This window comes from Bacillus sp. B25(2016b) (assembly GCF_001679765.1).
Taxonomy (GTDB): Bacteria; Bacillota; Bacilli; order Bacillales; family Bacillaceae_G; genus Bacillus_A; species Bacillus_A thuringiensis_K.
In genome coordinates, this window is record NZ_CP016285.1 from 3414625 (window position 1) to 3472295 (window position 57671).

The following is a 57671-nucleotide window of genomic DNA, read 5'->3' on the forward strand; positions in this document are numbered from 1 at the left end:
TCAAGGTAACACGGGTGCTACCGGTGCCACTGGACCTCAAGGTGTTCAAGGTAACACGGGGGCTACCGGTGCCACTGGACCTCAGGGTATTCAAGGGCCAACGGGCGCTACTGGTATAGGAGTTACTGGACCTACCGGACCTTCTGGTGGGCCTCAGGGACCTACTGGACCTCAGGGACCTCAAGGTGTTCAAGGTAACACGGGTGCTACTGGCGCTACTGGACCTCAAGGTGTTCAAGGTAACACGGGTGCTACCGGTGCCACTGGACCTCAAGGTGTTCAAGGGCCAACGGGCGCTACTGGTATAGGGGTTACCGGACCTACTGGGCCTACTGGACCTAGTTTCCCTGTAGCAACAATTGTTGTAACAAACAATATTCAACAAACAGTACTACAATTTAATAACTTTATTTTCAATACTGCAATTAACGTAAACAATATTATCTTTAATGGCACAGATACAGTTACAGTTGTCAACGGTGGTATTTATGTAATTAGCGTATCTATTTCTACAACTGCGCCAGGATGCGCTCCTCTTGGAGTAGGCATTTCAATTAATGGGGCAGTCGCAACTGATAATTTCTCTTCAAATTTAATAGGCGACTCACTTTCATTTACTACAATCGAAACATTAGCAGCTGATGCAAGAATCTCTGTCCAATCTACTCTTAATGAGATTACGATCCCTGCAACAGGAAATACTAACATCCGCCTTACTGTATTTAGAATCGCTTAAATTTCACTATATATTGTTTATGACAAATAAAAAAAGAGCGAGGAAACTCGCTCTTTTTTGTTATGTACAATAATTCATTACTATTCTAATTCAATTGAAACATTTTTTTGTGGTACAAATGTAGAAATTGCATGTTTATAAATAAGCTGTTGCTTACCTTCTGTTTCCAGCAGGACTGTAAAATTATCAAATCCTTTAATTAGTCCACGAAGCTGGAAACCATTTAATAAGTACAGCGTAACAAACGTATTTTCTTTACGGAGTTGATTTAAAAACTGATCTTGAATATTGATTGATTGCTTCATGTCGAATCCTCCTCTTTTTCTCTACTTACTATTATTCGACTTTACTTGTAACTTTCCTTCTATGTATCGTAAAATTTCTGACGTTTTTTCACCGTCTGTAACATCAAACCACGTGACGTCCATTTTATTACGGAACCACGTTAATTGACGTTTTGCATAACGACGCGAATTCGTCTTTAATTGTGATACCGCATCTTCTAAAGAGGCTCGATTCTCAAAATAATCATAGATTTCTTTATATCCAATCGCTTGAATAGATTGACAATCTCGTATCCCTCTATTATACAGCCCTTCTACTTCCTCTAATAGGCCTTGTTCCATCATCAAATCCACTCGTAAGTTAATGCGATCGTATAGCATTTCTCGATCCATTGTCAAGCCAATTAATGAAACATCATAGAGTAACTCTTTTTCTTGTTTCTCAATTTGGTCACTCATTTTTTCACCCGTCGTGTGGAAAATTTCTAACGCCCGAATGACACGTCGTGCATTATTTGCATGAATACGCTCCGCACTTTCTGGATCTACTTCTTGCAATTTTTTATGTACATATTCCACACCGCGTTCTAAAGCTAACTTTTCCATTTGCTCTCGGTATATCACATCACCAGCATCATCTGTAAACTGATAATCGAATAAAACAGATTGTATATAAAGACCGGTCCCACCAACTATAATTGGTAATTTACCACGTTCTGTAATTTCTCGAATATGCTTGCGAACACGTTCTTGAAATTCCGCGACAGAAAATGAATCTTCCGGATTTTTTATATCGACCATATAATGTGGAATTCCGTCCATCTCTGCTTTTGTTACCTTTGCAGTTCCAATATCCATCGTTCGATAGATCTGCATGGAATCACCACTAATAATTTCACCGTTCAACGCTTTAGCAAGATCGATACTTAACTTTGTCTTTCCAACAGCAGTTGGTCCAATGATGACAGCAACTTTTTCACGTTGCACTTCTCCCATATCATTCAACTCTCTTTATGTAATATACTCCATCTATTGATTATACCCAATCTTACCAATTTTAACGGCATGATTGCAAGTTCTTTCATTTTGGTACATGAAATTATATATAAAAAGAACATAGTTTGTCCAATTCTGCATATACATGATAAAAATAGTTTCGAGAGGATGAGTTAACTATGAAACAATCCACCATCAATTTTTCATCTTTGACAAAAGACCTCATTTTAGCTACTTCTACAAAAGAACAAAATTGTTCACAAGAGGAGTTATACTTCGCCCTAAATTGTTTACTACGGGCTTTTCATTCTACTCTCCATGAAACAACATTACATCCAGAAAATGAAAATACAGAATATATACAAACGCAATTTTGCAGTGCATATAAAATTATTACAGGTAAAACTATTTATCCTTTTCAATAACCCATAAAAAGCGGTTGCTTACATAAATTCAAGCAACCGCTTTTTATATTAATATCGATAACCTATTGTATAACTTTCACTTTTACAGATTTGCGCCCCCAGCTATTAGCACTACCATCTGAACCGACCAATACATCAATACGATTTCCTTTAATCGCACCACCAGTGTCTCCAGCAATCGCTTCTCCATACCCTTCTACCCATACTTTTGATCCAAGCGGAATTACTTTCGGATCAACAGCAATTACTTTCATATTTGGATTTGCTGTTAAATCATGCCCCATTGCAGTTAATACACGACCACCATACGAACCATTCTCACTCGGATCTGCTGTATATGCCGTCGCTTCTACCGTAATTTCACGACCACCAGCAGGCGCACTTGTTTCAGTAGATTTTGCAACTGGTTTTGCAGCCGGTTTTTCTTTTACCACAGGTTTACTTGATTCTACCTTCTTAATAGACTCTTTATTCTTAACTACTGTATTATTTTTAACCGGCGTATTTGTTCTAGCTGGCGCTTCTTCTTGAGCTACAACCTCTTTCTTTTCAATTACAGGTGCCGTTCCTGTTAAAAATGGCACGTGAACATATCCGACTTTTCCATTGTAGTCGAATTGTAACCATTCATTTTGAACATGATTCGTCGTTTCAATCACATCATCTTTATTAAGTTTACCTAAAATTTCAGAATCAGTATTCGCTCCAGCACGAACATTTAATACACCCGCCGTTACATAATATGTGCTCTTTGTAAACTCAGCACTTACAAACGCTTCCTTACCGTTCAACTTAATTTTTGTCCATCCATTTTCTGTATTTATAACATCTAGTGTATTCCCACTTAACACTTTACCTACAAGCTTTGACTCTACATTTGGGTTTTCTCTAACATTTAATACGTCTGTTGTTACAATTGTTTCCGCTTTAGCAGAACCCGCAAAAATCCCAAGACCAAAAACTGCTGCTGTTGCTATACCTAATAATTTTTTCATGAATAGCCTCCATTTGCTTTGTTTTCGTATTTTTATTATAGCAACAGATTTTTAGAATTTTCGGAAATCACACAATTACAAAGCATTCGTAATATACGATTAACGAGTTGTAACATAAATTCCCATATTAATAAAATGTATTTCTAATACAATTTCCAATGGTGTTCATATATTTTTCATATACGAGCGCAAGAACTTTTTCCAGAAAAAATTACAGTGTTACTTTTTTGTTACAAAAAATTCACAATTCATTACATCTTTTACTAAAAAACATCAATATTCAATTGTTAACCTATTTTTTTGTAATAAAAAGAGAGCAGCTACTAAAAACTGCTCTATTTTCATTTGTTATTGAACTTTCTTTTTCCAAACACCTAGCATAATAGCCGAGACAATTGTTCCAATTAATATAGAGAAAATATATAGTAACGGTTTATTTACTAACGCTATTACAAATAATCCACCATGCGGTGCCGGTAATGTAATTTGGAATAACATAGATAACGCCCCTGCAATACTTGAACCAACAACACAACTTACGATTACTCGAACCGGATCTGCAGCTGCAAACGGAATCGCACCTTCTGTAATGAATGATGCTCCCATAATATAATTTGTTAAACCAGACTTACGTTCCGCTTCTGTAAACTTTGATTTAAAGAATGTAGTTGCGAATGCAATCGTAAGTGGCGGTACCATACCACCAGCCATAACTGCTGAGTGCACTCCAAAATTCTGCGCTTCTATTGCAGCAATACCAAACGTAAATGCCGCTTTATTAATTGGACCCCCCATATCAATTGCCATCATACCACCTAAAATAAGACCTAGTAATATAGCATTCGTACCGTTTAAACCATTTAACCACCCTGTCAACATTTCATTTAATGCTACTACAGGCGGAATTACTACTTTTTGCATTACAACTCCTGTAATCAATAATCCAAAGACTGGATATAACAATACAGGTTTAATTCCTTCTAATTGTACTGGTAGTCCTGAAAATAATCTTTTCAACCCTAAAACAACATATCCAGCTAAGAAACCAGCAATTAATCCACCTAAAAATCCCGCATTCGCATTCGCCGCTAAAAATCCACCTACAACACCAGGCATAAAACCAGGACGATCAGCAATAGAACTTGCAATAAATCCAGCTAAAATTGGTACAAGGAATAAAAACGCACCTGTTTTTCCTCCACCAATTGACATGAACAATTCAGCTAAAGGACCTTCCGCCTTTATACCACCAAACGAAAACGCTAGCGCTATTAAAATCCCGCCACCAACAACGAATGGAAGCATATTACTTACACCGCTCATTAAATGCTTATAAATTCCTAATCCCTTTTCTCCCTCAATACTTTCTGACTTCCCGTCCTCTTTTACACCTTTAAAGATTGGTGCATCTTGTTTGACAGCTCGTTTAAGCAGATTTTCCGTTTTTCGAATCCCATCAGCAACTGGCACTTGAATGACATGTTTACCAGCAAAACGATTCATTTCTACTTGTTTATCCGCCGCAACAATAATAGCTGTTGCACGTTCAATATCCTCTTTCGTTAAACCGTTTTTAATACCCGTTGATCCATTTGTTTCAACTTTAATCGCTATTCCTAACTCTGTCGCTTTTGCTTTTAAGCTATCCGCTGCCATATATGTGTGAGCGATTCCAGTTGGACAAGCTGTAACAGCAAGTACGTACGGTTCATCTCCTTCTGGTTTTGCAACTTCAATCTCTTCTTCTTTTTCATTCTCTTTTTCATCAAATAGTTGAAGAAGCTCACTTTCATCCTTCGCTTCTAATAGTTGCTTGCGAAACCCTTCATCCATTAATAATGTCGATAAACGAGACAACGTTTCTAAATGAGTATTATTCGCTCCTTCACTTGCAGCAATCATAAAGAATAAGTGTGCTGGCTGTCCGTCAAGCGACTCATAATTGATACCGCTTACACTTCTACCAAAACAAATCGATGGTTGTTTAACAGCCTTTGTCTTCGCATGAGGTATTGCAATACCTTCCCCTATTCCCGTCGTACTTTGGGACTCCCGCTTTAAAATAGCTTCTTTAAATTCCATTTTACTATTTAAACGATTTGCCCCGTTTAATTTCTCAACTAATTCATCTATGACAGCTTCTTTATTTGAAGCTGTCAAATCCATAATGACTGTATCCCTTTTTAATAGTTCTGTAATTTTCATATGTTGCTTCCCCCTATCGCTTAGCTACAATTACTTGCGACAATAATTCTTCTACTTTTTCCTTCTTACATAAATCAGCTGAAAATGCTGTTGCACTCCCTGTTGCAACGCCGTATTGAAATGCCTTTTCAATATCTTTTGTCTGTTCATATTTGCCTACAAACCCTGCAACAAGAGAATCTCCGGCCCCAACTGAATTAATTACAACACCTTTTGGAACAGTCGCTTCATATATACCTTCTGCCGTAAATAATAAAGCTCCCTCTCCAGCCATCGATACGATAACGTGTTTTACACCTTGTTTAATTAATTTTCTTCCATAAGGTAAAACGTCCTCTACTGTTGAAAGCTCCACTCCAAACAACTCACCAAGTTCATGGTGGTTTGGCTTAATTAAAAATGGCTTATTTTTAATTACATGTTGCAGTGCACTTCCACTTGCATCTACTACTACACGAATACCTTTTTCAGCTCCAAACGCAGCAATTGATTCGTAAAAGGTACTTGGAATAGAAACTGGTACACTCCCAGCAAGTACAACACAATCTCCAGGTTGCATACTCTCAATTTTTTTCATTAACTGTTCGAACTGCTCTTTTGTTACAATAGGACCTTGGCCATTTAATTCTGTTTCTTCTTCCCCTTTTATTTTCACATTAATGCGAGTATCTTCATCTACTTGGACGAAGTTTGTTGTTACACCTTCCGTCTGTAATACCTCTTTAATAAATTGACCAGTAAATCCACCAGTAAATCCAAGTGCTATATTTTTAACACCTAAACGCTGAAGAACACGAGAAACATTAATGCCTTTTCCTCCAGGAAACTTCATATCTTTCTCCGCTCGATTTATTGTTCCTAAATCAAAAGAAGAAACTTGCACTACATAATCAATAGATGGGTTTAAAGTAACTGTATAGATCATTTTTTATCAGCCTCAATTACATTGGTTTGTCTTTTATATTTTTCTAAATCAATTTCTAAATGGTTTGTAATAATATTTGCATCTTCAACATTTGCAATTTTCGCAAATGCAACTTCTGAAAACTTACTTTCATCAATTAAGAAATATCCTTCGTTTGCTAATGTTAATGCCATTTGTTTTAAGAGCGCTTCTTCTGGATCTGGCGTTGTAAAGCCAAGCTGTTCATGTACACCATTTGCACCTAAAAAACATTTATCAAAACGATACTTCTGCATACTTTCCTGTGCCATAGCACCGATTAAAGCTTTCGTCCTACTCTTCATCATTCCGCCTAGTAAATACGCACGAATATTATTTTCAACTAAAGCTTCAATATGCATAAGTCCATTCGTAACGACAGTAACATCTTTATTTATTAAAAATGGAATCATTTCAAATGTTGTACTTCCTGCATCTAAATAAATACAATCACCTTGGTCAACAACGCTAGCCGCATAATTAGCAATTTGTTGTTTTATTTGAATGTTTTTGGATGATTTTTCAACCATCGTTGGTTCTTTCCCTTTTCCTGTTAAAACAGCAGCACCACCATGAACTCTTTTTAATAACCTTTGCTTTTCCAATTGTGCTAAATCACGGCGAATTGTCGACTCAGAGCTTTCTGTTCTTTCAACTAATTGCTGTAATTTTACAACTTTCTGTTCTTTTACAAGTTGTAATATCATTTGATGACGTTCAGGAGTTAACATTTTATTCACCTCTTCTTTGATTACAGTATAATGAAAACGGTCACAAAAATCAACCATAAACAATCAAAAATAATCAAAAACATCCACAAACGTTTATAAACATCAAAAAAGAAACCTATTCGATCAAACAATCAAATAGGTTTCTTTTCTAAATTCACTTATAAAGAAGCTTTATATATACTTAGAACATCATCTTTATTTAATTTTTTAAAGTTACCAAATTCACCATACGCCATCGCTTTATTAGCCATTATATCAATTTCACTTTCTCCAATAGCGTAATCAGACAATGTTACTGGTGCCTCAATTGAAGTCCAAAATTGACGCAATGCCTCAATTCCTTCTAATGCCACTTCTTTATCTGTTTTGCCATCTGTTTCTATATCAAATACACGAATAGCGAACTGTTTAAAACGACTTACATTTTCCTCTACAACATGTTTCATCCAGTTCGGGAATAAAATCGCAAGGCCACCTCCATGCGGTATATCATGAACAGCAGAAACTGCATGTTCAATATTATGAGTTGCCCAGTCACCTCTTACTCCCATCGCTAAAATGCCATTTAACGCCATCGTTCCGCAATATAAAATTGTTTCCCTATGCTCATAATTTTCTAAATCACTTAAAAGCTTAGGTGCTGTTTCAATGACTGTTCTTAAAACAGATTCACAATAACGGTCTTGTAGTTCTGTATTCGTTCCATGATGGAAATATTGTTCTAATACATGTGACATAATATCTACCATACCATAAATCGTTTGATCTCTCGGTACAGATGCAGTATGAACTGGATCTAAAATTGAAAACTGCGGGAATGTAACTGGGCTTCCCCATCCATACTTTTCATTCGTTTCCCAGTTTGTAATTACCGAGCCTGCATTCATTTCAGATCCTGTTGCTGCAAGAGTAAGTACAGTACCAAATGGTAATGCCTCACTAGCAAATGCTTTTTTCGTTACAATATCCCATACATCTCCATCATATTTGCTACCAGCAGCAATCGCTTTCGTACAGTCGATTACACTTCCTCCACCAACTGCTAAAATAAATTCGACTCCATTATCTTTACAAATTTGAACCCCTTTCTTTACAGTTGATACACGAGGATTCGGTTCAACACCCGTCAATTCAAATACTTCTGCATTAATATCCTTTAAAATAGAAATTACATTATCATAAATAACGTTTCTTTTAATACTGCCTCCTCCATATACGAGAAGAACCTTCTTACCAAACTGTGGAATTTCAGTTTTTAACTGTTCTAATTGATCTTTACCGAAAATAAGTTTCGTTGGATTACGAAATACAAAATTTTGCATATTTCTTTACCATCCCTTCTATATGAAAAGCAACTATACTTTTGTATACCATATTTTTTTCATTTCACAAAAAGATTTGCTTAACAAAAAAGCCCCAGCCTAAAGGCTGAGACTTTTATTGATAATAAGGTGAGATCATTAAGTAAACAATAACACCAGATAAACTTACATATAACCAAATTGGCATCGTCCAACGTACAATTTTACGATGACGTGTTAATTGATTTGTAAAACCAAATACAAGTGCAAACAATGCAAGTGGTACAATAATTGCTGCCAGGATAATATGCGTAATTAAAATAATGAAGTACACATATTTAATAAACCCTTCTCCGCCAAAATGTGTTGCTGGCGCCAAGTAATGATACGATAAATAAGAAACACAAAATAGCAACGTCGTTGTAAATGCTGCGAGGATAAAACCACGGTGCATTTTCACATTCTTTTTAATAATAGAGTATAAAGCTGCTAATAAGAATACGAACGTAAAGCTATTAAAAATCGCATTTAACATTGGTAAAATTGTTACATCAAAATGTACTTCTCCTTCATAGCCAACAGGTCCAAAGAACAAAAATAAAATAATCGCATTTACAATTACAGAAAGCGTTATCACAATAGGAGCATAGCTTTTCTGATTTGTTGATTGATCCACCAAAATGGTCACTCCCTCTTCCTTCAAATATGTATACGTAACCTCACTATTTTAACATACTATTCACAGTGTAAATGTGACAATAGTTTGACACAGCAAGACAAGACAAAGAAAAAAATCCTTCTTAATAAAACTTCTTAAGAAGGATTTTATCGCTTTATTATTCAAATAGCAATGCGATTAGTTTTTGTTAAAAAATGTATCGCTATATGCTTGAAAAATTTCAGACACTTGATATCCCATTAAAGAAATTGCTGTTAATGAAAAGAAACCAATCATAAGAAATCGAAACCACATATAAATCTCCTCCTTGTATTTAGCTTAAAAAACATTCACTATATTACAAGTTGAGTGGCACTCTTCATCGTCACTTTCCTTTTTCCTTACAATTGCTGTAATAAATCGAATCATAAAGAAAACTACAAAAGGAAATTGTTCGTAATTCACATTGGCATAGTTTAGCAACGGCTCGCGCTGCACATCGAACGGAGATGAGAAGGAATAGAACATACCTTGCTCTTCCATATATACAATTACAATTTTCATGCAAAATACGATTCCTAGAAACGAAACAATATCTTGCCATTCTGTTGTATATAACAGGTTATACAGCTCTAATACATACTCTTCCATCATCATCCCCCCCTTCCTTTTTCACCATTTTGCTCGCCTTCGTATAAAAAGTCAAGAAAAAAGTCTATATCCACTATGACAATAGTAATTACTTGTTTCTATGATTATATATGATTCTTTTATAGCAATGACTGGGTGTAACTCTCTTCGAAAATTAGAAAATTAGAATCGAACAGATTCCTCATTCTTACTTTTAGGATTCAAAACTGTGCTATTTTTATTTCTATTAAAAATAAAATAAGAAAGTATTATAAGAACTGTAACAAACATTGTTAAAAGTGCTTGTGAACGTAAAGTATCAATTGCGAACATCGCAACTAAAACTGCTATAATAGCAGCAATTGTAACATACGTTACATACGGAAAAAGCCACATTTTCACTTTCAAATTTTGTTGTTCTACTTTCCCCATTTTTTTACGCATCTTTAAATGCGAAACTGCAATAACGAGATAAACTAGTAGCGCAATCCCGCCAGATGCATTCACTAAAAACAAAAAGACTTTATCTGGAGAAATGTAACTAAACACAACTCCAATATAAGCGAAGAACGTTCCGAATAAAACGGCCCGAACAGGAACACCACTACTGTTCAATTTTAAAAATGACTTTGGAGCATCTCCTCTTTCTGCCATTGAAAAAAGCATTCTTGAATTTGTATATAATCCTGAATTTAAGCAAGAAAGCACAGCTGTTAAAACGATAAAATTCATAATTTGCGCTGCCGCTGGTATTCCTATATGTTCAAGTACAGCTACAAATGGACTTTTTAATATGTTTGCTGAATTCCATGGCAGTAGTGTAACAACTACCGCTATAGACCCAATAAAAAATACAAGAATACGCCAAATCACACTGTTTGTTGCTGTTTTTACTGCTTTTACAGGTTCTGCAGATTCACCTGCTGCTACTGCTACAATCTCTGATCCCATAAATGAAAATATAACGACAGTAATTCCAAGCAATACCGAACTTATACCGTTTGGCATAAATCCACCTTGTCCAATTAAATTCGAAGTGCCGGGTGCTTCTGTTCCTGGAACAAATCCTAAAATAACAGCAAGACCTAGACAAAGGAACAAAACAATACTTATTACTTTAATAAAAGAAAACCAATATTCAAACTCTCCAAATGATTTTACCGAAAAAACGTTCGTCAGCGTTAATAAAATTGTTAATATTAAACTTAATAACCAAAGCGGTATTTGTGGAATCCAATATTGGATAATACCAGCACCTGCTGTGGCTTCTATTGCAATAACAATTACCCAGAAAAACCAGTATAACCAGCCTATTGTATAACCCGCCCAAGGACCAATCGCTTCTCTTGCATACGTTGCAAATGAACCACTTGTCGGATTAACAGCTGCCATTTCTCCTAGCATTCTCATGACGAAAATGACTAGAAGTCCTGCTAATGCATATGAAACGATAGAACCTGGTCCTGCCGAATGTACAACTGCACCACTTCCAACAAACAAACCAGCCCCTATTACGCCGCCAATTGAGATCATTGTAATGTGGCGTATTTTGAGGTCTTTCTTTAGATTTTTATCCAAATCTTGTACATCCCCTTCCAAACTAAATTTTGAAATTTATGTAAGAGTACTGTGCGAAAGATTTTGTCCTATACTTTAAAATATATCAAAATATTCTGAATTTAACAATTACAATTCAACCTCCTTCAAAAATTATTACATTAGGTTTAATACTTTCCTATACACAATTGTTGAGAAAATTATAGTCCTCTTACAAAAGAAAGAACTTTCAGATATTATTAAATAAACAAGATTATACATCTAGACAACTTTTTGTATAGGAGTGTTGATATGTTAAACAAGTTCAAATTTTTTTGTTGTATTTTAGTTATGTTCTTACTTCTACCGCTATCCCCTTTCCAAGCACAAGCAGCAAACAATTTAGGTTCAAAATTACTCGTTGGATACTGGCATAACTTTGATAACGGTACTGGCATTATTAAATTAAAAGACGTTTCACCAAAATGGGATGTAATCAATGTATCTTTTGGTGAAACTGGTGGTGATCGTTCCACTGTTGAATTTTCTCCTGTGTATGGTACAGATGCAGACTTCAAATCAGATATTTCTTATTTAAAAAGTAAAGGAAAGAAAGTAGTTCTTTCAATAGGTGGACAAAATGGAGTCGTTTTACTTCCTGACAATGCCGCTAAGCAACGTTTTATTAATTCCATACAATCTCTAATCGATAAATACGGTTTTGATGGAATAGATATTGACCTTGAATCAGGTATTTATTTAAACGGAAATGACACTAATTTCAAAAACCCAACTACTCCCCAAATCGTAAATCTTATATCAGCTATTCGAACAATCTCAGATCATTATGGTCCAGATTTTCTATTAAGCATGGCTCCTGAAACAGCTTATGTTCAAGGCGGTTATAGCGCATACGGAAGTATCTGGGGTGCATATTTACCGATTATTTACGGAGTGAAAGATAAACTAACATACATTCACGTTCAACACTACAATGCTGGTAGCGGGATTGGAATGGACGGTAATAACTACAATCAAGGTACTGCAGACTACGAAGTCGCTATGGCAGATATGCTCTTACATGGTTTTCCTGTAGGTGGTAATCCAAATAACATTTTCCCAGCTCTTCGTTCAGATCAAGTCATGATTGGGCTTCCAGCAGCACCGGCGGCAGCTCCAAGTGGTGGATACATTTCGCCAACTGAAATGAAAAAAGCTTTAAATTATATCATTAAAGGCGTTCCGTTCGGAGGAAAGTATAAACTTTCTAACCAGAGTGGCTATCCTGCATTCCGCGGCCTAATGTCTTGGTCTATTAATTGGGATGCAAAAAACAACTTTGAATTCTCTAGTAACTATAGAACATATTTTGATGGTCTTTCCTTGCAAAAATAATAAAAAACAACAACAATAGGTTATAGGGCCTATTGTTGTTGTTTTTTATTTATGTAAATTACTTTTTCACTTCTACATGATGAAAAGATTCTTTTTCATCTCTTACATAACTATTCACAAGACTTAAAAGTAATTTACCACCAATTAACATCGCTTGTTCATCAAAATCAAATTGAGGATGATGATGTGGATATGTCGCTCCTATTTCTTCATTCCCCGCACCTGTGAAGAAAAATGCTCCAGGAACATGTTCTAAGTAGTATGCAAAATCTTCTCCCCCCATAATAGGTGGTACTTCCATGACCCGTTCTCTGCCAAGATCACGTTCCGCAACCGTCATAAAATGACGTGTTTCATCTACATGATTTATTAATATTGGATAGCCTCGTTTATATTGAATATTAACTTCAGCATGAAGAGACTGACAAATCCCTTCAACAACTCGTTTAAATTCCTTCTCCATATATTCTCTCACTTCAGGATCTAGCGTTCGAATGGTCCCTGTAAATGTAGCAGTATCTGCAATAATATTATCTGCTTGACCAGCATAAAATCTGCCTACTGTTAATACTGCAGATTGAAGCGGATCTACTTTTCTACTAACTAAAAGTTGTAATTGATTAATAACTTGCGTTGCGACGATAATAGTATCTACAGTATGATGCGGCATACCTCCATGACCACCTCGCCCTTGAACCTTCACTTCAAAAGAATCAGCTGCTGCCATCATTGCTCCAGCTCTTGCACCAACAATTCCTAATGGCATTTGAGAAGATAAATGTGTACCAAATACAACATCTACTCCCTCTAAACAACCATCCTCAATCATGGCAATTGCCCCACCAGGTTCTTTCTCTTCTGCATGTTGATGTATAAGAACTATTTTTCCAGAAAGCTGATCTCTATGGTCACTTAATATTTTTGCAACTCCTAAAAGTGTTGCTGTATGTCCATCATGCCCACAAGCGTGCATTACACCAGGAATCTTTGATTTATATGAAACTTGCTTTTCATCTTGGATAGGTAGTGCATCGAAATCAGCACGTAGCGCTATCGTCTTCCCAGGTCTTCCACCTTCAATTACGCCGATTACTCCTCTGCCCCCGATATTTGTTTTCACATCAATATGAAAACTTTTTAAGGTTTCAGCTATTTTTCTCGGCGTTTCTATTTCTTGAAACGATAGCTCTGGATATTGATGAAAATCTCTTCGCCATGAAACTATTTGGTTATATAAACTTTCCAATTCTTTATGCCATGTTTCTATCATAGAAATTCCCCTTTCTTTATTTAACACTTTAAACAAAATTTACATAATATTCAGTGTTTAATCAATAAAAAAAGAGAACTTTCTCTAAAAGTCCTCCTACTATTCTATTCACTATTTTGCTTCAACACAAAAACTGAAAGTTCAGGTACACTCCAAAATCTAACAGGCATCCTAGTAGTCCCAATGCCACGATTTACATATAAATATAACGGCTTACTCTTCCCCTCTACTTCATACATACCTTCAACATAGCTCTCAGCTAGTTTGGTAGTAATTAACGGACCTACAAAAGGAATTTGGACTTGTCCTCCGTGACTATGTCCTGACAGTTGAAGATCAACCGGGTAACGATTTATTTTGGTTACAACATCCGGCTCATGTACTAATAACATGTTGAAATCATTTTGTTTCAAGTTTTTTAAAGTTGAATCTATTTGCGGCTTCCCTAATAGAAAATCATCCAAACCTGATATTGTAATATATTTGCCGTTTTCCACTTTAATTTTCTGCACTTCATTTACTAATACAGAAAAACCAGCTTCCTCCATATATTCTTTGTAAAATAAACTACCGCCCCCACCCCTATCATGATTCCCAAACACAGCATATTTCCCTAAGGGAGCGTAAATTTTCTGCAAAATAGCCTTCGCTTCTTCTTTTTCCGCACTATAAGACCCAAATTTATCTATTAAATCCCCGGTAAAAACTACTATATCTGGATGTAATTCATTCATCTTCTCCACTAAATGTTCAAGTTGCTTCAGTGTAAACTGTGGTCCTAAATGTACATCTGAAAACTGTAATATTTTTTTATTATTAAATTCTTTAGGAATTGCAGAATCTTCTATTTCATTCCATGTAACTGTTACTAGTTTTCGTTCTATTTCTGTCGCATAATAATACAAACTTACTGGTATCATTAATATACTTATAAAACTAATAATAAATATCTTTATGATTGATTTTTTTCGTTCTTTTTTTACATGATTCGTATTCATGTTTTCACCTCTAGAAACACTTTAAATCCTTATTGTTACATTAATGTGACAACATGAATAATGTTCTTAATATGTAATTCCCTCCCTATTCACTTTGACAATTTTATACAGAAGTCATAACATATTTTTATAATACATAGATTTTTGAAATTTTCTCTATTCATTCCATCATTTTATTACGGAGGGGTTATTCATGTCTGTATTTACACCAGAAGAAATTACGGAACTTGCTGCGAATTCAGGAAGGAAAAAAGCTCATTTATCATTGCTCCCTATGCTAATTCTTGGTTTTTTTGGTGGTGCTTTTATCGCATTAGGATATTTACTCGATATTCATGTTATTGGGACAATGCCAAAATATTGGGGATCATTTTCTAGTTTTCTAGGCGCTGCTGTATTCCCTATTGGTCTTATTCTCGTTATTCTTGCAGGCGGTGAACTAGTAACTGGTAACATGATGACAGTTTCTATGGCCTGGCTTCAAAAGAAAATTACTTTATTTTATTTCATACGAAATTTAGTTATTGTTACATTTAGCAATTTCATAGGGGCTGTATTTGTAGCCTACTTTTTCGGTCATATCGTTGGCTTAACTGAAGGAGCTTTTTTAGCGAAAACTATTTCTATCGCTCAAGCGAAACTACAAGATACACCATTGCAAGCATTTATTTCTGCAATCGGATGTAACTGGCTCGTTTGTTTAGCTGTTTGGCTCAGTATGGGAAGTAAAGAATTTATCGGAAAGATTATCGGCATTTGGTTCCCGGTTATGACTTTTGTTGCGATTGGATTTCAACACGTTGTAGCCAATATGTTTGTCATCCCAGCCGCGATTTTTGCCGGTCATTTCACTTGGGCTGAATATTTTCCAAACTTTATTTTTGTTTTCTTTGGAAATTTAGTAGGAGGTATGTTATTTGTAGCACTACCTTACTTCATATCTTATAATAAGGAACTACCTTCTTATCAAGAGAAGACTGAAATGAAGAACAAATCTCTGTCCGCTTAAATGGAATGTCAATAAAGTGCCCTAAAAAAATATTACAAATTTCATTTTTTTTGCGAATATATGTACGTACACTTGTTCTCGAATGTTTTATACGTTATAATAACAACTTAAATAGCATTATTTACATATGAGGTGAAAAACATGAACAAAACAGAATTAATTAAAAACGTAGCACAAAATGCTGAGATTTCTCAAAAAGAAGCTACTGTAGTTGTACAAACTGTAGTAGAATCAATCACTAACACTTTAGCTGCTGGTGAAAAAGTACAACTTATCGGATTCGGTACATTCGAAGTTCGCGAAAGAGCTGCTCGTACAGGCCGTAACCCACAAACTGGTGAAGAAATGCAAATCGCAGCTTCTAAAGTACCTGCTTTCAAAGCTGGTAAAGAACTAAAAGAAGCTGTAAAATAATGAAAAATATCCTTCTCATTTATGAGAAGGATATTTTTTTCATAACATAATTAATAAATATCTGACCATTATGCTGTTTCTTTTGTTCTTTTATGCAAATAAAACCTTTACTTTCAAAAAAAGGTTTTGCGGTAATGCTCGCCTCTGTATATATCTCCCTATGCCCCAATTTCACTGCTTCTTTTTCTAACTTCTGTAGTATGTATGAAGCGACTCTTTTCCCTTGATGATCTTTATTTGTAAATAAACGATCTACGTAATGCTCATCGTTGTAATCCCCAAATCCCAATATTACACCGTTATGATCCGCTACATAACTAATATTCTTCTCTAAAGACTTTAACCAGCTTTCTCTATCTAGTTGATCCGGTGCCCACACCTGTAGCTGTAAATCATTATAATCTTTTGCATTAACCGTATGAACTGTCTCATAGAACATTTGTAATACTTGATCTAAATCTTCTTTCTGAAATGTCCTAATTATAATATCTTTTAACATATATAAGTCTCTTTACCAAACTACCTCTTAACTTTTCTACTATATACAATTCCATATTTCTTCTTTATTATATCGTTTTAATTTCTATACGAACAAAAAAACAATACTTATTTAAAGTATTGTTTTTTTAATTCTATTCAATTACTTAATGCAGCTTTTTAAGATTTTAATTTAACTCTTTGTAATCGTAACGCATTTAATACAACGGATACAGAACTAAATGCCATCGCTGCTCCAGCAACCCAAGGGGCTAAGAAACCTAATGCCGCAATTGGAATTCCTAACGCGTTATAAGCTAATGCCCAGAATAAATTTTGTTTAATATTTCTTATCGTCATTTTACTCATAAAGATCGCATCAGCAATACTATTTAAGTCACCGCGGATTAACGTTATATCCGCTGCTTCCATCGCTACATCCGTTCCCGTTCCAATTGCCATACCAATGTTCGCTGTAGCAAGAGCAGGAGCATCATTTATCCCGTCTCCAACCATCGCTACTTTCTTACCATTTGCTTGCAGTTTTTTCACTTCTTCTGCTTTTCCTTCTGGCAATACTTCTGCAATTACGTAATCAATACCAACTTGCTTTGCAATTGCCTGAGCAGTTTGTGTATTATCTCCTGTAATCATCACAACGTCTAGACCCATTTTTTTCAGTCTTGCGATAGCTGCTTTTGAAGTATCTTTCACCGTATCCGCAACGGCAACTATACCAACATATTCTTTATCAATTGCAATAAGCATTGCTGTTTTTCCTTCTCGTTCTAGCGCTCCCATTGATTTAGAAACTTCTTCAATATCAATATTGAATTTCTTCATTAATCGACGTGTACCAATTAATAAGTGTTTTCCTTCTACAACTGATTCGATACCAAATCCCGGAATCGCTTCAAACGTTTCTGAACTTGGGATATCAATTTTCTTTTCTTTAATTCCTTCTACAATCGCTTCTGCAAGTGGATGTTCAGAATTTCTTTCTGCTGCCCCTACTAATCTAAGCAATTCATTTTCATTGAATCCATCTGCTACAATTACATCTGTTAACACCGGCTTCCCATTTGTCACTGTACCCGTTTTATCTAAAATAACCGTATCTAATCGGTGCGTTGCTTCTAAATGCTCTCCACCTTTAAATAAAATACCATACTCTGCTGATCTTCCTGATCCTGCCATAATAGATGTAGGCGTTGCAAGACCTAATGCACATGGACAAGCGATAACAAGTACTGCTATCATTTTCTCAAGTGCTCCGCCAAAATCACCAGGTGTAACAAATATCATCCATACTGCAAATGTGATAATCGCAATCACAACTACAACCGGTACGAAAATACCTGAAATTTGATCTGCTACCCTTTGAATAGGAGCTTTTGAACCTTGTGCCTCTTCTACTACTTTAATAATTTGAGCTAATGCAGTATCTCTTCCTACCTTAGTTGCTTTCACTTTTAAAAAGCCATTTTTATTTATTGTCGAACCTATTACTACGTCCCCAATTGACTTATCAACAGGAATACTTTCACCCGTTAACATCGATTCATCAATTGCTGACTTTCCTTCTACAATTTCACCATCTACTGGTATTTTTTCACCAGGCTTTACATAGACGATATCACCAGCTACTACTTCTTCAATCAAAATTTTTATTTCTGTTCCATCTCGCACAACTGTAGCTGTCTTCGCTTGTAAACCCATCAATTTTTTAATTGCTTCTGATGAGCGCCCTTTTGCTTTCGCTTCAAATAATTTACCTAAAATAATTAATGTAATAAGTACCGCACTTGTTTCAAAATATAAATCTGTCATATGTTCCGAAGAACCAATAGATTGAATACTTACATATACACTATAAAAATAAGCGGCCGACGTTCCAAGCGCCACGAGAACATCCATATTCGCACTTTTATTACGTAACGCTTTATAAGCCCCAACATAAAACTGTCCACCAATGATAAATTGAACAGGAGTTGCAAGTGCTAGTTGCACCCAAGGATTCATTAACATATCTGGTAAATAAATAAACGACGTAAATGAGAAATGACTAACCATTGCCCAAAGTAACGGGAAAGATAAAATAAACGAAATAATAAACTTCTTCTTTTGTCTTTCAATTTCTTGTAATCGATGATCAGTTGATGCATCTTGATCATCTGGTTTCACTTCTAATTTATATCCTAGCTTCGTAATCGCGCTCTTCATTTCATTTACATTAACTTCATCAGGATTAAAGTCTACTGTAGCTGATTCTAAAGCAAAATTTACTGTCGCTTTGTTCACACCATCTAACTTATTTAAACGCTTTTCAACTCTATTTGAACATGCTGCACATGTCATTCCTGAAACAGTAAATTCGGCTTTATCACTTACAATTCCATATCCTAACGATTCAACTTTTTCTTTAAACTGTTGCGGATTTGTTTTAGTTGAATCGTATATTATTTTTGTTTTTTCAAGCGCAAAATTTACATTTGCCTCATGGACACCTTCTACTTTTTTTAGACCTTTTTCAATTCTATTTGCACATGCCGCACATGTCATTCCTGATATTTGAAGATTGGCCTCTTTTTTTTCATTCATGTCTCTCACCTCTATATACCCTTATGAGGTATAATTATTAGCAAAATAAATCGTACTTCATTTAAAGTACGATTTATTTCCATATCTAAAAATAATTATTGCACATCGTATCCTTGATCTTCGATTACAGCAACGATATCTTTTAATGTTACGGCAGACGAGTTGATAGTAACTTCAACAGTTCCTTCTGCTAGTTGAACCTTCACTTGTTCAACACCGTTTAGCTCTTTCACACTGCTTTCGATAGCATTTACACAATGTCCACAAGACATACCTTCAACTTGTAATGTTAACTGTTCCATTTAAAATCCTCCTCTTGTTTATTCATTGTTTGTTAATCACAACCTCATCTTACCATACCCCCCTAAGGTAATCAATGGTTTTTTGTCATGATTTTTCAATTTTTTTCTGAAAGTTTATTTTACACACACTTTTTCACACCCCTACAAGGATAAAGAAAAAAACAAGCCAGTTAAATACTAGCTTGTTTTTACGCTTTTGAAAAACGTTCAAATACTGTCATTAATTCTTCAATTGCTTCGTCACCATTTCCATTTTTAATAGCTCCTGAAACACAATGACTCGTATGATTTTTGAGAACGCCCATTCCTACTTTTTTCATCGCTGCATTAATCGCTGAAATTTGCACTAAAATATCTACGCAATAACGATCATTTTCAATCATGTTTTGAATACCGCGGACCTGTCCTTCAATTCTCTTTAATCTATTTATAATCTGTTCTTTTTCTTTTTCTGATCTATATGTTACTGCTTCATGCTCTTTATGATCCATATTATCACCTTCTTAAAGTTTCTCTTCATCCAATAAAACAATTGTTTTTTATGAGTATACCAATTATAGCATTAAATATCTACGCATGATACCCCATAAGAGTATATTTACGCTTTATGATTATTCTTAACAACACATTAGCTTCTTAATCTCAATTTTCAGTATACCCTTTCCTTTTGTCAAAAAAATCATTATATCTCTCATCAAAATTCAATAAAATGAAACAAGAATAAGCGGGGATTACCCGCCCCCGCTTATCCTTCGTCTATAATATTAAAAACTTAATTTTCAGCTATTTAATCTAGAAATTTTTTCTTTCCATATATAATTATTGCTGATCACATACTTTTGTATCATTCACTACTGAAGTTCCTTCAACGGTTACCGTATGAAAACAGTCATTTACACGAACTGTCACAACATTATCTTGCCGATCAATAACGTGATATTCATTAAAATTTTTATTTAGAGCACTGCGAATTTGTTCTCCCTCATAAATTGGAATGCCATGTGATAAAACCCAAATAAGCCCAGCGATAGCAAGAATAGTTTTCATACGATCTACCTCCTTGAGAATATAGTGAACTTTTAATCCGTTCTTTTAGCTCCACTAATCATAAATGGAATGAACTAAGCCTTTTTGGAAATAAGTTCATTTCGTCTATTTTATGTTTATGCTAATTGTGAACGAATTGTGACAACTTTTTGTCTCTTTAGACGAAAAGTTGAAACAAAACTTTCAAAAAGGACAATTCTACTTGAACAAACGAAAGGCTATGGAGAATTTCTCCATAGCCTTTCGTTTGCATTTTATTAGACAATCATTCCAAATTATACGTGACTAATAAATCTTAACCCTTTACTTAAAGAAGTCGGCACAACAGATGCGTGATTCTCCCCTTCAGCTTCATAAAACGTAAATCTAAACTGATCGTGTTTTACTTGGAAAAGGCGCTCTGATAATTCGTTTGCCCCTACAACCATATGCTCTCGTTCTAGTGACCCAACTGTAAGGAACACTCCCGTTTCAAACTTGACACTGTTTAATTCATTTATAAGATTCTCTTCTTTTTCAAGAACAGATTGGTTATTCCACCAAATAGATGGACTACTAATAAAATAATTTTGAAAAGCATTTGCGTTTGTGAATAGTATATGTAAAGCAAATAAACCACCTAGTGAATGCCCAAATAACGTTTGTTTTCTTTTATCAATCTCGTAATTCTTTTCAATCTGCGGCTTTAATTCTTCTTCGATAAAAGTAAAGAAATTATGTGCTCCTCCTGTTTTTGGCCACGGTTTACCGTCTGGTTTTAAAGGCGCATCTTTTGAAATTACGCTAGGCGTAAAATCATAGCATCTTTCTTCACCTGAAAATGCCCCTTCAATCGGATAACCAATACCTACTATAATGGCTGGTGAAACACCTGTTTTCTCTGCTCTAACTGATTGTATTTTAACCGCTTCATGGAATGTTTGAAAAAAGGCATTGCCATCTAATACGTATATAACAGGATAGCCCGACTCTGGTGCTGGCTGCCTCGGTTTTGAAATATGAATTTGATATTCCTTACCTTCTATTTTCGAATACATTTTCCACTGTTCCGTATTAGATGTTATAATCTGCTGTTTTTCAATCGTAGTATTCATCTTATATCCCCCCTTTTTAACTCGTTACATATATTTCAACTTTCTCTTCTTTAAGTCCAACGCTATCGTACCCAAAACAAACAGGAGACCCATTATACGGATCAATCATGACACGCGCATCAATATGAAATACTTCTTTTAACACTTCATTTGTAATGATTTCTTCTGGGATACCAGTTGTAACGATTTCCCCTTCCTTCATTGCAATAATCTCATCTGAAAACCTTGCTGCATGGTTAATATCGTGTAGTACCATTACGACCGTACAATTATGTTCTTTATTTAATCTCTCCACAATTTGTAATACATCTAATTGATGAGACATATCAAGGTATGTTGTTGGCTCGTCTAATAGCAACACTTCTGTTTCTTGTGCTAATGCCATCGCTAGCCATACCTTTTGTCTTTGGCCTCCTGATAAATTTGCAATTTGTCTCGTTCGAAATTCAGAAGTTTTCGTTATATTTAATGCCCAATCAATCATTTCTTTATCTTTTGTCGTTAACTTATTCACGTTATTTCGATGTGGATAGCGTCCATAAGAAATTAATTCTTCCACTTTAAGTTCACCTGGCGCAATTGGAGTTTGCGGGAGTAAAGCTAACTGCTTCGCAATTTCTTTCGTTGGAATTGTATGTAAATCTTGTCCTTGCAAATATACTTTTCCGCTTTTTTGTTTTAAAATTCTTCCCATTGTTTTTAACAATGTCGATTTACCGCAACCGTTTGGACCTATAATTGTCGTTACTTTTCCTTCTTGTATTTCCACATTTAAATCGCGAAACACTGTAAGCTTTTCATAACTTGTTTCTAAATTTTTTGCACTTAAAATACTCAATTTTATTCCTCCTCTTACGCTTTCGCCTTATAAAGTAAATATAAGAAATACGGTACACCGACAATAGAAATAACGATTCCAACTGGTAGCTCTACAGGTGTGAAAACTGTTTTCGCAATAAAGTCTGAAGCAATTACAAGAAACATTCCGATTACGCCGCACGTAGGAATGATATGCTTATGCTGAATACCGACAAGCCTTTTCGCTATATGCGGTGCCATTAAACCAATAAAACCGATACTCCCTGAAACAGCAACACATGCACTCACAAGTCCGATACTACTTAATAGTAAAATTGATTTCTCTCGTTCTACTGAAACACCTAAACTTGTAATACTCGTTTCTTCCAATTGAAATAAATCTAATAAATAAGCTTTCTTTTGTATCAGTGGAATTAAGATAATAAGCCACGGTAACATAGCTACAATATACTTCCAGTTCGCACTATATATGCTTCCAGACACCCACACTGCAGCCATCTCGAAATCAGTTGACTTCATTTTGAGTGATAAGTACATAGAAAAGGCTCCAAATCCTGTCCCAATTGCAATGCCTGTTAATAAAAGTCGCTGCGAATCCAACTTACCGTTTTTCCAAGAAAACAGATAAATGATGATAGCTGCACCTAATCCGCCTACTAAACCAAACATTGGCATCATCATAATAGAAACCCAGTCTGTGCTTTTTAATTGCCCTTGAAAGAAAAACATAAAAATGACGATCGCTGTTCCTGCTCCGGCATTTACTCCTAAAATACCTGGGTCTGCCAATCCATTTCTCGTAATCCCTTGAATAACGGCACCTGCAACACCAAGGCCTAATCCTACTAATCCAGCAATTACAATACGCGGAAGACGAAACTCAAAAATAACTAAATCATGTTCTGGTACTGGTTCAATTCTAAAAAGTGTTTTAAATACATCTGTAATCGTAATATCAAACGTACCATTCGTTAAACTAATGTAAATGGCACATAGTATTAAAAATACAATAATCCCCATCGTCATCCCGAAACGTTGACTTGAACTTTTAAGCATGTCTCTCTCCTCCTCTTGTACGAATTAAATAAAGGAAGAAAGGAATTCCAATTAAAGATGTTACGACTCCAATTGGCGTTTCAAATGGATAATTTACAAACCTACTTAAAACATCACATAAAGCTAAGAAAACGCCGCCAATAATGCCTGCACATGGCAAAATCCACTTATAATCTACCCCAATTATAAAGCGGGTAATGTGCGGAATAATTAAACCTACAAAACCAACTTTCCCCACTAAAGCAACTGCTGTTCCTGTTAAAAAGATAACTGATAAAATTGCCATCGCTTTAACTAGTTTTGTACGCTGTCCTAAATTAATAGAAACCTCTTCGCCTAATGAAAGAATGGTAATAGATTTTGATATTAACAACGCTAAAATTATTCCAATTATCCCAAACGGTATCGTGATTTTAATTATATTAGGATCTACTTGATCTAACTTTGCATTAAACCAAAAACTAACATTTTGAGAAATTTGAAAATACGAAGCCATGGCAGCCGATACACTGCTTAAAAATGTTCCAATAACTGTTCCTATAATCGCTAACCTAACTGGTGATAAGCCATTTTGAAGGAGCGAACCAAAACCAAACACGATACCAGCTCCTAGTGCAGAACCAATCATTGAACATACAACCATACCAATTGATGACATTCCCGGAAGAAAAATCATGCTAAGCGTAATAACAAAGGCAGCACCATCCGTCACACCCATAATAGAAGGGGATGCAAGATAGTTTCTTGTCATCCCCTGCATAAGTGCTCCTGATATGGCTAGAAATGCTCCGACTAAAAGAGCTGCAACTACCCTTGGTAAACGTGAAGTAATAATAATATTATGATTTACATCACTTGAATCAAAATGAAATAATGCGTTCCACACTGTTTCAGCATCAATACTTTTCGCCCCATACAAAATCGAAAGTATAACTGTAAATAAGATGAGTATGGGTGCTATACATAATATAGTTACTGGTACTGCATTTGTTTTCTGCATATCATTCAACGCACCTTACTTATTGTATTATTTAGATAAATTTTTCACTGCTTCTTTTAAGAATGCTGTTTTACTCCAAGCAGTACCACCTTGTGCCATTGGATCTACGACATTTACAAATACTTTCTTTTCCTTCGCAGCATTCATACTTTGCCAAATTGGATTGCTTTCAATTTCTTCTAACACTTTCGGGTTTTTATTTTCACTTGCCTCATATTGTAAGAAAATATAATCCGGGTTAAGTTCAGCAAGTTTTTCAAATGAAATTTTCTCTTGTGCTTTTACAGTTTTCAATTGTTCTGGAGCAGTTAGTCCAAGATCTTTATAAATTACAGGGTTGAAGTATACTCCTTCTGGATATAGGAATAATTCATTTGCTCTTAGTCTTATGACAAGTACTTTTTTATCTTTTAACTTATCTCCTAGTTTTGCTTTTGCTTTTTCAGCATCCGAATTGTAATCCTTAATAATTTTTTCTGCTTTATCTTTTTTACCAGTTAATTCTCCCATTAACTTTAAGTTATCTTCCCAATTTGTTGAAACGTGTGATACCGGGAATGTAGGAGCTACTTTTGTAAACTTTTCAGCTGTTTCTGCTGGGAATTTCGTACTCGATGTAATAACATCTGGTTTTAATTGTAGTAATGTTTCGAAATTTGGTTGCATTTTCTCACCAACAGATTTAGCACCTTCTAACTCTTTTTCAAGATATTTTGGTAATTTACCACCTACAGTAATGGCACCAACTGGTTTAATTCCAAGTACTGCCGCATCTTCCATTGACTCTAAACTAGCTGTCGCAATTTTATCTACTTTTGCTGGCACTGTATACTCTTTACCTAAATATGTAATTTTTCGTTTTTCATCTTTTTTCGTTTCCGTAGCTTTTGTCTGTTGTTTTTGCTCACCTGAAGTTTTATCCGCACTATTACATGCCGCTAAACCTACACTTAAAACTGTAACCATCCCTAAAGTAAATAATTTCTTGTTCATCTTTATATGTCTCCTCTCGAATTTTCAAACTATATTCTCAATAAAATTCAACTATATGAATCTTGTCTTACATATATATTTCATTAGATTAATAATTCTATCCAGAACTCATTCTCGTTCACTTCCCCTAAGCTATAATTCTTTTATACCTCATCCATTGATAACGCTTTTCATTGATAATGATTATCGTTACTAAGTATATATTTAATATGCAATTATTTCAAGAATGATTTGAAAAATTTTAACAAACTGAATTAAAAAAAGAAGTATTCCCCTAATATTAGGGAGATACTTCTTTTTTTAGAAATTGATATGTAATTCAACTGGACAATGGTCTGATCCCATTACTTCAGTATTAATTTTCGCTTCTGTTATTTGGTCTTTCATTCTTTCCGAAACAACAAAATAATCTAAACGCCATCCTATATTTTTCGCTCTCGCGCCCATACGATACGACCACCACGAGTATGCATCTTCTTGATCAGGATAAAGGTAACGATACGTATCAATAAATCCTTCTTCTAAAATACATGAAAATTTCTCTCGTTCCTCATCAGAGAATCCAGGGTTTTTACGATTACTTTTTGGATTTTTCAAATCGATTTCTTTATGAGCAACATTTAAGTCTCCACAAAAAATAACTGGTTTTTTCTCATCTAATCGTTTGATATAGGACCTGAAATCATCTTCCCATTTCATTCTGTAATCTAATCGTTCTAATCCACGTTTTGAATTTGGTGTATATAACGTTATCATATAAAAATCTTCGAATTCTAAAGTAATAAGTCGCCCTTCTTGATCATGCTCTTCAATGTCTAAACCATATGTAACTGAAAGCGGTTCTTTCTTCGAAAAAATAGCCGTTCCTGAATATCCTTTTTTCACAGCATAATTCCAGTATGTATAATATCCCTCTAGATTTAAATCAATTTGCCCTTCTTGTAATTTAATCTCTTGTAGACAAAATATATCAGCACTTGATTCCTCGAGATATTCCAAAAATCCACCTTTTGCGATAACTGCTCGCAAACCATTTACATTCCATGAAATTAACTTCACTTTTAGTCCTCCTCTTGATGTTTATTTCCAAATTTCATGCTATCACAAAATAGAAAAACAATCATATTTTCATCTTTGTAATCTTGCTCTTACATTTATGAATACATACATACGGACTTTATTCAGGTTATACTAATTTCAGAGGTGATGTTCTTTGCACAATGAAGGAGTTACATTAACAAATGAGTATTGGCAAGCAATTATTCATAATGATTCTTCCTATGATAGCAAATTCTTTTATGCTGTGAAATCAACTGGAATCTTTTGCAGACCATCATGCAAATCAAGAATACCGAATAGAAACAATGTACGAATTTTTCATCATGCAGAGCAAGCATTAAGTGAAAACTTTCGCCCGTGCAAACGTTGTAAGCCAAATGGGATCACTTTACCTAATGAAGAGTGGGTAGAACAAATTAAAGACTATATCGAAAAGCATTATGACGAATCCTTAACTCTCGACATGCTTGCGGAAATGTGTCACGGTAGCCCTTTTCATTTACAGCGTACTTTCAAAAGAATAATAGGGCTAACTCCTATAGAATATATACAACAATTCAGGGTTCTTAAAGCAACCGAATACCTTTTACACACAAATCAATCTATTAAAGAAATTAGTACTGCTGTCGGGATAGAAAACCCAGAGTATTTCGCAACTTTATTTAAAAAGAAAACCGGATTTACTCCTACTGAATATCGAAAAAAGAACGAAATGAAAGAGGGATACGATAATGAATTCCTACAAAAATAATTATATATATTGGACGCTACTTACACATAAAAATTGGCGATTTCATATTGCTGCAACTGAAAATGGACTATGTTTCATTGGATCACAAGACGAAAACTTTGAAGAATTAAATATATGGGCTAGAAAAAATATGCCCCAACATATATTGATTCATACTCCAGATTACTTGCAAATATATAAACAAGAAGTTATCGAGTATTTAGAAAACAAGCGAGAAACTTTTACATTTCCTATCGATGCTTATGGAACTAATTTTCAATTATCTGTTTGGAATGCGGTACGTGAAATTCCTTATGGAAAGACCTATTCTTATACAGAAATTGCTGAAAGAATTCAAAAACCTAAAGCTGTGCGCGCCGTTGCTTCTGCTATTGCTGCTAACCCTCTTCTTATTACCATTCCTTGTCACCGCGTTATTGGGAAGAATGGGAAACTAACCGGATTTAGGGGCGGATTAGAAATGAAGAAAAAATTGCTTACATTAGAAAAGTTGCAGGTGGAATTCATATGACAGCAGAATATAATAGCGCATTATCTATAGCAGTTCCAAAAGAATTTTGTTTCCAAGAAAATTTACGTTATCTATCACGTTCTAATAATGAATGTATGTTCCATATTGAAGATAACAAAATTTATAAAGTTATCCCTGTTCAAGATGTAAATCCTTTAGTTGAAATTAGTGTGAATACAGATGGAAATATTCAAATACGTTGTTTAGAAGAATCATATACATCTGAAAAATCGATACGTGAAGCTGTAGCTAACTATGTAAAAGAATGGTTTGATTTAACTACTGATTTAACCCCCTTTTATACATTAGCTAAACATGATTTACTCCTTCAAGGACCAATTGAACAATATTATGGCCTTCGTACTTTAGGTATTCCAGACTTATTTGAGGCACTTTCCTGGGGAATTATCGGTCAACAAATTAACCTAACATATGCTTATACGCTAAAAAGAAGATTAGTTGAGCAATTTGGAAGTTATGTAGAATGGGACGGTAGAAAACATTGGATATTCCCATCACCTGAAACAATTGCAAATCTACATGTAGAAAATCTTCAACAACTAAAACTGACGACTAGAAAATGTGAATATTTAATCGGTATTGCGAAGCTTATTACAGAGAGAAAACTATCAAAAGAGGATTTACTGCAAACACAAGATGTAAAAGTTGCTGAGAAACAATTAACTGCTATCCATGGTATAGGCCCATGGACTGCCAACTACGTTTTAATGCGTTGTTTAAGATTTCCTTCAGCTTTTCCAATTGATGATGTTGGTCTGCATAATGCAATTAAATTTATAACAGGTTCCGAAAATAAACCGACTAAAAATGAAATAAAAGATTTCGCGGCAAACTGGGCTAATTGGGAGTCTTATGCGACTTTTTATTTGTGGCGAGTACTATATTAAAAGAACCCAAGTAGCACATTCGTACTACTTGGTTCTTTTTTAAGCTTGCTCCTCAAAACGTCTTGCAATTTCCACAATAACTTGAACGGCTTTTTCCATAGTATCTACCGAAACATACTCAAATTTACCGTGATAATTTTCACCACCAGTGAAAATATTCGGCGTCGGTAATCCCATATATGATAATTGTGATCCATCTGTGCCTCCGCGAATCGGATGAATATTCGGTTCAATGTCTAAACTTTTCATTGCTTCATATGCAATATCAACAATTTCTCTTACCGGTTCAATTTTTTCAAGCATGTTATAGTATTGATCATTCATTTCTAAAACGACTGCATCTTCGCCATACTTTTCTTGCATAGTCTTCACAATATTTTCAACGTTATTTTTACGCGCCTCAAAATTTTCACGATCAAAGTCTCGAATAATATAATACGCTTTACTTTGCTCAACATCACCACTTAAAGAAAGTAAATGATAGAATCCTTCATAGCCTTCTGTATATTCTGGCGCCTCTTCTACTGGTAAATACCCGTTAAACTCCATAGCCAGTTTAGTAGCATTGCGCATTTTATTTTTCGCTGTTCCAGGATGTGTATTCGTTCCGTTAAACGTTAACTTAGCACCTGCAGCATTAAAACTTTCATACTCTAAACCACCTAATGGGCCTCCATCCATCGTATAAGCAAATGATGCACCAAACGCCTCTACATCAAAATGCGCTGGCCCACGACCAATTTCTTCATCCGGTGTAAATGCTACTCTTATTTTCCCGTGCTTAATTTGCGGATTATGTATTAAATGGTTCATTGCAACCATAATTTCTGTAAGACCAGCTTTATCATCTGCTCCAAGAAGTGTCGTACCATCAGTTGTAATAATTGTATGGCCTTTATAAGATGGTAACTCTGGAAATTGTTCTGGTGTTAACACAACATTTAGCTCTTCATTTAACGTAATTGCGTTTCCGTCAAAGTTTTCATGAATTTGTGGTTTTACATTTTCCCCTGTAAAATCTGTTGCTGTATCTAAATGTGCTAAAAAGCCGATTACAGGAACATCCTTATCGGTATTAGCCGGAAGTGTTGCCATTACATACCCGTTATCGTCCACCGTTACTTCTGTTAACCCAATTTCTTTTAGCTCTTCCACTAATAACTTACCAAACTCAATTTGTCCTGGTGTTGTTGGTACTGTATGGCTTTCTTCATTTGATTGCGTATCAATTTTTACATATCTCGTAAATCTTTCAATAAGTTCTTGTTTCAAGTTCATTCACTCCCTTTTATGTTTCTCCCTCCATTATAATCCTTAAAACGAAATATTTTAACTTTTTTGACTGTGAAGATGTATATTTAATTTACATTGTTAACATTTTTAAACGAATGATAAAAAGACATAATATTTGTACATTAAAACCGTAACAGGTAACATACATAATTATAAAATATGGGAGGTTTTAAAGATGAGGCTAACTCTCTTTCGCTATTTTCTTTTTTTCTTAGGATTAATTTTCTTTGGCCTTGGAAATGCTCTTGCAGTCAAAGTAAAATTTCTCGGTTTACATCCTTGGGAAGTTTTAAATATGGCTCTCTACCAAAAGTTTGGATGGACGATTGGTACGTGGAGTGTCATATGTGGGTTATGTCTCGTTCTCATTTCTTTACTAGTAGATCGAAAATATATAAATGTGGGAACATTTTTAAATGCACTACTTATCGGTCCGATTATGGACTTTTTCTTACAATCAAATATTCTTCCAAACGCTAGTGATTATTTATGGTTAAACTTACTCATTTTATTTTCTGGTATCGCCATTACGGGTATTGGGGGAGGTATGTATGTTGCTGCTGGAATTGGCGCTGGACCTCGTGATGGATTCATGCTTACTATTTCCGACAAAACAGGACTATCTATTAGCCGTGCTAGAATCATAGTAGAATGTATTGTACTAGTTATTGGATTTATGCTCGGTGGCCCTGTTTTTATCGTAACTTTTCTATACACTTTTATTCAAAGTCCAATCTTTCAGCAATCATTTAAGGTATTTCAAACACTTTTACATACTTTACAAAACAAAGATAAAGTTAGTAAACATATTTAAATTACAACTTAATACAAATCAAACACCCTATTTACGATTCTCACCGCAAATAAGGTGTTTTTTTATCTCATAATTTTAGAATATATACTACTCATTCACAATAAAAGTATATACATCGTCATAAATACAGCCATTTACCCTTATAACGTACTTCCCGGGTTTACTAAAACTAATTGTGTATTTATTTAGCTGAATTGCTTCTTTATCTCCAGAAAGAACATCAATGCTTCTGCCACTTAATACATATAATTCATTTAGATTCATTGATACATCAATTACATTGAAATTCTCCTCTTTCACTTGCTGTGCTTCCGCAACGCTTACACTTGGTTCTAAAAACAGTAGTCCACTTAATCCAATCGTCCCCGCTAAAGCAACTCCCGCAAACTTTTTAATCTGTTTCATTACAATGACCTCCTTATAGATTTTGCGTAAAGGTGATGTCCCCCTTACACCACAAAGCCTATATGTAATGAAATGAAAAGTAAACGGAGACAGTAAGACAAAATTCTACATCTTTTTCTCATATTGAATATAAATCCAACGTTTGGAGTTTTGACACATTTAAAATTGTTTCCCTAAACCAATTTCCTCATACTTTATTCAAATACTGAATAATTACTTATTGATTTAACATTCTAAAAATAGTTGATAAAGATACTTTCTATTCAAAAAAAGATTTTGCTATAAAGTAACTTTTACAACAAAATCCATGCAACTAATTTTATTCCTCTTTCCATAATCTCTCCACATTCATTAATTGTTCTTCTTTAAACTCCATCTTATATATATCTGGTTTTGACGTATTCATTAAAAATTCAAAACCATATTGTTTATCAAAATAATTTATCATTAATGTCATGACAAGCCCATGTGTACCAATTACAATTTTGCGTCCTTGAAAATCCAATAAGATTTCTTTTAATACTTTCACTACTCTTCTCTGGCAATGTGCATATGACTCTCCTTCCATTCGTGCAAAGTCTGGATTAGAGAACATCTTCTGTACAAGTGGGTACACCTCTTTGTCTGATATAACCTGATCCTCACTTGAAAACATACACTCTTTAAGATTTTCATATACTACTATTTCTTTTTCATGGAAATTAGCTGACTCCTCTATCGTTAACATAGCCCGATTATAAGGACTGGAAATAAAAGTATCAATCCTCTCCGCTTTTAATATGTCAGTTACTCTACGGGCATCCATATGTCCCCTCTCAGTTAACCCGCGCATTCTTTCATTTCCTTCTAGTTTTGGTGACTCACCATGTCTAACCATATAAATATATGTGCTCATAATTTCTCCTTAAAATTTTTTATAAAGTGAAACTTTAATTAGCCCTCACTAATCGGGCTTTTACAGGAAAATAGCGAGATAAGTTAATAAATCACGTTCATTTATCCCATTTCAACACTTAGGCGTAATACTAAAATACTTTATAAACTGTGCTGATTTGTTCGTCTAATCCATTCTCCTACTAAACTCTCAAATAATTCAGGCTGCTCAATTTGCAAATTATGCCCTGCCATATCTAACACTGCTAATGTTGCCCTTGGATATTCTTCAATAATTTCTATAATATTTTGATAACCTACTGATATATCTTGTCTTCCAGTCAGTAAAAGAACGGGATTTTCATATTTTTCACGCTGAAAATCCATAGTAAGAGAGTAATTCTTTTGCAACCTTTCAATAAATTCATCATTAGCAACATCTAACCCAGGCTTAATTTCTTCTTTAAATCGCTTATATGTATATTCATTTGCTATTACAGCTAACTCACAAAATTCCTCTCTTTCTGTGGAAGTGAGCGTATTTAAAAATTCCTCATCTTGTACAATTACCTGTTTATCTGGAAGAATCCTTTTTTCTGGCTCCGCTACAACAACAGGACATACTAATAGTAATCCGCTAACTCTCTCAAACATCTTTGCAAGTATACCTTTAGCTAAATAGCCTCCATATGATTCTCCTACCAATAAAAATTTTTCAGTAGAAATGATTTCCTCAATAAATGTGATAAGCACTTCTACTATACGATCTGAACTATTTATCCAATTTGGAGCATTCGATTTTCCCATACCAGGTAAATCAATATATATTCGCTTATAACCTTCATACTTCTGAAATACTGATTCCATACATTTCATCATTAACCTATGGTCAGGGGCGCAGCCATGTATGATAATGACCGGTTTACCCTCTCCCACAACTTCATAGTATATTTCTGCATCTTTAATTCGATATATCATAAAAAACCTCCCTATTTAGTGGTAATACTATTCCACTCTGTAAGAATACACGTTCTTATTTTATATCCTTTCTCAACATTTTCACAAATGTTAATTTTCAGATTTAAAATAAAAAGCTCCCCAAAAAAAGATACTCATCATTTTATATGCAATTTTGCATCTCCACTTACAAATCACTAAAAAAACTTTACAATTCAAAGGATGACTAAATATACAATTTCTATTTAAAGTCTTGATGTAGTCTATACTATCAACCGCAATATTTTTTAAACCTTAAGAATACTTACACTCTTTAACACTTTCCTTATAAACATGATTTTTATAAGGAAATCTGATACAATTCTTAAATAATATTATTATGTATAGATATAACGAACATAGTGCATAATTAAAGAAGGTGATTTTATTGGAATTAAATAAAAATTTACAATTATGTATATTAATCGGAACATTAATATGCTATTCAATCTATTTTATGTTTTTCTATCTGTTCCCTACTCATTTTTCAAATTCAGATGTACGCTTCGCTTCACTTGTCGTTGAAGCCATTACATTTGTATCACTGATTTACTCTATATATTCTAAAAAAGTCAGTTCAAATCCGTTTTGGATATGTATTACAATAGCAATTGGTAGTTTTTTATTAGGGAAAATAGTATATACATATCAAGATAGCTTCTTCGAAATTCCAATACATCGTTTTACGGTTTCTGATGTATTTTACATGTTTTTTCTACTTTTCTGTCTTATCGCTTTCTGCTATAAAATCTTAAAGGAATGCAATAAATGGGAAAAAGCGTTCTTTATTTGTGATATATGCATAGTGCTTACTTCCATATTTACATTAGAATGGTATTTATTTAATCAACCAAATTTAAATATATTCGCTCTTTCACTAGGAGATGTTTTCCTTTCATTTTTATACCCAATTGCAGATTTATTATTTCTACTGCTAGGTGTTAGTCTCTTTTTCCGTCCAACAATTTTTAATTCCAAACGGAAAATTTATATCTTTATTTTTGTATTAATAAGTTCTGCAACTTTTAACTATATTTATTTTTACTTAAATAACCACTTATCAACTGAAACGATAATATTATTACGTCTTTTATATAGAATACCTATATTACTTATTGCAATAGCTGGCTCTATTTCAGAAGATCATAATAGCCATAAAAATTATTTCCTTGTAAACCCTATAATAGGAAAAAAAGCTTTAGTTGTATTTCCCTATCTTGCTGTTGCAATACTAATCGGGTTTACATTAAAAGAACAAACATCATCTTCCACTCTCATTACAGGAAATTGTATTACTTTTATTTTCGTACTCATTCGTCATTCTATCGTACGTATGCAAAACAATTCCTTAACAAAACGTTTGCAGGCATTTAATGCCCAACTAGAAGAAAAAGTTACTTTACGGACGTCTGATTTAGTTCATAAATCAGAGGCTCTTTCTCAAAAACAGCAAAAGTTTAAATCATTATATGAATATCATCCTGAACCTATCTTCACCATTGATTTAAATGGAATATTCTTAAATGTAAATAAGGCTGGGAGTGTACTACTTGGGGCACCAACGGATGAGTTATTAGGTGAAACTTGTTTTTCGATCATTTTAGATGAAGATAAGCATAAGCTAGCATTGGCATTAGAAAAAGTGAAACAACAAGAATCGGCATTCTTACAACTTAGTTCTCAATATAAAGATGGCTTTACTTATTTTTTATACGTTACAATCATTCCTATTATAATAGACGGACAAATTTCAGGAAGCTATATTATGGTGAAAGATATTACTGCACTAAAAAAACAGCAAGAAGAAATAAAATATTTAGCATTCCATGACACTGTAACGAAAATTGGGAACCGTGCCTTTTTCCATAAGAAATTAAAGAGAGTTATAAAAAATGCTAAAATAACAGAAAGCGAGTTTGCATTATTATATTTAGATTTAGATCGCTTTAAAGCAATTAACGATACACTTGGACATTCGTCAGGAGATTACATATTAGAAGAAGTAGCAAAGCGATTCGAATCATGTCTTCCATCACATGCTCATCTTTCAAGAATCGGTGGTGATGAATTTACAATCATAATTGAAAACTATACTGACGAAGATTACTTATTCCAATTATGTAACCAATTATTTAAATGCATGAAAAAGTCATTTATCATACATGAGCATAAATTAACTTTATCACTGAGTATCGGCCTCGCTATTTATCCACATTCGGGAATCGATACCGCTACACTTCTGAAAAACGCTAATGTTGCAATGTATGATGCAAAAGCAAAAGAGTTTAACTCTGTCTCTATTTATGACGATGTAATCGCTAAAAAAATTGAAAGACGATTACGATTAGAAAAAGATTTACCAAACGCTCTACAAAATGAAGAATTGTTCCTTTTGTATCAACCTCAAGTTGATAGTGAATCTAATAAAATTATCGGTGCAGAAGCTTTAATTAGGTGGAATCATCCTGAATTAGGTATTATTTCTCCATACGAATTTATTCCGATTGCAGAAGAAACACTACAAATTATTTCAATAGGAAAATGGACATTAGAGCAGGCTTGTAAGCAAATGAAACGTTGGCACGCACTCGGATATTCACATTTAAAAATAGGTGTAAATTTATCTGCTAAAGAATTTGAACAAGAGGATTTTGTAAAATCTATTTCTTCTACTTTAACAAATACTGGTTTACCAGCAAGCTCTCTTAATCTTGAATTAACAGAGCGAATTGCAATGATGGATGAGCGAGAAACATTGATAAAACTGCGTACACTAAAAAGTTTAGGGATTCACATTTCAATCGACGATTTTGGTACAGGTTATTCTTCGCTAGCCTACTTACCTTTATATCCAATTGATACGTTAAAAATCCCGAGAGAATTTATTACAATGTCTGAAACATGTGATGATGGAATGGAAATTATTAAAACAATCATCACATTAGCAAATACATTAGGAATGTCTGTCATTGCTGAAGGTGTAGAAACGAAAGAGCACGTAAATTTCCTTCAAAAAAATAAATGTCAGTTTATTCAAGGTTATTATTACAGTAAACCTATTCATATTCATGCATTTACTGAGCTATTAGAAAACGGCATTCACCCATAGTACATAGCCAATTGAAATAAATAATAATGAATTTGAACAAATATAGTAAAAAGGAAAGAAGATACCTTCTTTCCTTTTGTTTTCCTATTTACATTTCTATTACTTCACCACTTCATTTATTATATCTATTAAATGATGAATCCCCTCATCATTTGTTTTCTTATATCCATTCATGTTTTGAATATATTTATCCTTATTTGTATACAACTTATTTACTGCATGTATAAATGTATTCGTACTTACTTTGTCTTGGAGTATAACTTCCGCATATCCTTGCCGTGAAAAATATTCAGCATTTAAAACTTGATCTCCTCTACTGGAACTGTTAGTTAACGGGATAAGCAACATCGGTTTCTTCAAAAATAACAATTCAGAAATAGCAGTAGAACCCGCTCTTGAAACTACAACACTTGCCATATTTAGTATATGCGGCAACTCATCGCCTATATATTCAAATTGCATATACCCCTCCGTGCCAATAGATGGGTCTATCTTCCCTTTACCACATATATGAATAATATTAAAGTTTAATAGTATTGTATCTAAACATTCCCTTACCATATCATTTATCCACTTAGCACCTTGACTCCCACCCATAATTAATAATACTGGTTTATCTTGCTGAAATTCACAATATCTTCTTCCTCGTAATACATTACCCTTCTCAATTTCTTCCCTTACAATTGGTCCTACATAAACCTTCTTCTCCTTATTTACATTTTCTCCTGTCTGAGGAAATGTTGTGCATAGCTTTGTAGCAAAAGGTAATGCTATTTTATTGGCAAGTCCTAATGTGCTATCTGGTTCACGTATAATTATAGGCACACGATTTAACCATGCTCCTATAGCTACAGGAACTGAAACAAATCCTCCTGCTGAAAAGATAACGTCAGGCTTTGTTTTCTTAATTAATTTATAACTTTGTAAACAACCTCGTATAATTTTAAAAGGATCTTTAAAATTTTCCCAATCCCAATATCTCCTAAGCTTGCCCGTTGAAACACTATTGTATTTAACATTTTGCACTAATGATTTTTCAATTCCATTTTTGGATCCAATATACTCGACTCTCCAGCCTTTCTCTATAAATTTAGGAATTAATACAATATTAATCATAACGTGTCCGGCTGTACCGCCCCCAGTAAAAAGAATCGTTTTGCTCATAACTTATACCCACCTTTATTATTAAAAATCTTGCTTTATATTTACCTTTTAAATGTAAATAAAATTATTATTTTTTATATAAATCTTTAACTCCACCTCTATATCTTGTAAAAGATCTTTAATGAGTTCATAAAAATCATTTCCATACTCACTACACTCGTATTGAGCAAAGATTTGAATCACATATCTAGTTTCCGTCTCTAATGCTGACTTTATTTGATTAACCCTTTTTTCTTCTACATACGCTTGATATTTATGTATTGCCTCATAAAGACGCAATACATGCGCTTCTTCATCTCTCCAATCCAACGCATCAACAATTGAAAGAAATAGCGTATTTTGATTATCTATTATTTCATAATCATTCATATATTTCTTACACCCTTTTTTGTTTTTCATTGCATGCAGATGTCACTACACTTCGCATACTCAAGTACATCTTTTAATGATTGATGAAATTCAATTTCTGGGATCCAACCTAACCTTTTTATTTCCTCTATTGCTAAACTCTCATTTGAGTCGCTCCCACTTTTCTCTGTTTCCTCTATAAAAAAATTTAGCTGTGTTAATTCTTTATATTGTTCTAGTACATTTAACAAAGATCGTTTTACTCCTGATCCGATATTATATTGTTTTCCATTTATTCCATCTCGTAATAACACATGATACGCTTTAATCGCATCACGTACATCTAGAAAATCTCTACTATCTTTCAAACTGTTTACTTCAATAATGGATTTACTTCTACCTGATTCTATATCTATCATTTTCTTTGCGAGAATCGAACAAATGCCATTCGATTCCCCTGGACCAATTAAGTTTGAGGGCTTTGCAATGATAATATTTGAATCCATTAATCCTCCCCAAGCCTCTGCAATAATAACTTGCATCGTTTTACTTAAACTATATGGATTTGAAATTTTTATTTCGTTCATACTATCTGCTTGCAAAGCAGATCCTATAACTAATGTTCTACAATGCGAGGCTTCTTGCTTAATTGCTTCTAATAAATATAATGTTCCTATTACATTAACCTCTATATATTCAAGGGCAGCTGTCCAAGATTCTATAACCGAATTCCTTCCTGCTAAATGCAATACGTAGTCTGGCTTTATTTGTTTCATTACCTTCATTACTTCGCTCTTATTAGTTAAATTACAAGTAATACCATTTCTAATTTTTTCTCCATATGCACGATTTTGAAACATAGGAATTACATGAAAGCCCTGCTGTAAAAAATAGTGGCAAGCATGGCGTCCTGTGAAACCATTTGCACCAGTTATTAAAAGGCTCGCATTTTTTTTCATCGCAAAAACCCTCCTTTTAATAACATTTGTTTCACCTCATGTTTTGCAAGTAAATCTTGTTGAGAACTAAAACTCTTCACATCCACTAGAGGATAGCTTGAATAATATTGTTGAAGTCCTTGTATAGGAATAGTCGGTAGTACCACAAAATAATTTTGATCAAAACTTATACTTGTTTTACTCTCTACCTCAGATAGAAGCATTTCACTTAATTTTTCACCCGGTCTTATCCCTACCTCTTTTACCTTAACATTTTCTTTTCCGGAATCTTCAATTAATACTTCTGCTAAATCTGTTATTTTACATGCCGGCATTTTCATAACAAAGATTTCCCCGCCTCTACCTTGAGATACGGCTTTAAATAACAACCCAACAGCATCTTCAACTGTTAAGAAAAATCTAGTCATATTCGCATCGGTAATCCCTACTTGTGAAGATTTTTTAATTTGTTGTTTAAAAAGTGGTACTACACTTCCACTCGTTCCTAAAACATTTCCACCACGAACACAAATGAATTTTGTTTTCTTCGTTTGTATATTCGCATGAACCATTAATTTTTCACCAATTGCTTTTGTCATCCCATACGTATTTGATGGATCAGCTGCTTTATCAGTTGAAACATATATAACTTTTTCAACTTGCATCTGTATAGAGGCTTCAATTACATTTTGCGTACCATGTATATTGGTTTTTATAGCTTCATAAGGATAATACTCACATACTGGAACATGTTTTAAAGCTGCAAGATGGAACACATAATGTACACCTTGGCAAGCATAGACTAGTTGATCTTTATCACGAATATCTCCAATAATAAATTTTAACCTATCATCATTTATAAACTGTTGCTGCATTTCAAACTGAACCGTTTCATTTCTTGAAAAAATTCTAATTTCTTTCGGTGATTTTTCTAATAGTTGTTTTATAAGTTCATGCCCCCACGAACCTGTACCACCAGTAATTAAAATTATTTTATTAAACATTCTTCTTCCTCCTACGAAACATCTCAATTTAAATAATATTTATTGAATTATTTTCAATTGATTCAAATCATAATCGTCGTTTGTTACATTTAATTGACAAAATAAAAAAACAGAAACTATTAAACGTAGTTTCTGTTTTTCATTTCATCTCACAACAGTAAGATTTTTTATACTGTTTGCATGATAAATAAATTCCTTGTAAAAAAACACCGCTCATTTATTTCTTATACTCGTAATAAAATAAATAGAATGATTCATAGCCAATAATCATGTTTAAATTTATGAAAAAGGGAGGTAACAGAATGGACCGAAGCAATTCAAATCATCCATATAACGGACCTTCCAAAGCACTGCCTCTCTCCCTATTCGACGTAAAAAATGAATTGAAACAAAAAAGCAAACTTATTCCTTCTGACACCATGTATAAATTAACGAAAGAAGAACAACTCATCATCAACAAAATAAAAATACAAACAGAACAACTAAATAAAAATAATGTTACAAGAACACGCGCATACTACCAATTTTACATTCAATATCCAGAAATACATTGGGCACTGCTTGGACATATGGTATCACGTAACGGCGGTTGGAATATGACTGATTTAAAGGGCGATTTATATACGAGAATTTTATCAGAAAAAGATCAATTCATATTTTTTTCTTTTTTAGAAAGAGGGAATTGGCTTATTTTCCAAGATGTATATCCTCAATTTTTACTTTACGAACAAAGTGTAAAGAGATCACAAAAGTTATTTCACCTTCTTTCTCACCTAAATGTTTCTACATTTATGGAAACGATGTGGAACCATTTTTGGAAAACAGGTAACAAAAAAACTTTAGCGATTGCAACTATTATTAATGAACAAAACTACTTAGAAAAAAGAGTGATTCAAAATGGACAATTTAAAAAGACTGTACTAAATAGTATTGGATTTAAACTCTTTGATTTCTTTCAGTTTAATCATATCCTTTTCCCATTCTACGAAAATGATAAGAAACAAAAAGTATTACTATTTGGTGATACAATGAAACATTTCACTTCCTTACATGAACGGATATTAATTGGAAAAAGATTGTACTCATTATTATTTCGAGATACACATATTTTATCTCAAATAATAAGCTGGGCTCAACACCATCCGCATACAGGATCTAGGAAAGATTACTGGCCCCATTTATTTTCGAGTGTAAATGAATCTTTTTCCCGTGAGTTTTATAAGCGCCGAATAAAGAAATGCCAGTTACGAAATGATGCTTATCGCATATACAGCCCTGCACTCATCTATGCATGGCGAGATATGAAGCATGAAGAAGTTGACAATAAAGATTGGTTTACTGATTGGCAAGTTGTAAATTACTTAGTTGATAAGGAGGAAAATATAAATGGACAAATTACAGAAGACTACTGCAAAACACTCGAAAAAATTGAACTCGCCATTCTCGCAAAGAAAAATGTCCTCCTCCGAGAAGAAGAATGAGTTTCTAGCATTAGTAGTTACAACCTTTCTCTCTTCTATTATTGGAACTTGCTTAGATGCCTTTTTTGTTAATAAACAAATATATTCCTTTCCGGCTAGGCCCTTCTCATCCACATTTTCGGTTAATATAGCTTTTACATTGTTCGTACTGCCGATTTTAACAGTTATCTTTATACACATTTCAAAAAAATTATCTAAGGTTTCTAGAATTTTATTTATTATTTCAATCGGTATTTGTGCTAGCCTTTTTGAGCAGATTGCTGAAAGTTTAGGTTTATTTGTACATAGTGCGAATTGGAACCATACATATTCTTTATTTGGTTATATGATTTTTCATTCTTTTATTTGGAACGTATATAATTGGATAAAAAAATAAAGAGACCATTATAGGTCCCTTCTTAAGCATACTCTTCCGTTATTGCTAATGGTGCCAATGTTTGAAGGCTTTTAGAGCGTAAACGATAGGCAACGACTTTCTTCTTATATTGCTTAATGACATCAACATGTTCCTCATAGCTATATAGAGAAAATCTAATCTCTTTATTCCCTTTCTTCGTATCAATGACTATTGGTATCCCTTCTCCGTGCGGTGGGAAATAATGTTTATCTAAAAACAAAGCCTCATTAAATTCATGAATAACTTGTAGTTTCATTTCTCCCTCTATATTTTTTCCATCTATCGATATAGAAGTATTTTCCGCCTCAAGCTTTTGATGCAATTCAAATTTACTAATAATTGATTCTACAACAGAAGTGGGCATGCTAGAAACTAATACTTTAATAGCTCCAAAAACAAATAATGTAACTATAAACCATGTTGTCATTGTTATCATCTCCATTACATTTAAAAAATAAATTTCGTTCCATACGGTATTAGTATACTAATGAGTATGCCAGTTACAATCACATATCCATATTATGAAATCTCATTTAGCGTGTCGGCAAACCGTTTAATTCCAATTTGAATTTGTTCTATATTCGCTCTACCAAACGTAAATCGTATATATTCATTTTTCGAACCTAAAACACTGCCCGGAACAAATGCGACACCATTCCGTATAGATTTACCTAATAAGTTATATTCATCAAACTTTCCTTTCACTTTACACCATACATGTATTCCACCCTCGGGCACGAAACATTCAACTCGGTCTCCCAATGTTCCTTCAAGCTCTGCAATTAATTCATCTCTTCTTTGCTTCAATTGTCCACGAAGTATCGTAATGTGTGTATGGAAATCCTTTGATTCTAAAAACTGATTTGCTACCCACTGCGTAAATACACTATGGCCAAAATCAACTTGTTGCTTTGCATCTGCTAAACGCTCAATTACGCGCGTAGGACCAATTACCCAGCCAATACGTAATCCTGATGCAACAATTTTTGATAATGAACTTATATAAAGAACATTCCCATTTTGATCCATTGATTTTAATGTCGGATTCACTTCTCCATTAAATGAAGTTAAACTATACGGATCATCTTCTACAATAGGTATACCAAATTCAGAAGACAGTTCTAAAATCTTTTTACGTCTCGCTAATGAAAGCACAGTTCCAGTTGGATTTTGATAATCTGGATTCAAAAACACCATACGAATGCGATGCTTTTTGTGCAAATCGATTAAGTCATCTGGATTCATTCCATGCTCATCAACAGGTAAATGAAATATGTTTAAACCGGCCGATTTAAACATTGGAAGCGAAAAACAATACGAAGGATCTTCAATCGCGATCGCATCGCCAGGTTTTAATAAACATTGAACGATAAGATTAAGCGCCTGTTGTGCTCCAGACGTAATAAGAATAGAGCTTGAATCTGCTTCAATTTGTTTATATTGCTGAACATGTGCTGAAATTGTTTTTCTCAACATCTCATTTCCAAGTGGATGGTCATAACCGAGGTTTTCCATAAATGTTTTCTCTGACAAAATTGTTCGAAATCTATCACTTGGAATTAATTCTGGTGACAGTTCACCACTTGCTAAATTAATTAAATCATCTTTTTGTGTTTCCGTTCGAATTTGTTGAACGAGTGGTACGTTAGGTAAGAATGATCCGTCCTCCACGTACCTACCCCAGTTCGGTATTCGTTTATGTGAGACACCCCATATGTCTGTATTGACCCGTGTTCCGCTTCCCTTTTGCCGTTCTACTACTCCAAGTGATTTTAATTCTTCATACGCAGCTACTATTGTACTCCGGTTCACCTGTAATCCCTTTGCCAATATACGCTCAGAAGGTAACTTACTATCAGAAGGAAATTCACCTGAAGAAATGCCTCTTTCAATATAATCAGCAATTTGTTTATATACAGGTGTCTTATCTGCACGATTTGGTTTCCATTCCATCTAGTTCCCTCCTTTCAAAACGAACTATCCTCATTTTTTACTAACAGTATTCACCGTAAAAATAGTATTAATTAGTCACATTTTCTTATCCGTAAATGGATATATCCAAAATAGTTCTCTTTCTGATTACTCGATAGCTTCTGAAATTCCAACTTCATACTCTCATTTCAGTTCTTTCACAAACTATCAAATCATTACCACATACCATGTTACCCCAACCAGTAGAACAAAAAGAAGAAGAATATAGATTGCAGATAAGTTTTTCACATTTCTTTTTGTAGACTTGCCGTAATTCTCCTCCACGTTTCTTGCAACTAGTACAGTCCCAAATAGCGATACAATTACAATAATAACGACTAGTGAAATTGCAAAACTCATTGTCTTTTCACCTCTCTAAGACCCATCTATTTTAATTAAAGAACTTACATAAAAACCTTCCTCTTTAAAACGCTGATAACATACTACCTTTCTTCTCTTATCATAATAGATGTTTGTAAAAAGCGGACCAACCACTTTCGCGTTTTTTTGCTCATCCACTTAAAAATAAAAAGCAACTGATCACTTAGGACCAGTTGCTTTTTCGCAAGGTTAATTATATCCATTTTCCACTTGAAATTAACCCGATTTAAAAGTTTGATTTTTTCATAATGAAAAGTATCGTTCACACCATTTACAAAAAAAGAACCTATGAAGGTCCTTTTTCAAATTATACAACACAGCACTATGTTGAGTATCTTAAAGTTTATACTAATGATAAAGTGAAACTTTAATCAGTCTTCACCAATCGGGCTTTTACGGGCAGCAGGCCCCTACCTAACTTCTTTGCTTCCGCTGAATTTTGAGGTAGGGGTCTTACTGCCCGGCAAATAGCGGGATAAATGTTAATAGACTTATTCTTCAATAATGAATTGTGAAATTAGCATTTCTAAATTTTCGACTTTCTTTTTCATTTCATTAGATTTCGTCGTTATTTCTTGAATCAATGTGGCTTGTGCTTGAATTGATTGTACCGTTCGATTCGTTTCTTGTGCGACTTGTGTTGCAGTTTCAGAAACTATTGACAAAGAGGCATTTACTTCTTCTGTCCCAGCAGACATTTCTTCTGTGGCAGCAGACACTTCTTGAATTTGGGTCGTTATTCTATTAATATCTTGCATAATAGATGAAAATGCGAGTTCTGCCTTATGCGCTGCTTCTTTACCACCACTAGCCTGTTGTTGACCTTTTTTCATTACATGAACTGTATCCTCTGTATCTTGATGTATAAAACGTATTAAATTATTTATATCATTTACAGATGTTTTAGATTTCTCAGCTAGACCTCTTACTTCAGCTGCAACTACTGCAAATCCTTTTCCATTTTCTCCAGCACGTGCTGCCTCAATTGCAGCATTTAAAGCAAGTAAATTCGTTTGTTCCGCAATATTAGTAATAACATCTAACGCTTCTTCAATTTGTTGTGTACGCGTAACAAGTCTATCAATGACCTTAGAAGTTTCTTCGACAACTTCATTCACGCTATTCATTTGATGAATAGATTGTTTTATAACTTCACTACCAGAGTTTGCTTGGTCTATTGTTGCAACAGCAACTTCAGCAACCATCGCTGAAGATTCAGCTACTGTTTGAACACCAGTTGCAATTTCTTCCATTGAAGTTGAACTTTCTTGAATACTAGTCACTTGTCCCTCTATTTCTTTATTTATTTCAGAAGTAGTTCGAACAACCTCGTTTTATATATGTGCTGCCGTTTTCGTCTCTTGTAGCATATTTTCAGTTGAAACAATCACTTCTTTCGCCGTAACCTTCACCTGACCGACTAATTGTTGCAAGTTATCTAACATACTATTAAAGGACTGTACAATATGGCCTAATTCGTTCTCGGATTTATAAGAAGTTCGAATTGTTAAATCTCCAGCAGATACTCGTTCCATATCTTTTTGTAATAATACAATTGGTTTTTTTATAGCATTTTTTGTTATAAAACCAATAAAAATGATTATTATGATTCCAACAAATGAAATAATTACAAATGTTATGATTGTATTTTTCACACTATTAACATTCTCTTTTTGTAGCTGTTCAGCAGCATTATTATTATATAAAATAAGTTCACGAATAGACTGAATTGTTTTTTCCATATTAGGGTCAATTTCTTTTAAATAATAGCTATAGGCTTCTTCATTATTAGTCAGTCCCAAATCTTGTGCTTTTTTCATTTGTACTCTTAAATCTTTAAATTGACTTTGAAACGCATTATACAAATCTTTTTCTTTATGAGAACTAATTCTAGTTTCAAATTGTTTTAACAGCTCATCATTTTCTTTTCTAGTCTTATCCATTTCTATTATGAGTTCTTTCATTCTTTTTTCATCTTTCGATATCATAATCTCCATAAAATTCATATTAACATGGTAAAAATTTGATTCTACAATTCCTATCCATTCAATTGGTAATAGTCTTTCTTCATACATACTAGAAGATGCATTTTCACCTTTTTGAAGCCCTAAAAACCCGAGTGAAGATAACATAATACAAGCCAAACTCGATATAATGACTAACACATTTAATTTCGTTCCAATTTTACTATTTTTAATAAAAGACAACAAAATCACTACATATATATATTATATTTTACTTGTTTTATATTACAACAACAATTGACATTTATCGACATTTATCGACATTTTTTTATTAATCTTATAATTATATTCGAAGAACTTGATTCTCATACTATCAAATACTAAAAAGTCTTATGGGAATTCCACAAGACTTTTAATAGAGTTATATTGTTTCTATGAAATTATGATAAAAATTAAAGCGACTTATTAGTTCTTATAACTTCTTGATAGAGAATCGGTGACCACTTATCACTAATATAATCTTGGATAACCCAACCAACTCTTTTTGGATTCTCTTGTTTAATATATGCCGCGATCTCGGGATTTATATAAGACGCATAATAATATGGACTATTCCATGCTGTACCACCCGAAGACAAGCTTGTAAAATTAATATATAGATGATTTAAATCCTCGCTATTGTTCATCGTTTCATTGATTGTATCTTTAATAGATTTTACTTTCTCATCATAACTCACTTTATATTTATCTTGTACTGTTACATTTACATTTTTGTTTACAGTTGTGGTAAACGTCTCATTATCTGGCCAATAAAAATTATTATATCCTCCAGATTCATTACTGCCACTATATCTTTTTAGTAGTACAATTTTCCCACGAGCATCTCCAAGTTTTATATTTCCTTCTGTTTTTAAAAAGATAGGATCAACAAAATAATTTTTTTCAAACGTACTACTAAATGAATCTTCTGCCCCTTTCATATCCTCATACTCTTTTTTTAAAGACATAATAATTGTTTCACTCGGGTTATCTTTTAAAAATTGTTTCGCTTCATTTATGAATTCATGCAGTGTTACGTAAAGATATAATGGCCCATGATGAAGAACTATCGTATTATCATCTGTTAAACGTCCTCTTATATCAAAAATGCGAGCTCCATGGTCCATTTGATAGCGAAAATCATATTCTTGCGTCATTCCCCACACTTGCTTAATCGGATTTTGCAACTTGAACGTCCCACTATCGTGTGTTCCTGGAATTGAAATTCGTGCTAACGGAATATTATCAGGTATAGGTTGCATCCATTTTGACCAATTTTCAAGCTCATTAACAGAGCTAGCTGCAATTACTCTCTTATCATGTAAAGCAAATACAAATGTGATAAATATTGTACTACATATGAATAATTTCAAAATTAACTTCTTATTTCTCATTATTATCCCTCTCTTTTTCTGTTTTTATATCAAACTTATTGAATATAATATAAGCTAGTTCATAAAAAATAAATAACATTTCATCAATATGAAATATTGCATAGAAGTAAAGTTAAAAAATCATTCACATATACTAAATTAGAAAAATTTAAAGGAACTTCATCTGAAGTTCCTTTTACTTATTTTATGTTCAATACGTATGAACCATCTTTATTCTCATATTTATAGACGTATAAATAATATTTACCTGGCTTTGCATTATAAGTTCCTTTAACTACATTTCCTTCATTTTCACCATATGCTACATAGTTATTTAAATCTGATTCATGATGAAGTACCCATGTCATTCCGATATTTTGTTCATTTAGTAGAGAAATATTAATATTTTCCGGCGATTCAATTTGGAAAGTAAAAACATCTACTCTATCACTATTATGTAGCGTTCCTTTCACCGGTGTATGAAAGTTAACTTTATTTGCCTGTCTAGGCTCATTATTTGGTTCATTTTCTGTTACTTGTAATTCATTCCCACCGTTTGGTTTTCTTTGTTCATAGCCTAAGTTTACTAGTATAGACTTCAAATCTGGTAAAACACCAATTTTATCTGCATATGGATCTTTAGATTTTGTTCCTGTGCTCCGGTTGCTTAATATTGCTCTTAGTTCACTAGGTCTATATGGTTGTCCTAAATTTTCTTTAGCAATACTTTGTACTAAAGTCGCTGCCCCAGCAATAATTGGCGAAGCACTAGATGTTCCGCTAAAGCTTGAAGTATAAAGATTTACAGCACTTCTACTTTGCTCGGCTGTAGTTGTATCTACATTTTCTCCCCATCCGTACACATCAATACGGCTTCCATAATTCGAAAACCACATACGTTCATGAGGGAAAGATGAAGAGCCAGCTCCTACCATAATTGCACCCGAATCTTTAAAATCTTTACTATTACGATTTAAGACTTGCTTACCTTTTCTATCTTTGAACTGGTCTAAATCATTCCACCCATTTGCTCCAGCCTCTATAATTACAATCCCCTTATCTGTACCAGCACGAATTGCATCAAAGATATCTGGCTGTACTTCAACAGGTAAATATTTATCACCATATCCATCGAAAGATGCTTGCGCCTCTAACAATAAAACATCCCCAGCTTCTAACTGATTTACAGCGCTTAATATTCCATCAGCCGTATTATACTGTCCGTTATCTCTTATTTGAGAGATAACCTTTGCTTTCGCTTTTGGCGCAATCCCAATATTCCCAACTTCATTGTCCTCAGAGGATACAATTCCTAGTACAGACGTCCCATGACCGACATGCTGATCTATATTTCTTCCAGACATTAATTCAATTTTTTGATGTAATAAATCCTCATGATTTAATAACCATCCGTATTCCATATCAACAAAAGTAATACCATTTCCATTACCACCTTGAATTCCCCAGGCGAAAGGCGCATTAATACCGTATGGGGCCGCTTCAAGATAACCTTGTTTTTTAAATCTAGGATTGTTATTAGGATTAAGAGCTACACTTGATGATTGCACTTCAGGTGGCATTATTTTCTCTTGTTTCTTCATATACGCATCTTCTATTAAAGAAGATGCCTTTAACTTATCTACTATTTCTTCTTCATACCCACTATTTTGATTTTGAAGAATATAGTAGTTTAATAAACTTGTAGATACATGATTAGGTGCTTTCACTTCAAGGTTTTGTATTTGTTCCGGGCTTACAGATGTGAATAAACGAGTAAATGTTACATCTGGATATTCTGTCAAAAGATCTTTTATTACTTTATCATTCGTTTGAGATTGTATTTGTTTTTCAATACCATCTTCATATGGCAAATCCAAATCCGCTTTAAATTTCACAATGATTTGCTTATCTGTTTCTTGTTCTATCCCTGATTTAATCTGCTGTTCTATAGAATCAGCATGTACACTATTGATAGTACCTCCTGTTCCTAAAAGTGTTGTAATGATTACAGTTGATGCACACACTTTTTGAAATATCTTCATTACATTAATCCTCCTATTAATAATAATAATAATAATAATTAATCATTACATTAATATATAATGATTTTATTTCTATAACGTATTTCTTTTCTACTAAATAGATTATAGTAATCAGAAATATGAACTTCAATGTATTTTCATATGCAATATTTCATATTCGGACTCTACACTACACGCATATGAAACTTATAGTGATTATTTATTTTATATGTGCTAATATACTTACATTAATATATTACGCATATATACATTCCAAACTACATTACTTAATAGTTTCACCTTAATTTTTTCTTAGGAGGATTTACAATGAAATTACTAAAAATCAAACATATAATCCCTTTATCTGCGGCTGCAATTACATTCGTATGTAGTCAAAGTACAGCTGAAGCTTCTACCATTCATACAGTAAAAAAGAACGATACACTTTGGGGCATTAGCAAACAATACGGAGTTTCAATACAATCCATTAAACAGGCTAATAATAAAGGAAACGATCAAACATTTATTGGCGAACAGTTACATATTCCAGGGTCCGTGAAATCAAATGAAATCACTGTTCCTCAAAACGCCAAGCCTGCGAACATTTCTGGACAAATTATTTATCAAGTACAACCGGGAGATTCATTAGAATCGATAGCAAAGCGTTACAATGTCACTGTCCAATCTATAAAACAAATTAACAATACAGTCGGAAATAAGCTTTATACAGGACAACATTTAAAAATCAACTCAAGCATTTCACAAAAAGAAAAAGACTTAATGGCACGCTTAGTTACCGCTGAAGCAGGTGGCGAATCCTATAAAGGAAAAGTAGCAGTAGCGAAAGTTATACTAAATCGTGTGAATGCAAAAGGTTTTCCAAATACAATAACAGGCGTTATTTATGAACCTATTAAATACGGATATGCATTTACTCCTGTTACAGATGGAAGAATTAATCAGCCTGCAAGCGCAGAAGCAAAAATGGCTGTAGAAGAGGCTATCTCCACAAATGGAGTACATTCTGACTGGCTTTATTTCTACAATCCAAAAACATCAACAGACAAGTGGATTACGACACGTCAAACAGTAGCAGTAATCGGTAACCATGTTTTTGCTAAATAAGATTTAAAATCATTAACAGACCTCTTCACTTAAAAGGTCTGTTTTTTTCTATGTAAAATGTTATTAATCATATGACATAGTTATTTTTTAAACTGTTTCTTCTTTCAAATAAAAATTTTTGTATTTACTCCACCACTCGTAGAAATTAATAAAGCATCAAGTTCAAAAACTCTCACTTTATTAATAAAAGCTATTTCTTAACTTCATAAAATTGTTATACACTAGAAAAATAAAAAACAAACTATTCGTTAGCAGGTGGAAGAATATGTATGATGTTACGATTATCGGCGCTGGAGTAAGTAGCATTTTTATGGCTTATTCACTAGCTAAAAGTAACAAAAAAGTTTTAATTCTTGATAAAGGTAAAGCGCTAGAAGAACGCCATTGTCCGTTAGACGAAGGAAAGGCGTGTAATTGTACTACATGTGATAAATATTTCGGGTTTGGTGGTTTAGGAAAATCTGAAGGGAAATTTAATTATACAAACGGATTTGGCGGAGAACTTGAGCAAAAAGTCGGTAAAGAGGGCTTTATACAACTCATGGCTGAAGTAGATGAAATTCTATGTCAGTTTGGTGGAAGTTCGGTTTCAAAATATTCTACTGAAAATTCAAGTCTCACTAAGAGAGCTGAAGCGTGTGGTTTACAAATACTAACAACAGAAGTAAGACATCTTGGTACTACACTTTCCAGTAATATTTTTCAGCAGCTCTATGACTTTTTACTTACGAAAATAAAGATCCAATTTCATATAGATGTACAACATATTCTGAAACAGGAAGATTATTTTACAATAGAGACAAATCAAGGAACAGTTCAAACTAAGCAACTAGTATTTGCAACTGGGCGCTCTGGGGCCGATTGGTTAAAAGAAATGTGCAGTTCCCTAAATATTTCTCAGAAGCAAACACGTGCAGATTTAGGAATTAGAGTAGAAATGAAAGAACATCAATTACGTTCTATATTAAAAGATACTTTTGAAACAAAACTTTCTTATCAAGGTGAGCATTTCACAGCAACTACTTACTGTATGAATCCAAAGGGACGCATCATTCGAAAGTACGAAGAAGGTTTAGTTATGCCTGACGGTCAAAATTTTCGAGAACAAGGAACTGGCACTTCTAACCTAAATTTCACTTTATTTATTCCTCGCTATTTTCCAACTCTCAAAGAAGCAAATGTATACGCAAGTTCAATTATTAAAGGCATTAACCAAGGACGAGATCGGATTGTTATACAGCGCTTAGAGGACTTACTAAAGAAACAACCTACGGTGGAAAACAGCATGGAACATAATCGTATACAGCCTACACTACAGGGGGATTATGGAGATTTGAATCAAGAAATCCCTCAATTATATATTGAAGGGCTCAAAGAATTTTTATTCCGTTTAGAACAATTTATACAAGAGCCTATCGATCAACATACTTTACTATATGGAATTGATGGAAAGTTCTATGCTCCTACGATAAGAATTAATAATCATTTTGAAACTAGTATACATGGGCTATTTTTAATTGGAGATTGTTCAGGCGTTACGCATTCATTATCTCAAGCAGCTGCAAGTGGTCTGTATGTTGGAAAGTACTTATCTGACATTTAATTTCTATCATTAAAATGTCAGTCAAATATTTTCAATTTCAAAACACTTTACTTACATATAGTAAAAGTATATTAATAAGCCCCCTATCCTTCCCAGCTAATGATTAACCGACAAAAAATCGGGATTTTACAAAATACATGTGTAATATAACTGTATAATTAAAACGATTGGCATTCAATTCTAATAAATTGAATGTCAACAGTTTTAAAAGTCTCTATCCATTTTCACCTTTATTTGTTCGATATTTTGTAACATCATCATAGTGTTTAATATGGTAGGATGTCTATAAGTCAATTTCACTACAACTATGACTTGTTCTGCCCGTTTCTCAAAAAGAGTTATATTTATGCTACTACGCTTTAAAAATCCCCATTGTATATATATGAATACTTCAAATTATTCCCTTTAGAAAACAAAGTCTAAATGGTTCATTACACTCTAATAGTTATAAAAACATAATATATAACTTTAGTTAAATAAATTATATAAAGAAGGTGTAAAAATGAATAACAAAATAAATTTACAAATGCAAAATATAAGTTTTGTTATAATAATGGCTTTAGCAGTATGGTTAAAAACATATCTTATTACGCGATTCAGTTTTGATTTAAAAATCGAGTCTTCAACGCAAGAGCTCATTTTGTTTATTAGCCCTCTAGCCGCATCATTAGCATTTATTGGATTAGCATTATTTGCAACTGGTGAAAAGCGAAATTATATAGCGCTCTGTATTAATTTCTTATTAACAATCGTGCTTGTTGGAAATGTAATGTTCTATGATTTTTATAGTGATTTCGTTACATTACCAGTACTTGGACAAACCTCAAACTTTGGCCAATTAGGCGCCAGTATTATAGAAATATTAAACTACAAAATTATACTCGCATTCGTAGACATTGTTTTCTTCTTTATTTTATTAAAAAAGAAATCATTGGTCTTTAAAACAGAACGTGTAACTCATTCTACGCGCTTGTTATACTTTCTTTTAACGATTGGTGTATTCTTTGCAAATCTACATCTTGCAGAAAAAGAGCGCCCTGAATTATTAACAAGATCATTCGACCGAGTCATGCTTGTCAAAAATTTAGGCTTATATACTCACCAAGTATACGACTTAACACTGCAAGTAAAAGCTGGGTCACAAAAAGCACTTGCTGATAGTAGTAAATTACAAGAAACTGAAAACTACGTAAAAGCAAACCAAAGCGAGCCAAACCCTAATATGTTTGGTGCAGCGAAAGGAAAAAACGTAATTGTCGTCACTCTTGAATCCTTGCAGACCTTCTTAATAGGCGCATCAGTGAACGGGCAAGAAGTTACACCATTCCTAAATGAATTCATAAATGAAAGTTATTACTTTGATAACATTTTCCATCAAACTGGTCAAGGGAAAACATCTGATTCTGAATTTCTAATCGATACGTCGTTGTATCCATTAAATCGAGGAGCTGTATTCTTTACACACGGTAACAATGATTATACTGCAACTCCAGAAATTTTACGTCAGCAAGGTTATTTCACTTCTGTATTTCATGCGAATAACGCAACATTTTGGAATCGTAATATTATGTACTCTGCTCTTGGTTATGACCGTTACTATAATGAACTTGATTACAAAATCACGCCAGAAACAAATTTAAATTGGGGATTAAAAGATATCGAATACTTTGATCAATCAGTAGATATATTAAAAACTGTTAATCAACCATTCTATGCTCGTTTCCTTACTTTAACAAACCATTATCCATTTACGTATGATGAAGATACAAAATTCATTGAACCGTACAACTCTGGTAATGGCGTATTTGATCGTTACATCGTAACAGCACGTTACTTAGACGAATCCATTAAAAAATTTATTGAACGTCTAAAGGCCGAGGGGCTTTACGATAATTCTATTATTGTGTTATACGGTGATCATTATGGCATTTCCGAAAAACATAATCGTGCAATGGCACAGTTTTTAGAAAAAGATCAAATAACAGAATTTGACACTTTAAATTTACAACGTACACCTTTATATATTCATATTCCTGGACAAACAGAAGGTCAAACTATTTCAAAACCTACGGGACAAATCGATATGAAGCCTACTATTCTAAATTTATTAGGTGTTGATTTTACGAATGATATCCGTTTTGGCCATGATATGTTTTCAGATGAATATACTGGCTTTGTTGTTTTACGTGATGGTAGCTTCGTTACAGATAAGTATGCATACAAAAACAACACTTTCTACGACCGTATAACGGGTGAAATTGTGGATTTACCAAAAAAAGAAGCTCAAGCCCTCATTAAACGTGCACAAAATGAATTACGAATGTCTGACAAAATTATTGAAGGCGATTTATTACGTTTCTCAGAAAGCAATAAAATTAAAACTGGCGAAGTACAAACTAAAATTAAAGAAACAGAAAAATAATCTATATGAAAAAGGAGCAACTTATTACAGTTGCTCCCTTTTACTTTTATTCTACACTTGTTTCTAAAGCTACATCTGTATAGGTATTATCATTACCTATATTTAAAATTACTTCACATTGACGCAATCTCAATTCAAAGAGCATGATAGAATCATGATAAACTTCAGGATTTGATTTCATTTTATGTAACATCTCTTGTTTTTCTTGTATTTCTAATTGCGTATTTTCTACAGCTTGCTTTAAGGAGTTAAATGAATTCCTAAAGAATATATTAATATCTCGCTCTTGTGTGTTTTCAAACAGCTCAAATTGCAAGAAAAATTTCTTCATAATAGAAGCCGTTACTTCAGTATAATCTTCATTTTCTACATACTGTTTATATTTGTTATATAGCATAGATTTATTTTTAGGAAGAACTCCAAATAATTTACCGGCACTTTTTAGTAAAAATTGTGCTGGCGTAAATCGACGTAAAATATTTACTTCATCCATTTGTATTCTAGTCGTCATCCTGTCAGTATCTCTGCGCCAGTCATCAAGCACTTTAAAGTCACATTCTAACTGTATTTTATTTTCTCCAAATAGTGAATTAAGCCCTTCACTAAGTTCTTCTAAATACGTTTGACTTTGAAGAAGCTCATTATTAGAAGTTGCAATCCAATTTTGCATAGAAAGAGCAAGATTAGGTAATACAGTTTGTTCTAAATATTTATGCACTCTTTCATTCATTGCTTTATTTAGTTCCGTATCCATGTGTCCGAAATCACTTTCTTCACTAATTAAATTAGAACAGCTCTTTAATATCTTCGGAATATTTTCGGTAAGATCATTTGTAATTTCAGTCTTCATTGAACGATATGATTGTGTAATGAAATGAATTTTTTCCCTCTCAAATGTAGTAAGGTTATTAATGCTACCGTTTAGTTTCACTAGCATATCTTCATTCCAATTAATCGCATCCACTAAATTATTTTCTTTCTCAACGCGTTTATCCAAAAGATATGTAATTGTTTTTCGAATGAAGAACAATAGCTTTTCAGTACGTTCTGCATCCATATTTTTATGATTAAAGTTAAAATGAATAAACTCAGTTAAATCATTTAATTGTTGACTACTTGTATATAGCGAAGAGTAAGGGAAAATTCTCGCTTGCGGGAAATATGTGTTTATTCTCGCTTGCGTATCATATAATACTCTTTTCACTTCTGCTTCACTGTATATGTTATCGATTTTATTTAATAAGAAATGAATTTGTAAATTTGGTGTATGTTCTTGAATGCTTAATAGAATGTCACGTTCTTTGTCAGTAAAAGGTGAATCCGCATTCAATACGAATAGTAATTCGTCTACAGAATTCAAATATTCGAATATTTCATCTCTAGTGTCGTTATTCCTATTAAAGCCAGGTGTCACTACAAATGTAAGTTTATTTTCATTTAAAAATCTGCATGGTAATTTAAATTCAACACATGCTCTATCTCTATATGTTTGATGGTGTTGAGACATCATATTATAGTAATCAGAGACATCTTCCGTTGTTGTAATTGCAGAGTCTGTTATGGCATTAATTTCTGTATGAGCATCATTTTTTAAAACTACTACATTTGAAATTGATTTTTCTAATATATTTTCTCCTAATATAGAGTTAATAAATGTAGTTTTTCCGTTCCCTGAAGTTCCTGTTACTAAAATACGATTTGTTCTTAAATCTGCGAGCTCGTCAACTAACCATTTAAATCGGTGACCTATTTCTATATTCTGCTTTTGTGCCCACTGTGTAATAGATTCAAAAAGGTGTAAGCTGTACTCTAAGCCATTTACATGATTAATAGAATGTGACAGTAAGTTTTCCGCATGTTCTATATTTGCTGAATCTATTTTGGAAGGGAAAATCTCATCCCATGCCAATACAGCTGCAGATGGAAATACAGCATAAGATGGATTGACTACCTTTAACCAGTTTGCTAACAGATTTGGTATGATATCGTTTAATTGTCTAAGCGTATATTGACCTTGAATTAATGCAAAGTACGTTTCTTCGTAAAGTGCAGAAACTTTGTTCCATATATCAGACGATTGTATTTCAATATGTAAGAAAAATTCATTTATTGTATTAAGCCATAATAAGTAATTTTGTTCATTTCTATAACTGTTCCAAAGTGATGAAACCATTTGCGTAAATTGTACTTGATCTACATTATTTAATGTAACTAATGCATCATAAAAATAATCTGGTGAAATATGTTTAGTAAATCCTTTATCGATATATCCTTTTAACACCTCAAACCACGGATACGATTCTATTCGAATTAACTCATTCACAGCAAGCTCTACTGCACTATCAAAATCTTGTTGTTCCTCATAAAAGGAACGGGCAATTTTTGTTACGTTCGGATAATCAGGATTTAAAGAAACTGCTTCTTTAATAACACCGAAAGCTGAGTCAAAATTATTTTGCTCAATGTAAAGAGAAAGTAATTGTAGCCTAATTTCGGTCATCAATATTTTATTATCAGTAGTAATAGAAGTATAAATGTTTTCAGCAAATGATAACTGATTAAGTTCAAAATAAGCATCCGCAATATTTTTTTGTGCCCATGGTGCTAATTCATTACTAACCTTCTCCCATTTAAAAATAGCTGCTTCAAAATCTTGATGACGATAATAAAATTCACCTTGCGCAAAACGAATATAAGACCCATCAGAAATCTCATTTTTTTCTTCGTTTACATAAGCTTGTCCAAGTACGTCAAGAGTTGGCTTTGTTTCATTCTCCATTAGGAATGTCTCATAATACATCTTTTT

52 protein-coding genes and 1 pseudogene (1 of these 53 running past the window's edge) are annotated in these 57671 nt (G+C 33.6%); 15 read left to right on the forward strand and 38 right to left on the reverse strand.

Annotated elements, in window-relative coordinates:
• Window positions 1-736: Gly-Xaa-Xaa repeat protein (locus tag BAQ53_RS26295; protein ID WP_244161461.1), on the forward strand; the 736-nt coding region annotated here is incomplete at its 5' end.
• A gap of 80 nt (window positions 737-816) precedes the next feature.
• Here BAQ53_RS26295 and hfq read toward each other — a convergent pair.
• Both hfq and miaA read right to left on the reverse strand, forming a co-directional pair.
• Window positions 817-1041 (reverse strand): RNA chaperone Hfq, encoded by a 225-nt coding sequence (gene hfq / locus BAQ53_RS17370; RefSeq protein ID WP_000813896.1) that lies wholly within the window; start codon window positions 1039-1041, stop codon window positions 817-819.
• A gap of 21 nt (window positions 1042-1062) precedes the next feature.
• Complete coding sequence (gene miaA / locus BAQ53_RS17375; RefSeq protein ID WP_000504932.1) at window positions 1063-2016, reverse strand: tRNA (adenosine(37)-N6)-dimethylallyltransferase MiaA; 954 nt, start codon at window positions 2014-2016, stop codon at window positions 1063-1065.
• A 179-nt stretch (window positions 2017-2195) separates the two neighbouring features.
• Between miaA and BAQ53_RS17380 the strand changes: the two genes are divergently transcribed.
• On the forward strand, window positions 2196-2441 hold the full coding sequence (locus BAQ53_RS17380) for a hypothetical protein (protein WP_000814428.1): 246 nt from the start codon (window positions 2196-2198) through the stop codon (window positions 2439-2441).
• Between the two features lie 62 nt (window positions 2442-2503).
• On the opposite strand, the gene entD is transcribed toward BAQ53_RS17380, so the two are convergent.
• From entD to gabP, 8 genes are all read right to left on the reverse strand, one after another.
• Window positions 2504-3436, reverse strand: coding sequence for a cell wall-binding protein EntD (gene entD / locus BAQ53_RS17385; protein ID WP_000734615.1), 933 nt, complete (start codon window positions 3434-3436; stop codon window positions 2504-2506).
• A 348-nt stretch (window positions 3437-3784) separates the two neighbouring features.
• Entirely contained in the window at window positions 3785-5641 is a 1857-nt protein-coding gene (locus tag BAQ53_RS17390; protein ID WP_000704594.1) for a PTS fructose transporter subunit IIABC, read from the reverse strand.
• Window positions 5642-5654: 13 nt separating this feature from the next.
• Window positions 5655-6566, reverse strand: coding sequence for a 1-phosphofructokinase (gene pfkB / locus BAQ53_RS17395; protein ID WP_000640861.1), 912 nt, complete (start codon window positions 6564-6566; stop codon window positions 5655-5657).
• Window positions 6563-7315, reverse strand: a complete 753-nt coding sequence (locus tag BAQ53_RS17400) for a DeoR/GlpR family DNA-binding transcription regulator (protein WP_000957273.1) — start codon at window positions 7313-7315, stop codon at window positions 6563-6565. The genes pfkB and BAQ53_RS17400 overlap by 4 nt, the downstream gene beginning before the upstream one ends.
• Before the next feature lie 158 nt (window positions 7316-7473).
• The gene (locus BAQ53_RS17405; RefSeq protein WP_208906100.1) at window positions 7474-8637 is read right to left on the reverse strand and encodes an iron-containing alcohol dehydrogenase; all 1164 of its coding nucleotides are present in this window, start codon (window positions 8635-8637) and stop codon (window positions 7474-7476) included.
• Between the two features lie 115 nt (window positions 8638-8752).
• A complete protein-coding gene (locus tag BAQ53_RS17410) occupies window positions 8753-9295 on the reverse strand; it encodes a DUF420 domain-containing protein (protein ID WP_000228316.1) in 543 nt (180 codons plus the stop codon).
• 318 nt (window positions 9296-9613) lie between these two features.
• Window positions 9614-9928: a hypothetical protein gene (locus tag BAQ53_RS17415; protein WP_002164152.1), complete on the reverse strand. Its 315-nt coding sequence runs from the start codon at window positions 9926-9928 to the stop codon at window positions 9614-9616.
• Between the two features lie 159 nt (window positions 9929-10087).
• Window positions 10088-11482 carry a GABA permease gene (gabP, locus tag BAQ53_RS17420; protein WP_000360113.1) on the reverse strand — a complete coding sequence of 465 codons (1395 nt, stop codon included), beginning with the start codon at window positions 11480-11482 and terminating at the stop codon, window positions 10088-10090.
• A gap of 270 nt (window positions 11483-11752) precedes the next feature.
• Between gabP and BAQ53_RS17425 the strand changes: the two genes are divergently transcribed.
• Complete coding sequence (locus BAQ53_RS17425) at window positions 11753-12835, forward strand: chitinase (RefSeq protein WP_000932438.1); 1083 nt, start codon at window positions 11753-11755, stop codon at window positions 12833-12835.
• Between the two features lie 58 nt (window positions 12836-12893).
• Here BAQ53_RS17425 and BAQ53_RS17430 read toward each other — a convergent pair whose 3' ends face one another.
• A complete protein-coding gene (locus BAQ53_RS17430) occupies window positions 12894-14105 on the reverse strand; it encodes a M20 metallopeptidase family protein (protein WP_208906102.1) in 1212 nt (403 codons plus the stop codon).
• 104 nt (window positions 14106-14209) lie between these two features.
• Complete coding sequence (locus BAQ53_RS17435; protein ID WP_001095331.1) at window positions 14210-15103, reverse strand: metallophosphoesterase; 894 nt, start codon at window positions 15101-15103, stop codon at window positions 14210-14212.
• A 193-nt stretch (window positions 15104-15296) separates the two neighbouring features.
• Between BAQ53_RS17435 and BAQ53_RS17440 the strand changes: the two genes are divergently transcribed.
• Both BAQ53_RS17440 and BAQ53_RS17445 read left to right on the forward strand, forming a co-directional pair.
• Complete coding sequence (locus BAQ53_RS17440) at window positions 15297-16112, forward strand: formate/nitrite transporter family protein (protein ID WP_208906104.1); 816 nt, start codon at window positions 15297-15299, stop codon at window positions 16110-16112.
• Window positions 16113-16253: 141 nt separating this feature from the next.
• On the forward strand, window positions 16254-16526 hold the full coding sequence (locus BAQ53_RS17445; RefSeq protein ID WP_001043904.1) for an HU family DNA-binding protein: 273 nt from the start codon (window positions 16254-16256) through the stop codon (window positions 16524-16526).
• Between the two features lie 19 nt (window positions 16527-16545).
• On the opposite strand, the gene BAQ53_RS17450 is transcribed toward BAQ53_RS17445, so the two are convergent.
• From BAQ53_RS17450 to BAQ53_RS17500, 11 genes are all read right to left on the reverse strand, one after another.
• Window positions 16546-17025, reverse strand: coding sequence for a GNAT family N-acetyltransferase (locus BAQ53_RS17450; protein ID WP_208906106.1), 480 nt, complete (start codon window positions 17023-17025; stop codon window positions 16546-16548).
• Window positions 17026-17183: 158 nt separating this feature from the next.
• Complete coding sequence (locus BAQ53_RS17455) at window positions 17184-19604, reverse strand: heavy metal translocating P-type ATPase (protein ID WP_001003172.1); 2421 nt, start codon at window positions 19602-19604, stop codon at window positions 17184-17186.
• Window positions 19605-19699: 95 nt separating this feature from the next.
• Complete coding sequence (copZ, locus tag BAQ53_RS17460; protein ID WP_000436977.1) at window positions 19700-19906, reverse strand: copper chaperone CopZ; 207 nt, start codon at window positions 19904-19906, stop codon at window positions 19700-19702.
• Window positions 19907-20094: 188 nt separating this feature from the next.
• A complete protein-coding gene (locus BAQ53_RS17465; protein ID WP_000349639.1) occupies window positions 20095-20397 on the reverse strand; it encodes a metal-sensing transcriptional repressor in 303 nt (100 codons plus the stop codon).
• A 328-nt stretch (window positions 20398-20725) separates the two neighbouring features.
• On the reverse strand, window positions 20726-20953 hold the full coding sequence (locus BAQ53_RS17470) for a hypothetical protein (protein ID WP_000849106.1): 228 nt from the start codon (window positions 20951-20953) through the stop codon (window positions 20726-20728).
• A 275-nt stretch (window positions 20954-21228) separates the two neighbouring features.
• Window positions 21229-22047 carry an alpha/beta hydrolase gene (locus BAQ53_RS17475; protein WP_208906114.1) on the reverse strand — a complete coding sequence of 273 codons (819 nt, stop codon included), beginning with the start codon at window positions 22045-22047 and terminating at the stop codon, window positions 21229-21231.
• Window positions 22048-22063: 16 nt separating this feature from the next.
• The gene (locus BAQ53_RS17480) at window positions 22064-22885 is read right to left on the reverse strand and encodes an ABC transporter ATP-binding protein (protein ID WP_000025767.1); all 822 of its coding nucleotides are present in this window, start codon (window positions 22883-22885) and stop codon (window positions 22064-22066) included.
• 14 nt (window positions 22886-22899) lie between these two features.
• The gene (locus tag BAQ53_RS17485; protein ID WP_000920457.1) at window positions 22900-23922 is read right to left on the reverse strand and encodes a FecCD family ABC transporter permease; all 1023 of its coding nucleotides are present in this window, start codon (window positions 23920-23922) and stop codon (window positions 22900-22902) included.
• Window positions 23915-24922, reverse strand: coding sequence for a FecCD family ABC transporter permease (locus BAQ53_RS17490; RefSeq protein ID WP_001173065.1), 1008 nt, complete (start codon window positions 24920-24922; stop codon window positions 23915-23917). The genes BAQ53_RS17485 and BAQ53_RS17490 overlap by 8 nt, the downstream gene beginning before the upstream one ends.
• Window positions 24923-24949: 27 nt before the next feature.
• Entirely contained in the window at window positions 24950-25915 is a 966-nt protein-coding gene (locus tag BAQ53_RS17495; protein WP_001035506.1) for an iron-hydroxamate ABC transporter substrate-binding protein, read from the reverse strand.
• A gap of 300 nt (window positions 25916-26215) precedes the next feature.
• On the reverse strand, window positions 26216-26974 hold the full coding sequence (locus BAQ53_RS17500) for an exodeoxyribonuclease III (RefSeq protein ID WP_000767616.1): 759 nt from the start codon (window positions 26972-26974) through the stop codon (window positions 26216-26218).
• Window positions 26975-27128: 154 nt separating this feature from the next.
• On the opposite strand from BAQ53_RS17500, the gene BAQ53_RS17505 reads away from it, so the two are divergent.
• Genes BAQ53_RS17505 through BAQ53_RS17515 form a run of 3 tightly spaced genes read left to right on the forward strand, consistent with a single transcriptional unit; the run spans window position 27129 to window position 29144 of the window.
• Entirely contained in the window at window positions 27129-27725 is a 597-nt protein-coding gene (locus BAQ53_RS17505) for a bifunctional transcriptional activator/DNA repair enzyme AdaA (protein ID WP_000551322.1), read from the forward strand.
• Window positions 27706-28236, forward strand: coding sequence for a methylated-DNA--[protein]-cysteine S-methyltransferase (locus BAQ53_RS17510; RefSeq protein WP_001089844.1), 531 nt, complete (start codon window positions 27706-27708; stop codon window positions 28234-28236). Before BAQ53_RS17505 ends, BAQ53_RS17510 begins: the two co-directional genes overlap by 20 nt.
• Window positions 28233-29144, forward strand: coding sequence for a DNA glycosylase (locus tag BAQ53_RS17515; protein WP_089149555.1), 912 nt, complete (start codon window positions 28233-28235; stop codon window positions 29142-29144). The genes BAQ53_RS17510 and BAQ53_RS17515 overlap by 4 nt, the downstream gene beginning before the upstream one ends.
• A gap of 39 nt (window positions 29145-29183) precedes the next feature.
• On the opposite strand, the gene pepT is transcribed toward BAQ53_RS17515, so the two are convergent.
• On the reverse strand, window positions 29184-30416 hold the full coding sequence (pepT, locus tag BAQ53_RS17520) for a peptidase T (protein ID WP_208906125.1): 1233 nt from the start codon (window positions 30414-30416) through the stop codon (window positions 29184-29186).
• A gap of 196 nt (window positions 30417-30612) precedes the next feature.
• Here pepT and BAQ53_RS17525 point away from each other — a divergent pair, with 196 nt between their 5' ends.
• The gene (locus tag BAQ53_RS17525) at window positions 30613-31251 is read left to right on the forward strand and encodes a YczE/YyaS/YitT family protein (RefSeq protein ID WP_001241254.1); all 639 of its coding nucleotides are present in this window, start codon (window positions 30613-30615) and stop codon (window positions 31249-31251) included.
• An 87-nt stretch (window positions 31252-31338) separates the two neighbouring features.
• On the opposite strand, the gene BAQ53_RS17530 is transcribed toward BAQ53_RS17525, so the two are convergent.
• From BAQ53_RS17530 to BAQ53_RS17540, 3 genes are all read right to left on the reverse strand, one after another.
• On the reverse strand, window positions 31339-31656 hold the full coding sequence (locus BAQ53_RS17530; protein ID WP_000809491.1) for a hypothetical protein: 318 nt from the start codon (window positions 31654-31656) through the stop codon (window positions 31339-31341).
• Window positions 31657-31975: 319 nt separating this feature from the next.
• On the reverse strand, window positions 31976-32551 hold the full coding sequence (locus tag BAQ53_RS17535; RefSeq protein WP_061884504.1) for a histidine phosphatase family protein: 576 nt from the start codon (window positions 32549-32551) through the stop codon (window positions 31976-31978).
• A 140-nt stretch (window positions 32552-32691) separates the two neighbouring features.
• Window positions 32692-33507 carry an alpha/beta fold hydrolase gene (locus tag BAQ53_RS17540; protein ID WP_208906126.1) on the reverse strand — a complete coding sequence of 272 codons (816 nt, stop codon included), beginning with the start codon at window positions 33505-33507 and terminating at the stop codon, window positions 32692-32694.
• 406 nt (window positions 33508-33913) lie between these two features.
• Here BAQ53_RS17540 and BAQ53_RS17545 point away from each other — a divergent pair, with 406 nt between their 5' ends.
• Window positions 33914-36634: a putative bifunctional diguanylate cyclase/phosphodiesterase gene (locus BAQ53_RS17545; RefSeq protein ID WP_208906127.1), complete on the forward strand. Its 2721-nt coding sequence runs from the start codon at window positions 33914-33916 to the stop codon at window positions 36632-36634.
• A gap of 99 nt (window positions 36635-36733) precedes the next feature.
• Here the strand turns inward: BAQ53_RS17545 and BAQ53_RS17550 are convergent, their stop codons facing one another.
• From BAQ53_RS17550 to BAQ53_RS17565, 4 genes are read right to left on the reverse strand one after another with little or no spacing between them, the layout of a single operon-like run.
• Complete coding sequence (locus BAQ53_RS17550) at window positions 36734-37798, reverse strand: undecaprenyldiphospho-muramoylpentapeptide beta-N-acetylglucosaminyltransferase (protein WP_208906128.1); 1065 nt, start codon at window positions 37796-37798, stop codon at window positions 36734-36736.
• A 48-nt stretch (window positions 37799-37846) separates the two neighbouring features.
• A complete protein-coding gene (locus tag BAQ53_RS17555) occupies window positions 37847-38197 on the reverse strand; it encodes a DUF6572 domain-containing protein (protein WP_002101267.1) in 351 nt (116 codons plus the stop codon).
• Window positions 38194-39105 carry an SDR family oxidoreductase gene (locus BAQ53_RS17560; protein WP_208906129.1) on the reverse strand — a complete coding sequence of 304 codons (912 nt, stop codon included), beginning with the start codon at window positions 39103-39105 and terminating at the stop codon, window positions 38194-38196. Before BAQ53_RS17560 ends, BAQ53_RS17555 begins: the two co-directional genes overlap by 4 nt.
• Window positions 39102-40088 carry a UDP-N-acetylglucosamine 4,6-dehydratase family protein gene (locus BAQ53_RS17565; RefSeq protein WP_208906130.1) on the reverse strand — a complete coding sequence of 329 codons (987 nt, stop codon included), beginning with the start codon at window positions 40086-40088 and terminating at the stop codon, window positions 39102-39104. The genes BAQ53_RS17560 and BAQ53_RS17565 overlap by 4 nt, the downstream gene beginning before the upstream one ends.
• 302 nt (window positions 40089-40390) lie before the next feature.
• On the opposite strand from BAQ53_RS17565, the gene BAQ53_RS17570 reads away from it, so the two are divergent.
• Entirely contained in the window at window positions 40391-41569 is a 1179-nt protein-coding gene (locus tag BAQ53_RS17570; protein ID WP_208906131.1) for a DUF2515 domain-containing protein, read from the forward strand.
• Entirely contained in the window at window positions 41544-41945 is a 402-nt protein-coding gene (locus tag BAQ53_RS17575; protein ID WP_033672769.1) for a CBO0543 family protein, read from the forward strand. Before BAQ53_RS17570 ends, BAQ53_RS17575 begins: the two co-directional genes overlap by 26 nt.
• A gap of 22 nt (window positions 41946-41967) precedes the next feature.
• Here the strand turns inward: BAQ53_RS17575 and BAQ53_RS17580 are convergent, their stop codons facing one another.
• The 6 genes and pseudogenes from BAQ53_RS17580 to BAQ53_RS17605 all read right to left on the reverse strand — a co-directional run bounded on the left by BAQ53_RS17580 (window position 41968) and on the right by BAQ53_RS17605 (window position 49736).
• On the reverse strand, window positions 41968-42393 hold the full coding sequence (locus BAQ53_RS17580; RefSeq protein WP_000214631.1) for a YfmQ family protein: 426 nt from the start codon (window positions 42391-42393) through the stop codon (window positions 41968-41970).
• Between the two features lie 92 nt (window positions 42394-42485).
• Window positions 42486-43919 carry a MocR-like pyridoxine biosynthesis transcription factor PdxR gene (gene pdxR, locus BAQ53_RS17585; RefSeq protein WP_208906132.1) on the reverse strand — a complete coding sequence of 478 codons (1434 nt, stop codon included), beginning with the start codon at window positions 43917-43919 and terminating at the stop codon, window positions 42486-42488.
• Window positions 43920-44105: 186 nt separating this feature from the next.
• Window positions 44106-44297 (reverse strand): hypothetical protein, encoded by a 192-nt coding sequence (locus BAQ53_RS17590; RefSeq protein ID WP_000006462.1) that lies wholly within the window; start codon window positions 44295-44297, stop codon window positions 44106-44108.
• Window positions 44298-44809: 512 nt separating this feature from the next.
• A pseudogene (locus BAQ53_RS17595) lies at window positions 44810-46525 on the reverse strand (methyl-accepting chemotaxis protein).
• Window positions 46526-46734: 209 nt separating this feature from the next.
• A complete protein-coding gene (plcA, locus tag BAQ53_RS17600; protein ID WP_208906133.1) occupies window positions 46735-47715 on the reverse strand; it encodes a phosphatidylinositol diacylglycerol-lyase in 981 nt (326 codons plus the stop codon).
• Between the two features lie 179 nt (window positions 47716-47894).
• On the reverse strand, window positions 47895-49736 hold the full coding sequence (locus BAQ53_RS17605) for a S8 family peptidase (protein ID WP_208906134.1): 1842 nt from the start codon (window positions 49734-49736) through the stop codon (window positions 47895-47897).
• 306 nt (window positions 49737-50042) lie between these two features.
• On the opposite strand from BAQ53_RS17605, the gene BAQ53_RS17610 reads away from it, so the two are divergent.
• The 3 genes from BAQ53_RS17610 to BAQ53_RS17620 all read left to right on the forward strand — a co-directional run bounded on the left by BAQ53_RS17610 (window position 50043) and on the right by BAQ53_RS17620 (window position 54865).
• The gene (locus BAQ53_RS17610) at window positions 50043-50840 is read left to right on the forward strand and encodes a cell wall hydrolase (RefSeq protein WP_000771012.1); all 798 of its coding nucleotides are present in this window, start codon (window positions 50043-50045) and stop codon (window positions 50838-50840) included.
• 265 nt (window positions 50841-51105) lie between these two features.
• Window positions 51106-52443, forward strand: a complete 1338-nt coding sequence (locus BAQ53_RS17615) for an NAD(P)/FAD-dependent oxidoreductase (RefSeq protein WP_208906135.1) — start codon at window positions 51106-51108, stop codon at window positions 52441-52443.
• Window positions 52444-52945: 502 nt separating this feature from the next.
• Window positions 52946-54865 (forward strand): LTA synthase family protein, encoded by a 1920-nt coding sequence (locus tag BAQ53_RS17620; RefSeq protein WP_208906136.1) that lies wholly within the window; start codon window positions 52946-52948, stop codon window positions 54863-54865.
• Window positions 54866-54911: 46 nt separating this feature from the next.
• On the opposite strand, the gene BAQ53_RS17625 is transcribed toward BAQ53_RS17620, so the two are convergent.
• Window positions 54912-57671: the 3' portion of a dynamin family protein gene (locus BAQ53_RS17625; protein ID WP_001235315.1), read on the reverse strand. Its footprint extends 24 nt past the window's final position; only the last 2760 of its 2784 coding nucleotides appear in the window; the start codon falls outside the window, past its right edge — the gene reads right to left on this strand; it ends in the stop codon at window positions 54912-54914.

Excerpts from the sequence above, each read along its gene's own strand:
- hfq (WP_000813896.1), bottom strand. The coding sequence starts at position 1,041 with ATGAAGCAATCAATCAATATTCAAGATCAGTTTTTAAATCAACTCCGT.
- miaA (WP_000504932.1), bottom strand. The coding sequence starts at position 2,016 with ATGGGAGAAGTGCAACGTGAAAAAGTTGCTGTCATCATTGGACCAACT.
- BAQ53_RS17380 (WP_000814428.1), top strand. The coding sequence starts at position 2,196 with ATGAAACAATCCACCATCAATTTTTCATCTTTGACAAAAGACCTCATT.
- entD (WP_000734615.1), bottom strand. The coding sequence starts at position 3,436 with ATGAAAAAATTATTAGGTATAGCAACAGCAGCAGTTTTTGGTCTTGGG.
- BAQ53_RS17390 (WP_000704594.1), bottom strand. The coding sequence starts at position 5,641 with ATGAAAATTACAGAACTATTAAAAAGGGATACAGTCATTATGGATTTG.
- pfkB (WP_000640861.1), bottom strand. The coding sequence starts at position 6,566 with ATGATCTATACAGTTACTTTAAACCCATCTATTGATTATGTAGTGCAA.
- BAQ53_RS17400 (WP_000957273.1), bottom strand. The coding sequence starts at position 7,315 with ATGTTAACTCCTGAACGTCATCAAATGATATTACAACTTGTAAAAGAA.
- BAQ53_RS17405 (WP_208906100.1), bottom strand. The coding sequence starts at position 8,637 with ATGCAAAATTTTGTATTTCGTAATCCAACGAAACTTATTTTCGGTAAA.
- BAQ53_RS17415 (WP_002164152.1), bottom strand. The coding sequence starts at position 9,928 with ATGATGGAAGAGTATGTATTAGAGCTGTATAACCTGTTATATACAACA.
- BAQ53_RS17425 (WP_000932438.1), top strand. The coding sequence starts at position 11,753 with ATGTTAAACAAGTTCAAATTTTTTTGTTGTATTTTAGTTATGTTCTTA.
- BAQ53_RS17430 (WP_208906102.1), bottom strand. The coding sequence starts at position 14,105 with ATGATAGAAACATGGCATAAAGAATTGGAAAGTTTATATAACCAAATA.
- BAQ53_RS17435 (WP_001095331.1), bottom strand. The coding sequence starts at position 15,103 with ATGAATACGAATCATGTAAAAAAAGAACGAAAAAAATCAATCATAAAG.
- BAQ53_RS17440 (WP_208906104.1), top strand. The coding sequence starts at position 15,297 with ATGTCTGTATTTACACCAGAAGAAATTACGGAACTTGCTGCGAATTCA.
- BAQ53_RS17445 (WP_001043904.1), top strand. The coding sequence starts at position 16,254 with ATGAACAAAACAGAATTAATTAAAAACGTAGCACAAAATGCTGAGATT.
- BAQ53_RS17450 (WP_208906106.1), bottom strand. The coding sequence starts at position 17,025 with ATGTTAAAAGATATTATAATTAGGACATTTCAGAAAGAAGATTTAGAT.
- BAQ53_RS17455 (WP_001003172.1), bottom strand. The coding sequence starts at position 19,604 with ATGAATGAAAAAAAAGAGGCCAATCTTCAAATATCAGGAATGACATGT.
- copZ (WP_000436977.1), bottom strand. The coding sequence starts at position 19,906 with ATGGAACAGTTAACATTACAAGTTGAAGGTATGTCTTGTGGACATTGT.
- BAQ53_RS17465 (WP_000349639.1), bottom strand. The coding sequence starts at position 20,397 with ATGGATCATAAAGAGCATGAAGCAGTAACATATAGATCAGAAAAAGAA.
- BAQ53_RS17470 (WP_000849106.1), bottom strand. The coding sequence starts at position 20,953 with ATGAAAACTATTCTTGCTATCGCTGGGCTTATTTGGGTTTTATCACAT.
- BAQ53_RS17475 (WP_208906114.1), bottom strand. The coding sequence starts at position 22,047 with ATGAATACTACGATTGAAAAACAGCAGATTATAACATCTAATACGGAA.
- BAQ53_RS17485 (WP_000920457.1), bottom strand. The coding sequence starts at position 23,922 with ATGCTTAAAAGTTCAAGTCAACGTTTCGGGATGACGATGGGGATTATT.
- BAQ53_RS17490 (WP_001173065.1), bottom strand. The coding sequence starts at position 24,922 with ATGCAGAAAACAAATGCAGTACCAGTAACTATATTATGTATAGCACCC.
- BAQ53_RS17495 (WP_001035506.1), bottom strand. The coding sequence starts at position 25,915 with ATGAACAAGAAATTATTTACTTTAGGGATGGTTACAGTTTTAAGTGTA.
- BAQ53_RS17510 (WP_001089844.1), top strand. The coding sequence starts at position 27,706 with ATGAATTCCTACAAAAATAATTATATATATTGGACGCTACTTACACAT.
- BAQ53_RS17515 (WP_089149555.1), top strand. The coding sequence starts at position 28,233 with ATGACAGCAGAATATAATAGCGCATTATCTATAGCAGTTCCAAAAGAA.
- BAQ53_RS17525 (WP_001241254.1), top strand. The coding sequence starts at position 30,613 with ATGAGGCTAACTCTCTTTCGCTATTTTCTTTTTTTCTTAGGATTAATT.
- BAQ53_RS17530 (WP_000809491.1), bottom strand. The coding sequence starts at position 31,656 with ATGAAACAGATTAAAAAGTTTGCGGGAGTTGCTTTAGCGGGGACGATT.
- BAQ53_RS17535 (WP_061884504.1), bottom strand. The coding sequence starts at position 32,551 with ATGAGCACATATATTTATATGGTTAGACATGGTGAGTCACCAAAACTA.
- BAQ53_RS17540 (WP_208906126.1), bottom strand. The coding sequence starts at position 33,507 with ATGATATATCGAATTAAAGATGCAGAAATATACTATGAAGTTGTGGGA.
- BAQ53_RS17550 (WP_208906128.1), bottom strand. The coding sequence starts at position 37,798 with ATGAGCAAAACGATTCTTTTTACTGGGGGCGGTACAGCCGGACACGTT.
- BAQ53_RS17555 (WP_002101267.1), bottom strand. The coding sequence starts at position 38,197 with ATGAAAAACAAAAAAGGGTGTAAGAAATATATGAATGATTATGAAATA.
- BAQ53_RS17560 (WP_208906129.1), bottom strand. The coding sequence starts at position 39,105 with ATGAAAAAAAATGCGAGCCTTTTAATAACTGGTGCAAATGGTTTCACA.
- BAQ53_RS17565 (WP_208906130.1), bottom strand. The coding sequence starts at position 40,088 with ATGTTTAATAAAATAATTTTAATTACTGGTGGTACAGGTTCGTGGGGG.
- BAQ53_RS17570 (WP_208906131.1), top strand. The coding sequence starts at position 40,391 with ATGGACCGAAGCAATTCAAATCATCCATATAACGGACCTTCCAAAGCA.
- BAQ53_RS17575 (WP_033672769.1), top strand. The coding sequence starts at position 41,544 with ATGTCCTCCTCCGAGAAGAAGAATGAGTTTCTAGCATTAGTAGTTACA.
- BAQ53_RS17580 (WP_000214631.1), bottom strand. The coding sequence starts at position 42,393 with ATGACAACATGGTTTATAGTTACATTATTTGTTTTTGGAGCTATTAAA.
- pdxR (WP_208906132.1), bottom strand. The coding sequence starts at position 43,919 with ATGGAATGGAAACCAAATCGTGCAGATAAGACACCTGTATATAAACAA.
- BAQ53_RS17590 (WP_000006462.1), bottom strand. The coding sequence starts at position 44,297 with ATGAGTTTTGCAATTTCACTAGTCGTTATTATTGTAATTGTATCGCTA.
- plcA (WP_208906133.1), bottom strand. The coding sequence starts at position 47,715 with ATGAGAAATAAGAAGTTAATTTTGAAATTATTCATATGTAGTACAATA.
- BAQ53_RS17605 (WP_208906134.1), bottom strand. The coding sequence starts at position 49,736 with ATGAAGATATTTCAAAAAGTGTGTGCATCAACTGTAATCATTACAACA.
- BAQ53_RS17610 (WP_000771012.1), top strand. The coding sequence starts at position 50,043 with ATGAAATTACTAAAAATCAAACATATAATCCCTTTATCTGCGGCTGCA.
- BAQ53_RS17615 (WP_208906135.1), top strand. The coding sequence starts at position 51,106 with ATGTATGATGTTACGATTATCGGCGCTGGAGTAAGTAGCATTTTTATG.
- BAQ53_RS17620 (WP_208906136.1), top strand. The coding sequence starts at position 52,946 with ATGAATAACAAAATAAATTTACAAATGCAAAATATAAGTTTTGTTATA.